We start from the raw sequence: 57,671 nt of genomic DNA on the forward strand, positions 1-57,671 counted from the left end.
ACACGGGCGACATCGTGCGCCAGGGTCCGGACGGATCACTGTTCTTCGTGGACCGGCGCAAAAACGTCATACGACGAAGCGGGGAAAACATCTCCGCGGTCGAGGTCGAAGCCGCACTCTTGCAGCTTGAATCGGTGGAAAACTGCGCAGTCACTTCGGCACCGGACGAAATTCGGGGAGACGAGGTCTTCGCATTCGTAGTCCCGGTCGACGAGACCAGGGTTTCTGCCCACGATGCGCGTGACCTGTTTGACCAGACGCTACGCACCCTCACGTATTACAAGGCTCCAGGTTACATTGTGTTCGTCGAGAGGTTGCCGCTGACTTCGTCGCAAAAAATCAATCGGGGCGAAATCAAACAAATGGCGAACCGGGCGCTTTTGGCAGACACGCCCTTTGATCTCCGACAGTTCAAAACGCGAGGTGCGTCATAGGCACCCAATCCCGCCCGTGGCGCGCTGGCTACGACGGGGTGGTGATCGCTTGCCCCGTGAGCATCCCCTATCAGCGTTACTCGACTCGGCCCGCACATTGGTGGATTGGGCGTGCATTGGCTGAGCTGGCGAAGGATTCCGATCTGGATTCGAAAGAGATCGACGGATTGTGTGTGTCTTCCTTCACGCTCAGCCCGGATTCCGGAGTAGGCCTCACGCAACACTTCGGAATGACGACACGATGGCTGGATGACCTGCCGGTGGGTGGCGCTTCCGGGGTAATTGCACTGCGCCGGGCCGCGCGCGCCGTACAGAGCGGTGACGCCTCGGTGATTGCATGCGTCGCGGGTGATACCAGCCAACCGGATACATTTCGCAAGCTGATGTCCCGGTTCAGCCGCAGCGCTCAGGACGCGTCCCTGCCCTACGGAGCGGGCGGGCCCAACGTCAGTTTCGCCCTGATTACGCGAGAGTACATGCGGCGTTTCGGAGTAGAGCGCGAGGATTTCGGCAAACTCCGGCTGGCGCAGCGGGAAAACGCCACGCATGTGCCCTACGCACTGGTGGATAAACCGTCGACCCTGGAGCAATACCTCCAAGCCCGAATGGTCGCCGACCCGGTGGCCTTGTTCGACTGCGTGATGCCGTGCGCGGGGGCCGAAGGTTTCCTGGTCATGAAGGAGCAAATGGCAATCGACCGGGAGCTGCCATTTGTACGAATCCTGTCAACCCTGGAACGTCACAACGCTTTTCCGGACGACCCGATTCAATATCGCAGCGGGTGGGCGCAGGACGCCGATGAATTCTGGGAACTGGCCGGCACGACACCCGACCAGGTCGACATGCTGCAAACCTACGATGACTACCCGGCCATCAGCGCCATGCAGATCCAGAACCTTGGATTCTGTCCCGATGGCGACATCGCCGGCTTTATTCGCAAACACACGTTCACGTTCGACGGCAGTTTCCCTCACAACACATCCGGGGGACAGCTGTCCATCGGCCAGGCAGGAGCGGCCGGTGGTTTTCTCGGCCTGGTTGAAGCCGTGCGACAACTGACGGGGAAAGCGGCGACCAACGCAGTGCCCGAAGCGCAGATTGCAGCAGTAACCGGTTTCGGAATGATCATCTTCGACCGCGGCCTGTGCTCGGCCGCTGCATTACTCAGCAAGGGTCAGGCATGAGCGCTGCCATGATTAACTCCCCGTCTTCCACCCGAAGCCGGGCCGCCTGCGTACTCTCCGCATCCGCCGCCCAGGGGCGTTTCCAGCTTCAAATGTGCGACCGCTGCAAGAACTTCTGCTACCCGGCCCGCGAGATCTGTCCCGATTGTTGGTCGGCGGAACTCCGGTGGGTCGACGTCCCTGGCCTTGGCACCTTGTTGAGTGATTCAACCATGTACGGCAGCATCAATGACTACTTTGCAACCGGCCTTCCGTGGCGAGTGGGTACGGTGCAGTTGGACACGGGTCCAACGGTCCTCGCACACCTGCACAAAGAAACAAGGGTGCACGAACGCGTTCAGGTTATTGCCCGCACGGATATCTCAGGGCAGGGAGTATTGGCGGCCTTGCCTGTCAATGCCAGCCCCCGCAATGAGAGTTCCGCGACTCCTGACGCCTTGATACAGGATCGTCAATTGCGCTCACTGACCTGTGATCCCAAAGGCCGCACGGTACTCATCAGTGACGCCCGCGGCGAACTGGGATCCGCCATTGCCGATGCCCTGGTCAAGGCCGGCGTCAAACGAATTCACGGCGGTGGACTTCTGAATCGCGCCAATGGAATGCAGCCGGCGCCACTGGACCTGATGGACGACGGGTCGGTGCATGCCCTGGCAACGAAAATTGGACACAACGTCGACATCGTAATTCACCGGGTGAGCTTGTTGCAGCCCGGAGACATTATCGGAGACTCGCCCCCGAATCGCCCGGATATCTCCGCCGCCCAGGAAGAACTCGCCGCAAATCTCCTGACCTTTCTGCGCCTTGCCAAAACGTTCGGCCCACTGCTCAGAGACCGTCCTAACCACGTGTCGGCCCCCGCACGCGCCTGGATCAATTTGATTTCCGCTCATGCCCTGGCCGCAAACTCGGGTTTCGGCACATCCGCGGTCAGCCATTCCGCCGCCTGGGCGCTCAGCCGCGCATTGCGCGCCGAATTCGCCGGCACCGGGGTCAAGGTGATCGACGTGCTGTACGGGCCGCTTGACGAAGATGTTGGGCGCAAGCCAGATCCGCCAGGGGTCACACCCGGCCGCGTGGCGTCGACCATCCTGCACGCACTGCAGCAGGGCCTCGAACTTGCCACGGCCGGGGTATACGCAGAAGAAACGCTGAGCCGATACAGGGAAGACCCCCTGGCTATCGAGCGAGAGGATATCCGTACATGAGCACTGACAGGAAGGTTGCACTCGTTACCGGCGGCAGCACGGGAATCGGACTGAGCATTTGCCGCCGGTTTCTTCAGGCGGATTACACCGTTCTAAACCTGTCGCACCAGTCTTCAAATCTGGAGCACGATCGCTTGATCGACAGGCCGGTTGATTTAACGGATACCGAACAGACACGGGAGGCCGTATCGGAACTGGCCGCACAACACACCATCACGACCGTGATACATAACGCCGGTGTGATGCGGCCGAACCTCATCGAGGATGTTGAAATCTCCGATGTGGACTACCTCCATCGGCTACATGTGAATGCCGCCATCATCCTGGTCCAGGGAGCTGTTCCGGCGATGAAATCCGCGGGATTCGGACGCATCATCATCATCGGGTCGCGGGCAATGGTCGGCCTGGAAACACGAACCGGATACTCGGCGACCAAAGCAGGACAGCTGGGCCTGGTGCGCACGTGGGCACTGGAACTTGGCCCGTTGGGAATCACGGCCAACCTAATCGCCCCCGGGCCCATCATTACCGACATGCTGACCGAGCACATTCCGGAGAACAGTGAGAAAGCACAGCGGCTCGCGGCCTCGATACCCGTACGGCGTCTGGGCCGGCCAGAAGACGTGGCAGCGGCCGCTCACTTTCTCGCCTCGCCGGAAAGCAGTTTCATCACGGGGCAGGCACTGTTTGTCTGCGGGGGGACCAGCGTGGGATCCCTGACCCTGTGAGGATGCCGTTTGGGCCGCAAGCGGATCGACCTCACGCACATGTGGCCCGACCCGTGCACCCGACATTGAGGAATGAATCATGAGCCTGTCGAATCCGGAACTCTCTGCATTAGTGGAACCCAGGCGGGTACACCGCCGGGTCTACACCGACCCGGCGGTATTCGACCTCGAGATGGAACGAATCTGGGGCAAAGCCTGGATCTATGTGGGGCACGAAAGCCAGATCCCGGGACCGGGAGACTACATCACCTTGCAAATAGGCAAGATCCCGATCGTAATGGTTCGTGACCGGTCCGGCGGCGTCCACGTACTCTATAACCGGTGCGGCCACAAGGGAGCAAAACTGGTTGATAATTCCTGCGGCAATACCGGCGGGGGATTCGTATGCTGTTATCACGGCTGGAGCTACAAACTCGATGGCCGACTGGTCGGAGTGCCACATCTGAAAGGGTACGAGAATACCGGTTTTGACAAGAATGACCCCCAGTATTCGATGCAGAAACTGGAAAAGCACCAGAGTTACCGGGGATTCGTGTTCGCATCACGGGATCGGCATGCGCCGGAACTGACAACATGGCTGGGTGGGGCACGCACGGTATTGGACAATCTCTGCGACCGCTCCCCCGAGGGCGAGGTGGAGGTTGCGGGCGGTGTCATCCGCTACGATCACCAGTGCAATTGGAAGATGTTCAACGAGAACCTGAACGACGCGATGCATCCCATGGTCGTACACCGTTCGGTGGTCGACGCCGCCAACGAGTACATCAGGACCCTGCCCGAGGACTCTCCTTCTCGCGCCGAAGCTGAAATCATTCCACCCTTCGGATCATCTTACAAAACCTTTTCCGAAGTGGATATTCTGGCCTTTCCGTACGGCCATCACTACAACCGGGGTCAGAACACCATCCATGCGAAGTACAGTGTGGATCCCGACTACGAAACCGTGATGCTGGAAGCCTACGGCCCGGAGAGGACGCGTGAAATCCTGACTTTCAATTCACACAACACGCTTTACTACCCATCGCTGACCATCAAGTCCTCGATTCAGAATATTCGAGTGGTCAGACCTGTCGCAGCCGATCATTGCATCATTGAAACTTGGTCATTCCGCCTTAAAGGTGCGCCAGACTCACTGCTCCAGCGAACCATTCTCTACTCACGACTGATCAACTCCAGCGGCTCCATGGTAGGTCCGGATGACCTTGTGGCCTACCGCCGCATGCAGGAAGGGCTGGAATCGAATGCCAATCAGTGGGTGGAAATGCACCGCGATTACGGCCGAGACGAGACTGTCGGCGATCATCTCGTCAACCGGTGCACCAGCGACCTGGACATCCGGACCCAGTACAGAGCGTGGCGCCGATACATGCTTGGAGAGACATGACCCAATGACAGCGACAATCGTGGATGAGGCCCAATTGACCCGGATCAGGGAATTCCTCTATCGCGAGGCTTCCTACCTCGACCGGCCGGATCTGGATGCCTGGATAGAACTGTATACCGAAGACGGAACGTACTGGATGCCGGCCACGGAAGACCAGATCGACCCGCTCAACCATATCTCCCACTTTTACGATGACCGGGTCATGATGGAGATTCGCCGGCGCAATTTCGTGCACCCACGCGCGGCTTCCAAGGACTACAAGGTTCGAGCCTCGCATCTGATTTCAGGAATCCGCATCGTTGAGCAGGACCCCGCATCGAAGCGCTACGTGGTCACTTCGAATTTTCATTGCGCCTATTGGTACTGGGACAAGCAGACCCTCTACGCGGGGACCTATCGTCATGAACTGGTCGACGTATCGGGTGATTTCCGAATTCAACACAAACGGGTGGATCTGATCAATTGCGATGCCGTTCAGGATTCGATGATCCTGTATTTGTAGGCGAAACCAGCAGATCGAAAGTCACCGATCCACACAATGACGGGTCTTGTGATCTACGATTTGTTCACTGAACTTCAGCCTGCTCCCGGACCGTGTTCCGGAAGTACCTCAAACCCCAGCACAGACATGCCACCCCAAGAATACTGGCCACGGCAGCGATGATCGAAATCGAGAAACCCACCGAACCATCGTCTTGAAAGATGTAATCCGTGCACAGGGCCACCAGGGTCGCACCGCCCGTTATCCCCATCAGATTCATGAACAGGAAGAACAAGGCGGTCACCTGTGCCCGCATTCGATTGGGCGCCATGCATTGAAGGGCAGCGGCCGAACTCGCCACCGGAAAACTTGCGAAATACATTGCCAGGGCCAGCATGGAAACAGCACCGCCCAGGCCTTCGAACAACGCAAACGTCGAAACCGGCACGATCAGGCCAAGTCCGCCAATGACACCGGAACGCAGGGCCGCGTCCTCATACCCAAGACGGGTCAGACGGTCCATGAGCCAACCGCTGGACAAGGTGCCCGCCGTATTCGCGATCAGCACCACCAGCCCCAGGTGGACGCCAACCTCTTTCGGCCCCAGGCCGAAAGACCGGATCAAAAATGCCGGTGACCAGGAAAGCAATGCAAAAAGCGCCAGGGACAGAAACCCGAATCCCACGTAGTGGGTGAAGAAAGCCGCACGGTGCTCCCGAATGTATCCCAGGACCTGGCTGATCCGAAACCCATCTCGATCGTTGGCGGCAAGACCCATCCGGTCCGGATCGCGAACCGTCAGCACAAACAGTGCGGCAATGATCACGCCCGGAATCCCGACGACAAAAAAAGTCAGTTGCCACGGCTTGACCGCCCCGACCAGAGGCAGCTCAATGGGACCAATGTGACTAACCCATTCAATAGCCGCACCGCCAATGAGATACGCAAGACCGGACCCGATGAAGGTTCCCAGCGAATAGATACCCAGCGCAAATCCGAGTTGAGACCGCGGAAACGAATCGGTGATCATCGAGTACGCTGCCGGGGAGAGTGCAGCTTCCCCGGCACCGACGGCCATGCGCGCGAAAAACAGCTGCCAGAAGTTCCTGGCGACACCACACAGGCTTGTGGCAATGCTCCAGACGACTATCCCCGCGGCAATAATCCGGGGCCGGGAGCGGGTATCCGCCAGGCGCGCGATGGGTAATCCCATGATGGCGTAGAAAATGGCAAACGCCAGGCCATGAAGCAAGCTGAATTGCGTGTCACTCAGTTGCAGGTCGGCACGGATCGGCCCCACGAGCAACGCGAGCACCTGTCGGTCGACAAAAGAGAATACATAGGCGACCGTGCAAAGAAATACCATGTACCAGGAGTACAGCGAAACTTCGGGAGTCCGGACAGCAGTGGAGCGAGTCATGCCAAGGTTCCTTCTTACGGCCAGGATCCACCGCGAGACATGCGACTGGGGCATCGACCACCCAAGGCGCCAGGCCGGCCCTGCGGCAAATCGCAGGGCCGGCCTGGCGCCACGCATGAATCACGATCAGAAATACGTCAGCAATGCTTGCTCAGAAGTTGTATTGAGCGGACAAAAACCACTCGGAAGGCCGCCCGTAAATCTGCTCCACATACGAAGAAGCGGTTGCGAATCCGGATGTCCCGGTGATCAGGTAAACCTCGTCGGTGATATTCCGAAACGCCAGCGTCCCTTCCCACTTGCCGTCGAGGGTCTGCAGGGTAATGGCCGCATTAAGGAGCGTGTAGTCGTCCTGGAACAGTTGCGGCGAATTAATGGCATCGTTGTGCTGGTCTCCGTGATACGACCAGTCCACACGCGGCGTTAATGTTGCCCAATTGCCGATGTCCAGCGTATAGGCCACACCTGCCGCCGCACTCCACTCTGGCGTATTGACCAGCGAGTTGGTGATGAAAATCGGTGTGGCGTTGCTTTCTTCGGTCACACTCGGATCGAGCTCATCGTAACCCGCATCCAGGTAACCCACCGCAGCCGTTACATGCCATCGGTCGGTCGGGACCCAGGTCAGTTCGAGCTCACCACCCTTGATCGTAGCTTTACCGCCGTTGAACGTAATCGGGTTGAATGACTCACGAATGATGATTTGCAGGTCCTCATAATCCGTGTGGAAGAGAGCGAGGTTCAGCCGCAATCGATTATTGAACAGGTCTGCTTTCAGGCCCACTTCATAGGTATCCGCGAACTCCGGGTCGTAGCTGCTGGGTTCGGGAGTGAAAGCCGTGAATCGTTGATCAAATCCACCGCTCTTGAATCCCTCGGAATAGGAAACATAGGCCATCACTTCGTCGGTTGCCTGGTAGGCGAGATTCAACATGATATTGGTGTCGTCGAATTTCTCGGTATATTCCTGAAAGGGAGTCATGCGTCCACCGGCCGGAATCGGGGCCCCTGCGGACGGCAGGTAAAAACCGGCAAAGTTTGGCCACGTTGCGTCGAATATCCCGGTGGCCGAAGCGTCACCCAGGGCAATCTGGTCGGGAGTGAATCGTTTCGTGTCCTCGGTGTGGCGAATCCCGAATGTCAACCCCCACTGATCAGTCAGATTCAGCGTTGACTGGAAGAATGCAGCCTTGGACTCGTTGTCATACAGACCGCCACTGAATACGCTTCCAACGGGCATCGTCGCCGGATTGTGATCGAAACCATCCTCGGTAAAGTAGTACAAACCGAGGATCCACCTCATCCGGTCATTCAGCAAGGTGCTGGAAAATTGCAGTTCCTGCGTAAATTGTTGATGATCGTAAAAGTCCTGGGTCGCGAAAATATTGGCCGGTGTATTGTCGCCATCCCGCGCGGACTCCATTTCGAGTTCGCGATAGCCGGTAATCGACTTTACCGTCAGGTTGTCACCAACATTCCAGACGAGTTCCGCGCTGGCGCCCCAGTTATCCAGGTCGGACTTGACCGGAAAGGTGCCTTCCGACGAGAAGGGCCCGATGAACGAATCCGGCCCGTAGCAGCCAGGCGCACCGCCCGCACCCACTCCCGGAGGCGGGAAGGATGGCGGACCTCCCACTCCGAAGTCCGGATTGATATTGACGGCTGAACAACTGTCGAGCAGACCATTTCCGAAGGTGGCGAAAGCTCCCTTGTCATTGACACCACCGGAGACCGACGGGGCGCCGTTCTCGCGTATCCTTGTGCCATCGAACGTAAAATACACCTCCAGGTCTTCGCGCGGCGTCCACAGAACCGACCCCCGGACCGATTGACTGTCGTCGTCTCCAAGGTCAATCCCGTCATGTACTCGAGTTACATAGCCGTCGCGATTACGTGTTGCCACCGCAAGGTTGGTCAGCACATTGTCCGATACCGGTAGATTGGCTTTCGCCGTGACATAGAACATGTCGTCATCGCCCACTTGCACTTTCACACTCGCGCTGGGTGTTTCGTCTGGGCGTTTCGAATAAACCGCCACCGCCCCGCCGATCGTATTGCGGCCAAACAGCGTCCCCTGCGGTCCTCGCAGCACTTCAATCCGTTCCACGTCCAGGAAATCGAGCACGTTTCCGACCGAACGGGCCATGTAGATGCCGTCGATATACAAACCAACACCCGGGTCGGTTACCGGAGTGAAGTCGACCTGCCCGATACCGCGAATGAATATTTGGGCCGCCGAGCTCGACGCCGAAGACGGAGAAACCGAATCGAATGTGAGATTCGGCGTGATGTCACCAAGGCGGTCGGTGGATTCGATCTGACGGTACTCCAGTTCCTTTTCGGTGAATGCCGAAATGGCCAGGGGCGTCGATTGCAGGTTCTCCTCCCGCTTTCTCGCCGTCACTATGACTTCCTCCAACACAAAACCGTCGTCCTGTGCTTGCAGTGAAGGAACACCTGCCGCCATACCCCACACAAGTAACGAAGAGACTTGAAGCAGTTTTTTCATTTTCCAGTCCTCATTGAATTCCGATGACACGTACCTGTCCGGCTTGCACCCTCCGGGGCCGGATTACCCATAGACATCTGTTGAAAACACCATTTATTTTTATTAGATGGATAGTCTATCCAATTAATATGCATGTCAAGCCATCGGTGGTTTTCGGACATCTCCCGGGACTCACCCGCCCACCGTGCGCTCAACCTTTCTGATGGCCTGGCGGGCTCCCTTGCTTAGTATCGATGCGCGCCCAGGCTCCGTGCGCAACAAGGAAGCGGATGTACTGCTCGGCTACCAATCACGACCAGCATCACCCGCCCAGCAGCGACCGGACCCGGTCCGGGCTGAAGGGCAGATGGCGGAGGCGTTTGCCCGTCAGACGTGTGAATGCATTGGCCACCGCCGGGGCCGGCAGTAGAACACCGACCTCGCCGATGGCCGACGGGTGGCTGCCCCCTTCGAGCAGCCGCACCTCCACCTCCGGGACTTCGCTGGCCTGCAGGATGGAGTAGTCGTGAAAATTCGATTGCTGAACTTCGCCTTCGCGGATATCGATGCGTTCCTTCAGGGCGTTGCTGAGGCCGAACATCAACCCGCCCTGGATCTGCGACTGCGCATTGACCGGCTGCACCACCAGCCCCGGATCCACCGCCGACCACAGCCGGTGAACCCGGATGCGGCCTGCGGGCATCTCAACGGACACCTCGGCGACACAGGCAAGCAGGGTTGCATCGTAGGCGGTGAAGGCCAGGCCCAGGGCGGTATGCGCACGCGGCCGATGCCATTGCGCCATCGCGGCCACGGCTTCGAGCACGGCACGGGCCCGCGGGCGTTGGGCGGCAAGCCGCAGGCGCAATTCGAGCGGATCCTCACCCTGCGCCTGCGCCACTTCATCGAGAAACGACTCGGCGGCGAACCGGTTCGGGGTCACCCCGACACCGCGCATCGGCGAAACACGAACCTGGGCCGGTTCGAGCAGGTGCTCGGCTCGCCGGTGCGGAATGTCGTACACGGACTGCTCGGCACCGAGAATGCCGGTAATCGGAATTTTCCCCCACACACCGTGGCGATACGGGTCGCCCTGGGTCAACGATTCCTCGCTGACCACCCGATGGTGCCAGGCCAACAGTCGGCCGGAATCGTCAAGCGCGGCCCGCAGATATTGTGCGGACATAGGTTTGAAGCGCCCGGCGTGAATGTCCTCTTCGCGGCTCCAGATGACTTTGACCGGACGGCCAAGGCGTTTGGCCAGCACCGCTGCATCGACGGCGTAGTCCTGGTCCGCTGCGCCCCGGCGGCCGAATGCACCGCCCGAATACATGCGGTGCAGGCGCACGGCGGACGGGTCGATCCCGGTCGCCCCGGCCACCGAACGCACACAATGGCTCGGCGCCTGGGTCCCTGCCCAGACTTCCAGCGAGCCATCGTCATGAAACCGGGCGGTGGCATTGAGCGGTTCCATTTGCGCGTGGTAGACATACTCGCTGCCGTACTCACCCTCCAGAATCGATTCCGCGGCGGCGAATGCGGTGTCGACATTGCCCTCGTCCTGCCAGGGAAATCCGCTGGCCGACAGGTCGCGAACCCGCTCCGTCCGCTGCCGCCGGGCGTCACGACTGTCGAACCGGCCAACCCCGTCCCATTCCACCCGAATGGAGTCGCGAACAGCCTGCACGGAACTGTATCGCGCGGCGACGATGGCGACCCGGTCGGCGAGGTCGATCACCTCCACCATGCCGTGCTTCGGACTCTCCTTGTCTACTTTGATCTTGCGAACCCGGGCACCGGGCACCGGAGGCCGGATTACCGTGGCATGCACCAGGTCCGGCAAGCGGACATCGATGGCGTAGCGCGCCGAGCCGTCACTTTTGGCCGGGATGTCCCGGCGCGGCAGATCGGTGCCGATCAACCGAAACTGGTCGCGTCGCTTGAGGTCTTCTTCGCGGATGATCGGCGGTTGAGCCGGGAGTTCCGTCACCGCCGCGGCCTCACCATAAGTCATGGTGCGCCCGCTGGGTGCGTGCACGATACGGCTGGGCCCGGTGTGCAGTTCGGAAGCGGCCACCCGCCATTGCCGCGCGGCGCTGTCGAGCAGAATACGGCGCATCTGCGCACCGTGCAGGCGCATTCGGTCGTAGTAACTGTTCACCGCCCAACTGGCGACCGTCAGCACCAGGCCGGCGAGGTTGGGGTTACCGTAGACCTGATCGTCAGGGGGACAGAACTCGATGCGCACGTCCTCCCAGTCGGCATCCAGTTCTTCGGCGAGAATGACCGGCAGAGCCGTCATGGAGCCCTGCCCCATTTCATCGGACGGGGTCTGAATGGTGATCACACCGTTCGGTGCGATGCGGACCCAGGCATCCGGCGTGGCCGGAGGGGCCGCATCACCGTTTTGATGCGACGGATCCGCTCCGATAACAGCCAGCGGCGCCAGCGAAAACCCGAACCCCAGGCCCGCTGCGTTTGAAATGAGTTTTCTGCGTGACAGTTTCATGGGAGATTTCCCGGACAGCGTGCGGCTCGAGTCAGGGCGCGACTCGTCAGCCATGATCCATTGCGCGCGCGGCGTTCTCGATGGCGTCGAAAATCCGCACATAAGTGCCGCAACGGCAGAGGTTTTTCATCGCGGACTGAATGGCCGCACGATCCGGCCGGGGATATTCCCGCAGGAACGCCGCCGCCGCCATGATCTGCCCGGACTGGCAGTAACCACATTGAGGCACCTGCTCTTCCACCCAGGCGCTTTGCAGCGGGTGCGGCTCGCCATTGCGGCCCAGACCCTCGATCGTCGTGATGTCCTTTCCGTCCACGAACCGGGCCGGGGTGACACAGGAATACACCGCCTTGCCGTCGACATGAACGATGCATGCACCGCACAGACCTTTGCCGCAACCGTATTTCGTCCCGGTCAGTCCGACATCTTCCCGAATGACCCAGAGCAATGGCACATCGCCCTCGACATCGAGCTCGTGGGTCTGTCCATTGATTTTCAATTTCATCATGATTGTTTCTCACTGAAAGTCGCGGCCGCGCCCTGACGTGCTCCGGATTGACTCACAAGGGCACTTCGTCGGCCAGTAACGCGCGGGGTTCAGGGGTGTCCTCCAGCCCCCAGCCACCCATCAGGTAGTGATGCACCACCCGGATGGCCATCTGGCCGATGTGTCCGTCGAATCCGTCGAGGTCACCAAATCGCTCACGCAGGGCATCACCGACATACGCCTGCATCGGCTCGTAGAGCCAGATCGGCACGAAGCTCTGAAACGCGTTCTGGCATTCGGTCATGACCGCCTCGATGAAGTCGCAGCCCCGCTCGAAGCCGGCCCGGTCGGTCAGCTCGTAGCGCCCGGGGACGAAACGTTCCCAATCGAGTTCCAGGAAACCCCGCATGAAGGGCACGAAGTTGCGGAAGTGGTAGTCGGGCATGAAGCCGTACCGGGCATTGGCCAGGATGGTGTCGGAGGAAAACAGCACTTTTTCATCCTCGAACCACGCGGCCAGGTTGCCCGAGCCATGGGTCGGACCCGGATTGAGCAAACGAAAACTCACGCCATCGATCGACAGATCGTGAGCCGGGCCGCTCAGAACACGGGTCGGCTGAAGCTGACCTTGGGCGCCACGAGCCTTGACCACCCGGGCGCACAGGTCGTCGGCGATGATTTCGGCCTGCGGCGCCAGGTCGTCGGCAAACCCGGCATGATCGAGGTGATCGTGCGAGTAAATGATGGTATGAACCGGTTTGCCCGGCACGGCGGCCTCGATGGCTCGCCGGTAAGCCCGCGCCCGACCGGGCGTACCGAAGGTGTCGAACGCGATCGTGCCGGTATCCGCCGCCACGAACACGGTCCGGATCGTGCCATCGGAGACGGTGTAAAGACGGTCCGACAGGGCCTCGACCTGCAGGTCCGGTTCAGCCGCCAGATAGGCTTCGGCGGCATCCAGGGTGAACATTCCGCGATTCTCAATCATGTGTGGTCTCCTCAGAGCGGGCTCAGGTCGGGCTTCAGATTGCCTTCGATGCCCCAGCCACCGGTCAGGTGTTCCTGCATGTAGCGGTACAGGTTCATGGCCGCATACTCTCCGTAGCGGAATTCATTGCGATACAGGGGCCCGAGATGCTCATCCGTGTAGCGATTTAGACCATCCCAGTCGTGCGGATCGACGCCGTCGATAATGGCTTTCTGAGCAAACTCGGAGAGGCGGTCCCAGTAATCGAGAATTTCGATGAAGCGCTGCCGGCTCAGCGCCCAGAAATGTCCCGGCACGAACAGATCCCAATCCAGGCTCAGGAAACGCTTCATCACCGGCACGTAGTGCGTGAGATGCCAGTCCATCAGGGTCGTGTACCCGGCACCGTCGGCCACCGTATCGACCATGAAGAGAGTCTTGTGCTGCGGGAAATAGGCCGCGACGTTGCCGTCGCCATGAGTCGGACCCGGATAGATCAGCTCGAAGCTGCAGCCGTCGATTTCGTACCCGGTGCGCTCACCGCTCCAGACCTCGTCGGCCGGCTTCTGTCCATCCGACTGCCGCCCTTTGACAACCGCGTCGGCGTACTCGTGGGCGATGATGCGGGCTTCCGGGGCGAGGTCGGATGCATAACCCGTGTGGTCGAGATGCTCGTGCGAGTACACGATGGTCTCAATGGGTTTGCGCGGAAATACGCGGTTCATCGCACCGGCGTATGCCCGGGCGGTGCCCGGCGTGCCGAAGGTGTCGAACGCGATCACGCTCGACCGGCCTTCCAGAAAGATGGTCCGATAGATGCCTTCGGAAGCCGTCCAGATGTTGCCCCGAACCGGTTCGTAGCACATATCCCGGTAGGCACCCTGTAACGGCAATTCACCGGGAATGGTGAAAATGCCCATGTGCTCGCTGCACGAGTGCTCGGGCGCTTGATTTTCCTGACTCATTTCCTGCTCCATATCTGGGGTACGGCCGCCACTGGCGGCCGGCTGTGAAAATTCTCGGAATCGCGTGCGATCAGTTTTCGGATACTTTCTGCGACGGCTGCAATGCGCTTCCAAGCGCTCGCAGCAGTGCTGCCCCGTCACCCTGAAAAGACGTCCCGTGCATGCAGGCCAGCGTCTTCGGGTCTCCACCGGCCAGGCGCTCGATCACGGCGGGCGACGCGGGTCCGTGGGCGAAGTAGTCCAGAGCCTTGCGAGCGTCTTCGCTGGGCCCGAGGATGTCTCCCTCGGTCAGCGGTTCGTGACGATCACCGAACTGGGTGAACAGGTCGCCACAGAACAGGGTGCGGGTTTGGGTCTCGGCCATGAGGCCACAGTCCCAGCCATGCGGAACATGCGGCGCATCGATCCACTCCACCGTATGCCGCCCAAGCTCCAGGGTTTCTCCGTCAGCGAGCGCGCGGGCGCCGCGGTCGGCGTAATCGGGCATGCACACCATGGCGCCAATCCGTCCGCACAGCGGCTGGGCACGGGGGGCGGCGGCCAGAAACTGGTTCATCGCGCCGCATTCGTCGGGCTCGAAGTGCGAGTATGCGATCCAGCGTAACCGGTCGACGGGCACAACGCGCCCAATGGCGTCAGCGGTGGCATCGAACAACCTGCGCCCGCCGGTATGAAACAACAGGGGTTCTTCGTCGTCGATCAGAAACTGATTGAAGGTAAACCCGTTGGGAATGACCGAGGGCGGGATGCGGGACGAGATTCGGTAAATACCATCGGCGATCTCGTCGATGCGCGTGGTCTCGTGGCTGTTGCCAACATTCATGGGAAAACTCCGATGGATCAGTGTGTCAGGGGCTCGAGCAGACTCACCAGACAGCTTGCGGCGAGATCAGCAGCTTCTTCAATTTCGCGGGACGCGGTGAACTGGACGTAAGCCGGGTAACTCAACAGGATCAGGGCTGCGTCGACGAACGAGTCGGTCGGCTCCCGGGGCGCAACCACAGCTTGCCGAATGAGGCCGCCGAGAGCTTTTTGTTGCTGTTCGAACATTTCCGCGAGTTCAGGGACGCGCTCGACTTCCGTGTGACCCAGCCTCAACCACGGGGCGAGGTAGTGAAGTTGCCGGTACACCGCCCGGGTGAGGGCGGACAGTCGGCGCGCCGAATCGTCCTCGTCTGACAGAACGGATTCGTCCACGACCGGAGCGCCCTGCTGGACATGCCCGGTACATCCCTTGACGAGTTCCCCCAGACTGGGAAAGTGGTTGTAAACCGTCTGCGGCGAGACCCCCGCACGCCGGGCGATCATTGCAAACGAGGTGCCGGTCGCGCCATGCCTGGCATGCAGGTCAGCCGCCGCGCGCAGTATCCGGTCATGGGTTTCGCGCTCGTGCTCGGCCCGCCGGTTCTTGCGATAGACGCGAGGGCTCATGCTTGCAGCTGCCTATTCATTAGTTAGATAATCCATCCATTGAATATTGATTGTCAACCCCCGCGAAATCACTTGCCTGTGACTATAGCGGGAATTGCTTTTGTTCTCCCGCGAACCACCACGGTCACGAACGCACCCCGGAATCACAAGAGCACCGTCACACAGTACAAGCAACGCGTCTATCATCATGGTACCCGGTTTTTCGGGCAAGTCAGTCGTTATAGTCAGGAGCTGTCCACTTTGGGCAGCGGAACAAGCAAATGCCGAGATATCCAACAGCGTGACTGACAAGGCCAGTGAATTCGTCGAAACCTGGTTCCGGGAACGGAACCAGGACCTGTTGCGCTACTTGCAGCGCAAAGGCAATTCCCGGGCTGAAGCCGAGGACCTGGCCCAGGAGGCCTATATCCGTCTGCTTCGGGTCGATCGCATCGACTTTCTGCGCAACCCGCAGGCCTACCTGTTCCGCATCGCCGCCAATGTGGCCTACGAACATCGCCTCAAGGCCAGCCGTTCCGAAGATTTCGTATTGCAGCAGGCACCAATCGAGTCACAGTTGCGCGAAGAGGATTCGGTCGAAGTGCGAGTCGATCGCGGAAAACGTCTGCGGGAACTCGAACGTGCACTGGGCGATCTGCCACACACGTGTCGCACGGCATTCGTACTGCACAAGCGGGACGGACTGACCTACTCCGAAATCGCCACCCGGATGGGGATATCCGCCCACATGGTGAAAAAACACATGGTTCGAGCCCTTTCGCATTGCCGGGAAACCTTGAGAGACACGAACTGACATGGACAAAGAAGCCGCCTCGCGCAAACTGATCTATGAAGAATCCGCCGAGTGGTGCATCGCACTGCATGAACCGGGGGTATCCGCATCCGTCCGCCGCGAATTTGGCGCCTGGTTGCGCCGGTCGCCGGTGCATGTCGAAGCTTATCTCGAAACCGCTGCCGCGTGGCATGAAACCGACATGCTCGGCAAGGACCTGACGGTCGATCTGGCCGCGGCTGATATGGACAATGCCGTGGTCAGTCTGCACCCCTCCGGCCGTCCGGGCGCGCGAGCACCGCAGACGCCGGGGCCCGCGAAACGCAAATCACGGCGCCGGCCCTGGCTGGCGGCCGCCGCCGTGCTGATCGTCACCGGCGGAGCCATCCTGGCGGGGCTCGGAGGGTTTCCGTGGTCCGCCGGCGCGAGCGCATACCAAACCGCCAAGGGCGAACAGCTTTCCTTCACCCTCGCCGACGGAACCCTGGTCCACCTCAATACCGATTCCCGGCTTGAGATTCTGGATATCGACACCGAACGGCGTGTCCGGCTGATTCGGGGCGAAGGCTATTTCGACGTGGCCCGCGACGAATCACGACCATTCATCGTCACCAACCGGGACGCCGAAGTCCGCGTCCTGGGCACTGAATTCAATGTTCGGGACAGCGGCGACAGCACCACGGTCACCGTGGCCGAAGGCCAGGTGGAGGTACGCCAGGCAATGCCAGCGGCTGCCGCGCCAACGCCGCCCGATCTCAGCGAACCATCAGCGGCGACCACCAGGCAGGGTCCCAGCCGCCTCCTGTTGACCCCGGGCCAACAGGCCATCGTACGCGAAGACCTCGTGCTCAATCCCGACCTGGCCAACCTGGAATCGGTCGTGGCCTGGCGGCAACGGCGGTTGATCTTCGATGGAGAGCCGCTCGCAAGCGTCGTTGACGAATTCAATCGCTACAACGCCCTGGTCATCGAGATTCGTGACAGCCACCTGTCAACCCTGCGAATCAATGGCGTTTTCAATGCCGATGATCCGGAATCCCTGCTCGATTACCTGCAGCAATACGAAAATGTACGGATTCTGCGCAGCAACAACGGTCATACGCTCATCCTGGAGCTGGCCGAACCCGCATCAGGAACCGTCCTGTAACCCACGCACGCCCAAAGGAAAGCACATCATGTCTGGCACACGTTTCACCCTGACCCTCGTCACTTTTGCCTGCTGTACATTCAGCGCAATCGGATTCGCCGCCGATCGCGCCCGCTATGTCATCCATCCCCAGCCACTGGATTCGGCGCTCAAGGTTTTTGCCGAGAAGACCGGCTACCAGGTCGTTTATCCACCGAAGCTGGTCAATGCTCTCGAATCCACGGGTTCCAGCCATTTCATATCCGGCCAGCAATTGATGCACGACCTCCTGCGCGATACCGGACTGACGTTCGAGTTCGTGAACGACCGCACCATCACCCTGCGCCAGGGAGGGGCGGACGCCAAAATCAGCCGCGTCAATGCAAGCCATGAGACTTCGCTCACCGGGCCATTGCTGGCGCAGAACGAGCCGGCACCGGGCTCCCAGACCGATTCCAGCCAATCCGGGTCGCCCGCCTCTTCCGCCAGCCTGATGGAGGAAATCACGGTCACGGCCCGGCGCAAACAGGAAAGCATCCAGGACGTTCCGATCACGGTGTCGGCGTTTACCGGGGATCAGCTCAAGACGGCCAACATCGTCAACCTGGACGATGTCGCGCCCATGACACCGGGGATGTATTTCGGCAAGCAGAACGAATCTCGCCCCCAGCTCTACATTCGCGGAGTCGGCAGCCGGCAGTTCGATGCCGGCGCGGAGGGCTCGGTCGGGCTATTTATCGACGAGGTGTATGTCGGCCGCTTCAGCGCGGGGCTTTCCGGTCTGTTCGACATCGAACGGGTCGAGGTTCTCAAGGGACCGCAGGGAACCCTGTACGGCCGCAACACGATTGGCGGCGCGATCAACATCATCACCAATCAGCCGACCGAGGAATTTTCGGCCAATGCCGAAGTGAGCCTGGGTAACTACGATTACATCGCGGCCCAGGGCGCCATCGGCGGCGCGATTGGCGGCAGCGAAGTACTCGGACGGCTGGCCTTCGATTATCGCGAACGCGACGGCTATGTCACCAACCTGACCACCGGCACCCGGCACAAGCCCCTGGAGCAGTTCGCGGTGCGCGGCAAGCTGTTGTTCCGGCCCACCGATACGCTGGACATCAAACTGACCGTGGATGTCAACCAGGCCGATCCGGACGCCGGTCTCCAGGGCGAGTACGTGGGTGGTCTGCCGGTGCTGGCCACCCCGGGGTTCCTGCCGCCACCGGAAACCACACCCGACCGTTTCAATGAGTTCTACAACACCGACTCACGGTTCGAGCGGGACCTGTTCGGCATCAACGCGCGACTGGACTGGTCGTTCGACAATTTCAGCCTGACCAGCATCACGGCCTACGGCGAAGTCGACCTGTCGGAAGCGCGCGATCTCGATTCCACGCCCGTCGACGGCATGGAGCACATCACCGACGAGGAAAGCTCTCAGTTCAGCCAGGAGTTCAGGCTCTCGTCCACGCCGGGCGGCTGGCTGACTTTCGACGACCGGGTGGACTGGATTTTCGGCGCCTACTACCTGGTGGAAAAACCCGACCGCCTCGAAAACCTCCGTGGCGGGCTGGATTCCATATTTTCCCGCATCGCCGCCTCCATCGATGCCGGCGGCCCGCCGGCGCCGATTGCGCCAGGCCAGATGCACATCGACAATTTCCTCGACGTCAACGTGGAAACCACCAGTCTCGCGTTCTTCGGCCAGGCCAGCATCGATCTCAGCGACCGGATGTCATTGACCCTGGGCGCGCGCTACACCCACGACCGCAAGGAAGGCGTGTACACGGGAACGTCCAATCGGGATTTCGTCCCACCCATCATTCTGCCGTTCACGGTCGAGTTGTCACCCAGTTGGGAATCGTTCGATCCCAAAGTATCGTTGGATTATGCATGGACTGACGACATAATGACCTATGTTTCCTACAGCGAAGGTTTCAAGAGCGGCGGCTTCCAGTTCGCCAAATTCAATGCCGAGGAAGCCCGTGAGGTTTTCGACCCGGAAGATGTCGTGGCCTATGAGATCGGCATGAAGTCGTCGCTGTTCAATCGGCGGCTGCGGCTCAATGCCAGCGCTTTCTACTACGACTACAGCGACCTGCAGGTTGCCAAGACCCTGGTCAGCGACGGCGGTGCCCCGTCGATATCCACGGTCAACGCGGCGGCCGCCACAACCAAGGGCCTCGAAGTCGAAGGCAGCTGGATGATCACGGACTCCCTGTTCCTGGACTTCGGCTACGCGTATCTCGACGCCACCTTCGATGAATACATTTTCGACGACGAACTGGACTTTACCGGCAATGACCTGCCCCGGGCGCCGGAACACTCCTTCAACGCCGCGGTAACGTTCGAACAACCGGTCGGCGCCGGCCTGATTCGCTTTCGCGGTGATTATTCCTGGATCGACGACCACTTTTTCGAACCGGACCAGGGACTGACTCTCGGCACGACCCAGGAGGCGTTCGGCCTGCTGAACATAAGCCTGGCCTACGAACAGGGTCCGTGGCGCGTGTCCGCGTGGGCCCGCAACCTGACCGACGAGGTCTATCGCACGACCACCCTGTCGTTTGGCCCGCCTTCGCCGACCACGTTCACCATGGAATACCTGGGCCTGCCCCGGACTTACGGAGTAACCATTGGATGGCGTTATGAGTGACTACGACATCATCGTCGCGGGAGCGGGCCTGGCCGGCGGACTGCCGGCCGCCGCCTACCTGCAGAAAGCCGGCTTCAAGGTCGGGCTGATCGAGCGTGGCGTCGACACCGGCAAGTTCTACCACTCCTACGAACTGCACCCCGGCGTCATGTTCGACCATTCGCCGGTTAATTTTTCCTGCATTTCGCCGGCAATGCTCGACCTCGATCTGGAAGGGGCGGGCTACGTCGCCAGGCTGCCTTCCATTCTGCATTCCGTAACCGACGGCAACGGCAATCACATGACGTTCTACCCCAACCTCGAGCGCAACCTCAGTCAGCTCGAGGTCTACTCCAAACGCGACGCCGCACGGTTCCGGACCATCCTGCAGAATCTTCAGCCCCACTGGGTCCGGCTCCTGCGCATCCTGTTCTATTCCCCGCACCCCGATCGCGCCAGGTACGACGAAGCGCTGCAGATCAGCGCGGACGCCCTGGACATGAGCGTCGAGGAACTCGTCCGCACCAACGGCATTCAGCTCCTGGAATCCCTGTTCGAATCCGAGCAGAGCCGGATCTTCCTGATTCCGCTGCCGGCCCTGCACCTGTTCGGTGACCTCTCGGTACCCGGCCAGGGTGCCCTGGCCTGGCTGTGGGCACTGTTGCTCAGAGCCTGTATTTCGCCGGCCGGCAATCAAAGCCTGGTGCGCGCACTGGAGCGGGTGTTCCTGCAGCATGGCGGCGACATTCTCCGCAACACCTCGGTCGAGTCGTTCGACGTGTCCAACAACCGCTGCGAAGGCGTGGTGGTTCGCACCCATCACGACGACCAGACCCGGTCGCTGCGCGCACGGGAGGCCGTGATCAGTAACCTCGGCGCCAGCCTGACCCTGAAGATGCTGGGCGACACGCCTCTGCCCGAGTCCTTCGACCGGCAATTGAAAAACTGGAGCATGGCGAAGCGCGTCCTGGCCGTTCACGACTTCATACTGCCCGAACCACCCCAATGGACGGCCGCACCCGCCAACCCGGATTTCGCGCGTTCGCCGCGTATTTACCTCGTCTGGAATACCTGGCACGAGTGCGTCCAGTGGCTGGAAAATTCACTCACCGAAGAAGCCACCTTTCACGGCGACGTGGAAATGACGCTGATGAACAACATTTACGACCATTCGGCCACCGGGAAATACGCCCTGCGCATCCGTCACGGAACCGGGCCGTATTCGATGGAACTCGAAGAAAAAAGACAGCCGTTCACCGACCGGATGCTGTCCAGCCTGACGACGCGCAATCCGATTCCACTGCAACGCGCCATCAGTCATCAGATGGCGACCCCGCTCGATTTCTGGCGCGCCAACCCGGCCGCGCTTCATGGCAACCCGGTGGGAGGCGACTTCATCGAAGGCCAGTGGATGCTCGACCGCTGCCCCTACGAAACGCCGGTCGAACACCTCTACATGTCCAACTCCGTGTGGCCGACCGCGATGTCGTGGCTGGCGCCCGGGTATAACGCCGCCGGCGTAATCATGGATCGGCTGGGCCGCAAACGGCCTTCGTGGTGGTCTCACGAACCGGGCGAATGGTTCACCCGCAGAGTCGCCCAAAGGCGCGCAGGAGCCGCCTCATGAACCGCTCTTTCGATGTCCTGATCCTGGGTGCCGACCTGAACGGACTGAACCTCGCGACTTCGCTGGCTGAACGTGGAAAACGCGTTGCCCTGCTCGACACGGCCTTGAAACTGGGCGGGCCGTTTCGCACCGAGTCCTTTCTCACGTCCCACCGCTACGAACTGGGTGCAGGGTGGATTCTGGGCGAGCACCACCCGGAACCGGCAGCCACGCTGTTCGAAAACGGCACCGTCCACTCCATGCGGCCCGAAATACCCCTGGCCTACCTGTTCGACGACCGCCCGCCCCTGTGCCTCTACCGCGATCCGGACCGGACGTTCGAACAACTCGCCAGCCGGGACAGCCGCGGCCTGCTGGCACTGATGACCGAGGGCGAGTCCCTGTTCGAATCCACGGTCATACGCCTGGCGAACCCCGAGGCCGCGGAAGGCTACAGGCGTTCTCCACCGGGAACGTCCACTTCGCCCCTGTTCGACATGACGGTGAGGGAGGCCCTGGATCATTTCGGCCTGCCTGATCCGGCACTGCGTTGCGTGCTCACCTACCTGCCATTGGCCTTGGGTCACGACATCCGGAGCACGGGCAGCGCTGCGGCACTGGCCGCACTGGTCTACGGCATGAGCCGCATGTCGCTGATCAGCGGCGGCGCGGGATTGCTGGTCAACGGACTGACGGATCGCATTTCCCGCCAGGGAGGTCTGATCTGCGAAGCCGCCAAGGTGCAGACGGTCAACCGCGACGGAAACCGGATCACATCACTCGAATTGGCGGACGGCCGCAGCTTCAGCGCCCCACTGATCGTATCCGGCGACGATTCGCTGACCCCAACAGGCCAGCGGGACGAACCGGCTGCGGCCGTGCCCGATGAATCTCTCGGGATACTGCGGATGTATCTGGACTTCCTGCACGACCCGGGCGGATTCGCGCTTCCCTCCGATCAGGCCCGGGCGGTAAACCGTGCCTATCTCGTGGGATTCGGCTTCGAAAACGAGCACGAAATTCACGAACACCTGGCAGCGATGCGCGGGAGTCAGCCACAGCGCATCGCGGGGCACCTGATCAACAATCACTTTCAGGAGGCCGCGGAGCCCGTCGGCGCCCTGAGCAGCCTGAATGAACCGTTGTGGTGCGCTTCCTGCCATTCCACGGACCCCGAAACCCTGCGTCAGCGCGCCACCGACATCGCGGCACGGCACGGCCGCACCATCCCATCACCCCAGGCAACCGCCACCGATCACACGGGTGTGCGAATCCGCCCCCGGCCGGTGTCGGCCATGTGGCAAAGCGTGCTTCCGTTCACGACGCGCGCCGTGGACCCCGAAGGATTTCGGCGGTCCTACGAACAAGCCACCGTCAGGGAGATTTGCCGCCGCCTGGCAAAGGTGGAACCGGATGATCTGCGGTTCAGGCTGACCTGGCTGCCGGCGGAAACCGGCGAATCACTCATGGACGGGGATCTGACTCGCATCCTGCATGGAGATCTGCCACGCCACCAGCAGAACACCACCGGCAACCTGCTGCTGGATCGAACCTCCCGCTCGGCCCGGTACCTGTCGCTGCAGACGGCACCCGGCCTCATCGCCGCTGTTGATCAGCGCATCGCCTAGGAATTCGCAATGGCTCATATCCGCACAAAGAAGATTTGGGAACACAACGCCCCCGCCCCGACCGACGAGACCGCGTACTGGCGGCGCCGTGAATTCCTCAGCGCCGTGGGTCTGGCCGGCCTTGCCGGTACAGCCTGGGGCGGCATCGCGCTGGCCGGTTCTTCCGCAAACATACAGGCGATCAGTGATCCATCCCGGCCGCCCCCGGGAAACTTTGTCGAGTTCTCCGCCTGGCACGCTGAAGCCGCCGCACAGGCGCAGGCGCTCGACACCCGCGACTGGCCCATCACCATCGACGGCCTGGTGGAGCATCCGCTTACCCTGCAGGCCGGAGACCTGATCGCAGGACTGCAGCAGGAAGAACGCAGCTATCGTTTCCGTTGCATCGAAGGGTGGAGCGCGACGGTTCCGTGGACCGGATTTCCGTTGCGGGCCCTGCTGGAGCGGGTGAAGCCGCTGTCCGGCGCCCGCTACGTGCGGTTTGAAAGTTTCAATTTGCCGGAGATCGCGCCCGTGCAGGCCTCCGGCTACTACTCCGCCTGGCCATATGGCGAGACGCTTTCCCTGCGTGAAGCCGCGCACGAACTGACTTTTCTGGCGAGCGGAGTCTACGGCAAGCCCCTGCCCACCAGCCATGGCGCACCGCTCAGACTGGTCGTGCCGTGGAAATACGCGACCAAAAGCGTGAAATCCATCACCCGGATTCGCGTGCTGGACACACCGCTCCCGGGATTCTGGGAGACCAATCGGCCCTCCATGAGCGACCCGCTCTGCAATGTCGACCCGAACTACGCCCACACCCGGATTCCACAACACCAGGAACTGTGCATCGGCACTGGCGAATGGCGCGAGACCCTGCCCCTCAACGGCTATGCGGAATGGGTGAATGCCCTGTACGTGTGATCGGGATTGCGGGGTCGCAGGAAGTAAAATTCAGTGGCAAGCCCATGATCCGCGAACAGCGCCCCGGGCTCCGTGCCGGGCAGACCGGACAAAGGTAACGCGAGGAGCAATGTTCTTCGCGCTCTGCTAGGGTTGCACGGATGAATGACTCATCTTCGCGCACCGAGCCCAGTCACGTTTCCAGGAAATTCAAGTTCGGCGGCATGCACCTGCATATGCACCCGACGGTGTTCGGTGTCTCCACCGCAATCATCATTGGCGTGGTATTTCTCACCCTGCTCAATCTCGATACGTCCGAAGCGGTCTTCCTGGCGATCAAGCAATGGATTACCGAGTACTTCGGCTGGCTCCTGATTCTCTGTGTGCAGGGCTTTCTGGTTTTTTGCATTTTTCTGGCACTGAGCCGCTTCGGCCAGATTCGCATTGGCGGACCCGGCGCCCGGCCGCAGTTCTCTCGCCCCACCTGGTTCGCGATGCTGTTCAGCGCAGGCATGGGCATCGGACTGCTGTTTTACGGCGTGGCCGAGCCCGTCATCCACTTCCACAACCCCCCGAAGATGGCCGGCGGCACCGCCGATGCGGCAACCCGCGCCATGGATCTCACGTTTCTGCACTGGGGTTTTCACGCCTGGGCCATCTACGCCATCGTCGCCCTGAGCCTGGCGTACTTCAGCTACAACCGCGGGCTGCCACTCACCATCCGCAGCGCATTCTATCCGCTGCTGGGCAAGCGAATTTACGGGCCCGCCGGCACGGTCATCGACGTGCTCGCTGTGGTTGCGACCCTGTTCGGCGTCGCCACTTCACTGGGCTTCGGTGTCACCCAGATCAACAGCGGACTGGGTTTCCTGTTTGGTGTGCCGGTTTCAGCCCAGGTCCAGGTGCTGCTGATTTTGGGCATTACCCTGGTCGCCACGGCCTCGGTGATTTCCGGACTGAATCACGGCATTCGCCGGCTGAGCGAACTGAACCTGGTGGCGGCCGTGATTCTTCTGTTGTTTCTGTTGATCGGCGGCCCCACCCTGTTTCTGCTCAAATCCACGGTACAGAATACCGGCCATTACCTGCAGAACCTGATGCTGCTTGGGAGTTGGACGGAAACCTACGGGATGGAAAGCGAGTGGCAAGGCAACTGGACCCTGTTTTACTGGACCTGGTGGATTGCCTGGTCGCCGTTCGTGGGCATGTTCATCGCACGCATTTCCAAAGGACGTACCATTCGTGAGTTCCTGGGCGGCGTGCTGCTGGTGCCGGCCGTCTTGAGTTTCCTGTGGTTCAGCGTATTCGGCGGCGCGGCCATCTTCGCCGAATTGTACGAAGGCGCCAACGTGGCGGCCGCGGTGAATGACAACATGGCCACCGCGCTGTTCAAACTGCTGGAACTGTACCCGTTCACCTCCATCACGACGTTTATCGCCATTCTGCTGGTCTTTGTGTTTTTCGTGACCTCTTCGGATTCGGGCTCACTGGTCATCGATATCATCACCGCCGGGGGAAATCTGAACCCGCCGGTCGCCCAGCGGATTTACTGGGCCCTGACCGAAGGCGTGGTCGCGGCCGTGTTGCTGGCTGGCGGTGGCTTGCTGGCATTGCAGACCGCGGCCATCACCACCGGCCTGCCCTTCGCGCTGGTCCTGGTGGCGATGTGCTTTGGACTGTATCGGGCACTCAGTCAGGATCTGCCGGTGCGAGCGCATCCGCCGCCCCGGCAACCGGACTCAGGCTGAAGCGTCGGGCGGGTCCGCGGCCGGATCGATCGTTCCGGCCTCCAGTATCGGCGCGGCATCCATGGTCTCGGCATCCATCAGTGATGCAATGCGCTCCACCGCCGCTGCCAGCATTTTCTGCTCCCAATCCGGCAGCCGGTCGTAGCGGTCGACAAAATCCTCCTGCAACAGGCCGGGGGCCTCTTCAACGGCCTGCTTTCCGGCCCCGGTCAAACTGACCGTAACCACGCGCCGGTCCGGCGAGTCGCGCCGGCGAACCAGATACCCTCGCTTTTCCAACCGGTCCAGAACCGAAGTCACCGTACCCTGGCTCAGGCTCACTTCACGCGCAATCGCGCTCACCGGAAGACTGCCGGCCCGGGCGACGGAGTGGAGAATCAGCAACTGCGGCACGGTCAGACCGGACGTGCGCTGTAACTGCTTCGAGTGCAGGTCGATTCGGTGCATGATCCGCCGCAGCGAAACGAGGATTTCGTCGGAGTCCATGGGGGGATGATAACCCGCTCCCGAGCGGCACGCATATATCGCGAACCGGGCCCAAATCCATCCCGGTCCGGGCGCGGTAACGGCGCTGCATGAATCCGGGTTTTTCAATCGGTGCGACGAACCCAATCGCATTCAATTCAATGAATTAATTCACCCATTCGGCATGATAAGCGCTAATTACGCTCGATTTCGGCCACCCTCAATCTTTCAGTTTAATTTGTGTACAATAGATAAATTGGGCCGAAGCATGTGCACCGGCCTGTCTCGTACACACCCGAAGAGGAGTGAAGAATGAAGCGCAATCCCTTGAGCGCCGCGGTGCTCTGCGGCCTCGCGGCCAGTGTCGCCGCCTACCCCGCCGCCGCCCAGCAACGCGTGCTCGAAGAAGTCACGGTAACCGCCACCAAGCGCGAAGCCTCGCTGCAGGACGTCCCCATCACGGTGCAGGCATTGACCGGTGAAACCCTGGACGAACTCAACGTTGGAAACTTCGACGACTACGTCCGGTTTCTGCCCAATGTGAACGCCGGCGGCCGCGGCCCCGGCCAGAACGAGGTTTACATCCGCGGCATGTCCATCGACGCCATCACGGTGATGCTGTCGGGCGCTCAGGGCTCGACCCCGAACGTGGCCATGTACCTGGACGAGCAACCCATCACCGCGCCCGGACGCAATCTGGATGTCTACGTGGCCGACATGGAGCGCATCGAGGTGCTGCCCGGCCCTCAAGGCACCCTGTACGGCATCAGTTCGCAGGCCGGCACCATCCGCATGATCACCAACAAACCCGATGTCACCGAATTCGATGCCGGCTTCAAAGCCAGCATGGCGGACACCAAGAGCGGTGACATGAGTTACACCACCGAGGCATTCCTCAACTTTCCGGTGATTGAAAACACGTTCGCGGTACGCGCCGTGGTCTACAACGCCAGCTACGGCGGCTACATCGACAACGTGGCCGGCCAGTACCAACTCGACCCGGCGGTCAACACCACGCTGCCAGCAGATGCCGACTACAGCCAGGCGGTCGCCGACAACGCCGTGCTGGTCGAAGACAATTTCAACGACGCCACTTATCGCGGCGCCCGGATCAGCGCCAAGTACTGGTTCAATGACGAATGGTCCGGCCAGTTGACCTACATGAACCAGAAACTGGAAACGGACGGCGTATTCGATTACGACCCGGCCGTGGGCGATCTCCAGGTCGAACGTTACTTCGAGGACAGCCTGGAAGACGAGTTCGACCAGATCGCGTGGACCCTGGAAGGCCGCATGGGAGCGCTCGAGGTGCTGTACACCGGCGCCTACCTCGACCGCAACGTGGAGCAATCGGTGGACTACACCGGTTACAACAACGTCGGCGGTTTCATCGCCTATTACACCTGCACCTATACCAACCCCGATTACATCGTCAATTACGGCATCGATCCGAACGTGATCACCGACGTGCGCACCTGCCTGGATCCGACCAAGGGCTTCAAGGGCCAACAGGACATCACGCGCAATACGCACGAGTTCCGCCTATTCTCGCCGCAGGACAAATCGGTTCGCGTGACGGCCGGTGTGTTCTACGATGACTTCGAACTGGAAACCCAGGACGACTATTTCTACCTGCCGCCGGGCAACAGCGAGGCGCTCGGGTTCGCGCAGAACGCACCGATTTCGACCGCGCGCAACATCAACCCGAACGTGCGTCCGGTCGGCGTCGGTTTCTTCAACGACATCACCCGCACCGAGGAGCAGTGGGCGGTGTTCGGCGAAGTCACGTGGGACATCAGCGAGCAGTGGACAGCCGCGCTCGGCTGGCGCTGGTACGACATGGACCTGGACTTCTACGGCTCATCCAATTTCACCAACGGCATTTTCCAGGGCTCGGTCGATTCCGATCGCGGACGCGATTACGACAGCACGTTCGGCCATTCGACCGAACCGCTCAACATCGACGGCAGCGTACCCAAGCTGACCGTAACCTGGCGGCCGACCGACAACCTGATGGTTTACGGCACCTACTCCGAGGGTTTCCGTTCGGGCGGCTGGAACCGGGGCGGCGGCGCGCCGTCGTTCAATCCGTCGTTTCCGACGGTGCCGGTCACGTACGACACGGATGATGTGATCAACTACGAGCTGGGCTGGAAAGCCACCCTGGCCGGCGGCGCCGTGCAGTGGAATGGCGCCGTGTATTACGTGGAATGGGAGGACATGCAGACTTCCCGTTTCGATCCGATCAACGTGTCCATCCTGACCTTCATCGACAACGCGGCGGATTCTGAAATTCGCGGCATCGAAACCGACTTCGTCTGGGCCGCCACGGACAACCTGACTCTGCACGGCGCACTCGCCTACATCGACACGGAACTGACGGCGACCCAATCGACCGTCATCGAGTTGGCTCCGGTGGGCAGCGAACTGGCGCTCACCCCCGAATTCGCCGGCACCCTGCGGGCGCGCTACGACTGGTTCCTCGACTCGATGCAGGTCTACGCCCAGGGCGCGGTGCAGTACGCGGGCGACAGCTGGAGTTCCATCGTCGCCGCCGACCGCCGCAAACAGGACAGCTATACCACCGTGGACCTGTCGGTAGGCACCTGGATCGACAACTGGAACGTGGAACTGTATGTGCGCAACCTGACCGACGAGCGGGCCGACCTGTTCTTCAATGTGCAGGACGACATTCCGCGCATCACCACCAACCGTCCGCGCACCTACGGCATCCGTTTCTCCTACGACTACTGATCCACCAGGCAGGGGCGTTCAGCCCCTGCCTCACCACTCGGTGGTCAGGGCGCTTTCGGCCCCAGAAACCACCACAGGATCAGGCCCAGCACGGGCAGGACCAGGATGACGATCACCCACAGCACTTTCGCGCCGGCGGTCGCGCCGCTGCCAATGACTTTGATGATGGCCCAAATGTCCAGAATTAGGACAAGCAGGCCGAGTATGCCACTACCGGTTCCCATGGTCTTCTCCTGACAAGGCTGACGCCGATGCGCCCACCGAAAGCATACCGCAATCAGCCCGGCAGGCCGATTCGCCGGTTCCACACGTGCAGCAGAATACGGTAGAAATGACACCAGGCGTTCATGCGCAGTACTTCAGTGTGGCGTGGTTCGCGACAGAGATAGGCATGCAGCAGACCTTCGCGCAATGACGGAGCCAGACCGTGGTGCTCCATCACCACCGCAAGGTCGAACATGGGATCACCGATGCCGGCGAACTCCCAGTCGATCGGCCACAGGTGCTCGCCGTCGTCGATCAGGTTGCCGGCAACCGGGTCGTTGTGACACAGGCATTCACGCGGTGGCGGGTCGCGCAGTTCGGCCAGCAGCACATTGGCTTCGTCGGCCCGCTTGCGGGCATCCGGGGTTCCCATCGAGTCCGCGTAGCGGCGAATTGCCCTGCCCGGCTCGAAGCGCGGACCCACGGGCGGCAAGGCATGCAGTTTTCCGAGCAGCGCGGCCACCCGTTTGAGATTGGTGTCGGAATCCAGGTCCGCCGCCGTCCAGGCGCGGCCCTCCAGGTGCGGCCGCAGACTGACCCCGCGATCGGGCGCGCTGAACACAACCGGCGGGGTCAGTCCGGCTTGCGCAACCGCCGCCTGCACCTCGGTCTCGGCGGCGCGGTCCAGCCCCAGGTCTTTCGTTTGCGGCGTATCCACACGCAGCACGAACCGCCCCTCAGCGTTCTCCACCAGCCAGGACGCGCTGGCCGGGCCGTCGGCAAGCTGACCGAGCACACGCGCGTGCGCGAAACCCGGAATCATCAGCAGGGCTTCGCGCGGGCTCATGTCATTCGCCTCGCACCCGCCGCGGCGCCTGCTGCGCAATCCCCCCTGGCGGGCGCAAGCGATTCATGCGACCGGCTCCGGTTCCGGGTCCGGATCCGCCATGCTCGCCCGCCAGCTCCGGTAACCGATGATGATCAGCACCAGATAGCCGACGAACAGCAACGCCGTCAGGAACAGACCGCGGTTCAGATACAGACCCACCGACACGGCGTCGATAACAAACCAGTAAACCCAATTCTCGAGAATTTTCCGTGCCACCATATAGGTCGCGACAATGGCGCCCCAGGTGGTCAGTGAATCCAGGTGAGGCAGGGCCGCGTCGCTGTATTCGGTCAGCAGGTGGCCGCTGGCGAACACCAGAACCAGCACTGCGCCGATGGCGAAGGCGTGACGGGACAACGGCCATGTGCTCACCTTCAGATCCTCGCCGGGTCGTCCGTGCCGGCGCCACTGATGCCAGCCGTAAGCGGCCATCGCCAGGTAGAACAGCTGCAGCACCGACTCCATGTACAGACGCGCTTCGAACATGATGAACAGGTAAATCACGGTACTGATTGCGGCCGCGGCCCAGCACCAGATGTTCTGCCGTATGGCCAGCACCAGGTAGGTGACGGCCAGCACAACGGCAAGCAGTTCCCAGGCCAGCACGCGCCGTCACCCGCCTCAGTCGACCCGCGGAGTCTGCCCGATGGGCTTGTCCACGTTCAGGTACTTGACCACCACAACCACGGTACCGTCGGCGTCCATGACCCGGCGCATGCAGATGTTGATGGCCCCGGTCACGGCTTCGTACTCGCCGCACAACTGCGTACTGAGCTGATTGGTGACGATCTCGACCCCACCGTTGGCGTGTGCATCCAGGTGCCCGCGCAGGTCGTGGATGAAATCCACGATGGTCGAAATCGCGCCGTCGCGCAAGGGGTAGAGACTGAGCTCTGCGGTGATGATCATGGTGTGATATTCCTCGACTCCGATCGGTGCATCATTACTTTGAATCCGTGAAGCGCCGATATTGGTTTTTGTCAGAATTGATAGCGCACGGTCACCCCGTAATTCGCGGGGTCACCGAAACGGGTATACAACGTGTTTTCGAACAACGGCGGCTCATTACCGAAGTAGAAACCGCGCGTGGCATAGTTCTCATCGAAAATATTTCGCCCCCAGGCGGCCACCGACCATCGGCCCCAGGCCTTGCCGACCCGCAGGTTGACGACCTGATAGGACGACGACTTCTGATTGTGGCTGATGTCGAAATAAAACGCATCGCTGGCATTGAAATCCAGACGGCCGAACCAACCGCCGTCCGTTGTCCAGGAGGCACCCAGGTTCAGATTCCACGAAGGTGCGTGGGCGAGATCGCGGTCGATGGCGTTCGGACTCACCGCGGCGGTCTTTTCCGACTCGCGAATCTCGCTGTCGAGCAGCCCGAGTGAGCCGTGCAGGGTCCAGGCGTCGGTCAGGCTCCAGGATAGACTGGTCTCCAGGCCGTTTACCCGGGCGTCCCCATTGTAGGTGACGAACACGAAGCTGTTCGGGTCGAAAGCCACCTGCTGACTCGACTGACTGAGCTGGGCGTCGCGGCGATCCATCGTGAAGACCGCGAAATCGGCGGCGAGGCGCCCGCCCAGGAACAGGCCTTTCAGGCCCAGTTCATAATTCCACAGATACTCGGGCTCATACGGAATGAACTCCGGCCCGAGCAGCGCCACGCCTTGCAGAGCCGCCAGCGACGGATTGAAGCCGCCCGACTTGAAGCCGCGAGCCACTCGGGCGTAGGCTCGAAGATCGTCACGCAGATCGTAACTCAGGGCCAGATGACCGCCCCACAGGTTTTCGTCCGGCCGGCAGTCGAACTGGGTGCAGCTGTTGCCTTCCGGTGGTACACCCGGGTAGTTGATGTCCGACCACTGGTCCTGGTAGTCGGCCTTCCAACGCTCGTAGCGCAGACCGGCGGACAGGGTCCAGGCTGGCGCCAACCGGGCGTCCAGGCTGCCGAACAGCGCCAGTGTGTCGGCCTGGTAGCGGCTCTGGATCTGACGATCGGTCAGACACGGCGCGCAGTAATTCTCCGCGCCGCTGTCGTCGTAGACTCCGGTTGAGGAAATGGCATTGTCTTCTTCCAGCCGGTCGGCGTGTAGGCCGATCACCCAATCGGTCGTGCCTCCGAACAGGCGTCCTGCGCTGGAGGACTGCAGCCGAAACTCCTGGGCCAGGGAATCGCGCTGGCGCGGATTGACGTAGCTGTAATCGTAGATGTAGTTACCGTAACTTCCCCAGAAGTCGTCGTTACCCCAGTCCCCGTCGAAACCATAGCGAATGTCCGAATCGGCAAAGCTGGTGATGGAGACGAAGTCCACCGCGCCACTCAGCGGCCCTTCGAGGCGCAATGACGCCGCGCGGGTTTCCTGCCGGTCTTCGCCTGGCTTGTCCGAGTGCATGAGGTCATCGTTGCGCACGGTGAAAGCGTCGTAGCCGTTGTCGAAATCGAGGTACATCAGGGTGAGCAGCGCGCTCCAGTCGTCCGAGATGGCCCAGTCGAATTTGGCCCGGGCGGTGAGTTCGTCACGGCCATTGGTATCGTCGCGGTCCAGCCACGCATTGTCGCGGAAACCATCCTGCTCGAAGTGCTGCACCGCGATGCGGGCATTCAGGCCGTCGGCCAGCGCCCCGCCCGCGGCGATACCGGCGGAGAACATGCCGTCGCCGCCGCCGTTCAGTTCAGCCGCCAGGGTCGGTGTCGCGGAAGGCCGGGTACTGCGCATGTACACCACGCCGGCCAGGGCACTCGAACCGTAGCGCGCACTCTGCGGACCGCGCAGCACCTCGACCTGGCCGATGTCGAACAGGCCACCGACCGTTCCAACCCCGGACAGGTCGATGTCATCGATGATGAAACCGACTGACGGATTCGGCGCGCCCTCGTACTGTTCACGCTCCCCGAGCCCACGCAGTTGCAGGTAGCGCATGCGCGAAGCCTCGCCCGAGCCATTCATGTTGGGCACCAGCGGAATCAGCTCTTCAAAATGCTGAATGGAGGATCGTTCGATGGCTTCGGCATCGAGCACGGTGATGCTGGTGTCGGTTTCCAGCGGCGAACTCAGCCGGTAGCCGGAAACGACCACCTCTTCCAACAGGGTTTCCGGCCCGGAAATTTCAGATTCCTGCGCGCCCCAGGCCAGCGAAGGCAGCAGCAGAATGGGTATGAGTTTTTTTTTCACGGTATCCTCGGACCAATGACGAAAGGTTCAAGGATCCGGGGTACGGGAGAAAGGTGGGCACAACAGGTCCTCTTCCTACGCCGGTACTAACCGGATCAGGTTCGAAGGGTTCCTGCTACGCAGATCTCAGACCCGTAAGGGCCACCCCCAAGGAACAGGCAAATTGTAATGCAACGCGCCAAGGAGTGAAAGCGGGACTTCCCGCCGTGGCGCCAGCGTGTCCGCAACGCCTTGGCGGCGCGGAAGTAGTCGCGCCAGGCAATCATTCGGGATCGGGGCGCGTCAGGTAGCGCGCCCGGACGAGGGTACATGCATTCCGAACCGATCCCGCGAAACCCTCTCGGCGATCGGTCGGATATGAAAAACCCCGCCGGGCGGCGGGGTTTTTCATCAGGGGTTCGAGTCAATCGGCACGTCGGTGTGAGCGGTGCCGGATCGCACCCCGGTCTCGGCCGTCTTCAGCCGGAGGGAACCACGTTGGACGCCTGCGGGCCCTTGGGACCCTGCTCGACGTCGAACGTTACGGCCTGACCTTCAGCCAGCGACTTGAAGCCGCTTCCCTGGATCGCGGAGAAGTGGACAAAAACGTCCGCGCCACCATCCGCCGGGGCGATGAAGCCGAAGCCTTTCGAGTCATTGAACCATTTAACGGTACCTGTAGCCATTTTTTTTACCTTTAATCAGTACGAATTGCTTAATCAATTGCAGGAGTCATCCGGAATGAATGCAGGAGATACCGTGAAAGGAATTCTGAGCATACGGGATAGACGTGCAACCAACCTTTTTACCAGCCTTCTCGGCAGCACTTCAGGCGCTGTCTCTTTAGGGCTGGCGCCCCATAATGTAGCGCCACACGAAATGAATCTCAAGTAAATCAGTGGTTTTTTGAAACCCGCGACCGCAGCCCACGAACGAAGCATATGATTCCGGTCAGGCTCATCAATACCAGGACGAGCGCCGCGGCCAATGCGATGACGCGGTACGCTACACCTCCCCAGCGGGCAGCATGCAACGGATACATCCAGTTGGCGACGCGATCCCCGACTGGCGCGCGAGTCGCATCCGAGACAGCCAGCACTCGGCCGCTTCGTGCATCGATGTGCACGGTGGAACGACCATAGGGGTGCACTTCGCCCACCTGTCGAAGGCGAAAATAATGAACCGCATTTTCCGGACGCGGTGGTGACCAGGACATCAGTCGCGCCCCCGGGAGCGCCTCGATCACCCGCTCGATCATTCCCCCACTGGGCGGGTCGAATTGCCCCGCGGCCACGACGCGCACCGGTGCGGATGCCCGGGCATCCGGACTCAGCAGGTGATTGAGCAGATTCCTTGCCCCCTGGCCGAACACGACCGCCGACGCAGTGAGCGCGAACAGGATGATGAGGACTGCGGTCAGGACACCAAGGTCGCGGTGCATGCGAAGCAGCGCGGATCTGCTGAGGCGGCGCGGTCGCAGTGATGCAACTCGAAACTGGTGCCGCACAGGCCACCACAGAATCATTCCGCTCACGGCCATCAGCGTGGCCACGAGCCCCAGCCAACCGAGGAGCGAATTACCAAAATCTCCGGCTGCCAGGTGCCGATGAAGTTCGGTTATGACGCCCAGCGGCGATTCAAACCAGGCCCACTCGGCCACAGCACCCGCACCGTCCTGGCGCCACAAGACCTCCCCGGTTTCCAGATACACATGGTAGGCACGGATATCCGGCTGCGGCACCCGGATCAACCGGATCCCGTCGGCGTACTCGGCCTGAATGGCACCAAAAGCCTCGGCAATCTGCGCGGCGGACGGATTGACCCACGGCTCGGACAAGGCGGGAAACCGCAGCGACCAGATTTCCTGCTTGAAGATCAGCACACCGCCAGTTACCGCCAGAATGAACAGCAAGATCGCTGCCACCACGCCGATATAGCGATGCAGGGCGCGTAACCAGCTCACCGGACCGGATCCGTGCTCGCCGACGGTGCTTCGTTGCCCTGGCTCAGAACCGGAAGTTCGCCCGTAACGTAAGGGTCCGCCCACGGCCGGCATTGTAGCGATCGTTTCGCGTGTTGCCCGCCTGGCTGTAGTAGGTCAGGTATTGCTCGTCGAACAGGTTGCTGATGCCCAGGCTGAGCTGTGTCGTCGGGTGCACCGCCCAGGCCACCAGGGCATCCACCGTCGTGTAGCCGTCGAACTCCGCGGTCGCGGCTCCGGCTGCGTTGCGAAAGGTGTTGTCGAAGTAGGTAAACGACTGCAATCGATAGCTGAAGTTACCCGGTGGCGTGATATCGAGAAACAGGTTCATTCGATCCGAGCCCACATCCTGCGCTCCCAGGTCCGAATCGACGCTACCGTCGTCGTCTGAATCAAACCGGCCGTCCAGCAAGGCAATGCCAGCCCCGAGACTGACCCAATCGGTGAAGCGGAACTTGCCGCTGATTTCCCAGCCATCGATCCTGGTCTCCTCACGATTGACGGTAAAGACTCCATCGGCATCAGGCACGAGTCGCACGCCGAAATCGCTCGTCGACTCGAACCACGCGACCTGCACGTTGAATCGGTCGGTGGCGTATTCCGCGCCGAACTCCAGGTTGTCGGTAATCAGCGGGGCCAGGTCGAGAAATGACTCTACCTGGGTATCGAAGGTGTTCACCCCGCGCAGGACGCGGCCCACATCGGGCATGGAAAACCCTTCGGAGTAAGTGCCGTAGAGGCTCAGCGCCTCGTTGGGCCTGACCACGCCGCCAAAATTGATCAGGGTTTCATCGAAATCAGGGCTACCGCCTTGAACGGGAACGCGCTGAAAATCGGAACGGTTGCCCGCCAACGATTCGTAGTCGGCGACATCCAGTTTGGCGGACTCGAATCTAGCGCCGCCGGTCAGCTGAATCCATTCGGTCACATCCCAATCGAGCTGCGCGAATGGTGCCGTGTTCTTGAACCTGGTTTCGGGAACCCAGTCTCGACCGGAGAAAATCAAGGCCTGGGCGGTCTCGTCCTCCAGATAGTCCACGCCGACGATCACCGACAACGGGGAATCGAAAACCTGGTTGTACACCTGCGTGAAGCGCACGCCGGTTTTTTCCGAGTTGTTCTGTGACTGGTCAAAATGAGTTCCGACCGGAGCGATGAGCGGATCCTGGAAGATACCGAACGTCCCGCCGCCGAAATTGCTTGAAAAATCCTGCCGGTAGACCTGGGCGGAGAATCGCCCGCCCAGGAAGTCGAGATGGCCGTAGTTCAGGGTGATCGTGGTGACATCGTTTTCGGCGGGTTCACCGGGGGTGCTGCCCTTTATCGAGGTGGTCGGTATGCCCTGACTGCGGTCACCGTCAACCGAAACGTAATTGTCCTGCATCTGCAGGTTGAACGAGTTGACCATCAACTGAATTCGCTGGTTTTCGTCCGGTTCGAATCCGAGCTTGGCGAAGAAATTCCAGGTTTCCGAGTCCGCGATGTCGCCCTGGGTCTCGTCGATACCCACCGGCTCATCATCGCCATCGTAGAAAAGCCCGCGGTCTTCATAAGTCGCCGAAGCGATGAAGTCCCAGCGCCCGACCCGCTGACCGATGATGTAATTGGCGCGCCATCCAGAGCTGTTGCTGTGGAAGTCGTCGTCAGAGGTGAAACCCAGTTCCGCCCGCTGTTCCAGTTCACCGGTGCGCGATGGACTCAGTGTTTTGTAGTTGATGATGCCGCCGGTTGCGCCCAGCCCCTGTATGGCGTTGGCTCCATATACGATTTCTACTTCCTCGACCACCGCCAGGTCGATGGTGAAGCCGTCACGGCTGCCATCGCGCAAGGGGTTGCTTTGCGGCACGCCGTCGATCAACAGGAGCGGCGAACGCCCACGAAAGGCCTCACCCAATCCGGTCAGCTTTTGACGCGATGGTGAGTAGCTCGGCAGGAGGTTCGACAACATGTCCGTTGGATTAAGGCTCAGGGTCTGCTGAATCCGGATTTCTTCCGATTCAACGAAGGTCACCTTGTTGGATATCGCCTTGTCAGTGCGCGCAGTCCGGGTCGCGCTGACCAGAATCTCTTCCAGCACCCCCGCCCGCTCTTCCGCCTCGGCGCTCTCGTCACCGCCCAACTGCGCCACGGCATTGCCCGTCCCAATGGCCAGACTGAACAATACGGCGGCACAGAGTTGCCGGCGTTTCACCAACGATTTCATGCGGTTTTCTCCTCGGGACAAGCGCGCTTTCAAATGCGAATAATTCTCATTTCAGGCGCTAGTGTAACGACCGAAGGCCAGCCCCGCAACGCCGGAAGCGCCCGACCCCGCGGCCGGTGCTCAGTGCTCAAGACAATCGAACGAATGTGGGAAGTTTGGGACCAGAGGGAGTAATGGGGTCAGAGTAAAGGGACAGAGTAAACGAGCTTTTACTCTGTCCCTTTACTCTGACCCCGGCCTTTCTGACCCCGGCCTTTCACCACTTTATGGATGCGCGCGATATACCAGTTCGCGAATGAGGGTTTCGACCCGCTCGCGGATGTCATCGCGGGTGGCGCGGAATACGTTGAGAACCTCGTCCTCGCCGCCGGCGGCCCGGGCGGGGTCCTCGAGCGGCCAGTGGAGCTTGCGCACGCCGGATGGAAGAATCGGGCAGTGCTCATCGGCGTGGCCACACACCGTGACCACGAGATTGGCCTGGTCCAGCATCGCCGGGCTGACAATGGTGGATTCCTGGCCCGAGATGTCCACTCCGGCTTCGGCCATTACCTGGATGGCGCGGGGATTCTTTCCATGTGCCTCGATGCCGGCCGAGCTGAATTCCAATCCATTGTTATTCAGGTGGCGGCCCCAGCCTTCGGCCATTTGCGATCGGCAGGAGTTCCCGGTGCAGAGAAAGAGGATATTCACGGCAACGTCAGACTGATGAACCATCTTCTAATGTATTCGATAAACATGACAGCTGCGTTTCACCGTGTTGGAGGAATGGGGTCAGAGTAAAGGGACAGAGTAAACGGGCTCTTACTCTGTCCCTTTACTCTGACCCCGGTCGTTTTGACTCTGGTCGTTTGTTGGCAGGCGCTCTGGTTTCGGTGGTTTGAGGCGAGCGCTCCAAAATAAAAGTTGACACTCCGGCGACCCTATGGTCTTATCGGGAGATGCGTTCGGAAACCAGTTCATTGCACGCTTTGTCCGCCATTCGGGTCCGCCCGGCGGGTGCGATGGCTGCGCGACTGAACGTACTGCCTCTGGCTGCGCTTCTTGTGCTCCTTCTTATTATTGGACAAGGCGCGGGCGCAGGCTAGGCAGTAACCGGAACAACCTGAAGAACCCGCACCCAGCAAGTGCGGGTTTTTTTTTGAGACAACGGGAATCGGTGCCAACACCACCGGACGAAACACAGGCAAGCGAGACAGATACCATGAAAAGCGATCAGATCAAGAAAGGCCCGGATCGGGCTGCGGCCCGGGCCATGCTGCGAGCCACCGGCATGGGGGACAAGGAACTGGCGCAGCCGATGATCGCCATCGTCAACACCTGGTCCGACGTCACCCCGTGCAACATGCACCTGCGCGACCTGGCCGAACACGTCAAGTCGGGCATCCGCGCCGCCGGTGGCACCCCGGTCGAATTCGGCAGCATCGTCGTCACCGATGGAATCTCCATGGGTTCGGAGGGCATGAAATGCTCGCTGATGTCGCGCGAAGCCGTTGCCGATTCCATCGAACTGGCCACACGCGGTCACTGCCTGGACGGCGTGGTGGCTTTGGTGGGCTGCGACAAGACCATCCCGGCCGGCGGCATGGCACTGGCCCGGCTGGGTCTGCCGGGGCTGGTGATCTACGGCGGTTCCATCATGCAGGGCAACCACAAGGGCATTCCGATCACGATCCAGGACGTGTTCCAGGCCGTGGGTGCCCACGCGGCCGGCACCATTGACGACGCTGAATTGAAAGAGATCGAATCCGAAGCCTGCCCGGGCGCCGGTGCCTGTGGCGGCCAGTTCACCGCCAACACCATGGCCATGGCGCTGACCGCGCTGGGCCTGTCACCGATGGGCCTCAATGACATCCCGGCCGTGCACCCCGACAAACCCGGCGCCGTGCGACAGGCCGGCGAACTGGTGGTGGAGATGATCCGCGAGAACCGCAACGCGCGTGACCTGGTCACCCACGACTCCCTACGCAACGCGGCCGCACTGGTCACCGCCACGGCGGGCTCGACCAACGCGGTGCTGCACCTGCTGGCCATTGCCCGCGAGGCCGGGGTGGATTTCAGCATCGACGAATTCGACGAGATTTCACGCAAGACGCCCATCATCGGCGACCTGAAGCCGGCCGGCCGGTTCATGGCCCCGGATCTGTTCCAGGCCGGCGGCACCCCGCTGGTGGTCGACCGGCTGAAGAAGGCCGGCCTGCTGACCGACACCCAGACCGTCACCGGTCGCAGCCTGTTCGAGGAATGCGCCAACGTTTCCGAGACCCCGGGCCAGCAGGTCGTGACTGCGTTCGAACAACCCCTGAAACCACGCGGTGGCTTCGGCATTCTGTACGGCAACATCGCACCCGAGGGCTGCGTGGCCAAGCTGGCCGGCCATGGCGATTTTTCATTCACCGGCCCGGCGCGGGTGTTTGAGAGTGAAGAAGAAGCGTTCGCGGCCGTGCAATCCCGCCAGATCAACGCCGGCGACGTCATGGTCATTCGCAACGAGGGTCCCGCCGGCGGGCCCGGCATGCGCGAGATGCTGGCCGTGTCCGCCGCCCTGGTGGGACAGGGTCTCGACAAGGACGTGGCACTGATTACCGACGGCCGATTCAGCGGAGCCACCTACGGCTTCATGGTCGGCCACGTCGCCCCGGAAGCCGCCCACGGAGGCCCCATCGCACTGCTGCGCGAAGGCGACTCCATCACCATCGATGTCGACCGCAAATTGCTCAACACCGATGCAGACCTGGATGCACGCCGGGAGGAATGGAAACCCCGGCCGCGCCAGTACGCCTCGGGCGCGCTGGCCAAGTACGCCCGGCTGGTGTCGTCCGCCTCGCACGGCGCCGTCACCGCTTTTCCCGATTTTGACTGAAACCATTGCCCCAAACCATTACATGAAACCATTGATCAAGGAGTTACCGAAATGACCGCGAAGATGTATTTTGAAAAGGACGCCAGCCTCAAGCCCCTCGAGGGCAAGACCGTGGCCGTCATCGGCTACGGCAGTCAGGGCCGCGCACATGCGTTGAATCTGCACGACAGCGGCGTCGACGTGGTCGTTGGCCTGCGCGAGAACGGGGGATCCTGGAATCGCGCCAAGCAGGACGGCCTGGTCGTCATGACGCCCGCCGAAGCCGCCGCCAAAGGCGACCTGATCGCCATCCTGGTACCCGACATGCAGCAGCCGGATGTGTTCGAGAGCGCCATCGGCCCGAACGCGAAGGAAGGCAGTTCCATCCTGTTTGCGCACGGCTTCAACATTCACTTCGACATGATCACAGTGCCGGAAACCATGGACGTGATCATGGTCGCACCCAAGGGTCCCGGCGACCTGGTACGGCGCCAGTACGAGGAAGGCAAAGGCGTGCCCAGCATCATGGCCGTTCACCAGGATGCCTCGGGCGAAGCCCAGGACCGCGCACTGGCCTATGCCCATGGCATCGGCGGCACCCGCGGCGGTGTCATCACCACCACCTTCGGCGAGGAAACCGAAACCGACCTGTTCGGTGAGCAGGCCGTGCTGTGTGGCGGCATGACCGAGCTGGTGGTCAAGGGCTTCGAAACCCTGGTCGAGGCGGGTTATCAGCCGGAAGTCGCCTATTTCGAATGCCTGCACGAACTCAAGCTGATCGTCGACCTGCTGTTCGAGGGCGGCCTGTCGAAGATGAACCATTACGTCAGCGAAACCGCGCAGTACGGTGATTTCACCCGCGGCCCGCGCGTGGTGGACGACTCCACCAAGGCTCGCATGAAAGAGGTCCTCGAGGATGTTCAGAGCGGCCGTTTCGCCAAGGAGTGGGCCGACGAGTACCGTTCGGGTCTCAAGGAATTCCGCCGCATGGAACGCGAAGACAACGAGCACCTGATCGAGAAGGTCGGCGCCAATCTTCGTGCCCAGATGAGCTGGATCGAGCCCGACGACGCGGACGAATCGTCCGCAGCCTGACCGACACGGGCCGGGTGCGGAACGCTTCGCCGCCCCACCCGGCCGGTTTTTTAACGTGAAAGCGGTGAAACTGGAGCTGAAATCATGAACACGAAGACGAACGAAAACGCCGACAAAGGCAACGACTACGTCTACATTTTCGACACCACCCTGCGGGACGGCGAACAGTCCCCGGGTTGTTCCATGAACCTCAAGGAAAAGCTCCAGGTGGCCCGCGCGCTAGACGATCTCCGGGTCGATGTGATCGAAGCCGGCTTTCCGATCGCCTCCGACGGCGATTTCGAGTCGGTCAAGGCCATCGGCGATCTGGGCCTGAACGCCAAGATCTGCGGCCTGTCGCGCACCCGCCGCGGCGACATCGAAGCTGTCGCCCGCTCGCTGGAAAGCGCGCCCAACAAGCGGCTGCACATCTTCATCGCCACCAGCCCCATCCACCGTGAGCACAAGCTGCGCATGAGCCAGCAGCAGATCATCGACGAGATGACCGCGGCGGTGGCCTTCGGCAAGCAATGGTTCGACGACATCGAGGTGACCGCCGAGGATGCCGGCCGCACCGAGATGGACTACCTGACCGAGTACTTCCAGGCCGCCATCGAGGCCGGCGCCAACGTGCTCAACGTGCCGGATACGGTGGGTTACGTCACCCCCAGCGAACTGCAGGCGCAGTTCCAGCACCTGACCGACCATCTCGACAAACCCGATTCGGTGGTGCTGTCCGCCCACTGTCACGACGACCTGGGCCTGTCGGTGGCCAACTCGCTGGGCGCCATTGAAGGCGGCGCGCGGCAGGTGGAGTGCACCATCAACGGCATCGGCGAGCGGGCCGGCAACTGCTCGCTGGAAGAGGTGGTCATGGCGCTGCGCACGCGGCAGGACCGCTTTGCCCTGCGTACCGGCATCGACACCACCCGGCTGTATCCGACCAGCCGTCTCGTGACCTCGGTCACCGGGTCCCGGGTGCAGGCCAACAAGGCCATCGTCGGGCGCAATGCCTTCGCGCACGAGTCCGGCATCCACCAGGACGGCGTGCTGAAGAACGTCGAGACTTACGAAATCATGCGCCCGACCGATGTCGGCGTGCCGGAAAACTCGCTGGTGCTGGGCAAGCACAGCGGCCGCCACGCGTTTCGCGACCGGCTCGAACAACTGGGTTTTGCCGTGACCAAGGAAAAACTCGAAGACCTGTTCGTCGCCTTCAAGGCCCTGGCCGACCGCAAGAAAAGCGTGTACGACGAGGACATCGAGGCGCTGGTGCTGGGCAACGAGCAGAGCGGGCCGTGGCACCTGGATGCGATTTCCATCCACACCGAGGTGGAGAATTCCGGTCAGTCAGCCGAGGCCAGCGTGAAACTGCGCTACGACGGCCAGGCCCCGCGTATTTTCAGCGGCCGTGGCGACGGACCGGTGAATGCCATCGTCAACGCCATCCGCCAGGCCATGTCCGTCGACATGCATGTCGAGGAGTTCAATGTCAGCGCCGTGTCGGGCGGCAGCGACGCCCAGGGCCGCGCCACCGTGCGCGCCATCATCGGCGCCAGCCGCTACCAGGGCACCGGGCTGTCCACCGACATCGTCGAGGCGGCGGCCAAGGCCATGGTCACCATCATGAACCGCCACCACCAGCACCAGGGCCGCGAACTCGATGACGAGCAGCGCGACCTGAAGGCGGCGGTATAACCGGAGCGGCACAACCATGGCAAAAACATTGTTCGAGAAAATCTGGGACGCCCACGTCGTCAAGCCGGAGTCGACCGCGGACGGCGACGGCGCCCCGGCCATTATCTATATCGACCTGCACCTGGTGCACGAGGTAACCTCGCCGCAAGCCTTTTCCGAGCTCGAGCGGCGCGGCCTGAAAGTCCGCTGCCCGGAACGTTGCCTGGTCACCATCGACCATTCCACGCCCACCCTGCCGCCGGACGCCAACGGCGAACGGCCGTACGTGACCGAGCAGGCGCATCAGCAGGTGGAAACCCTGTACCGCAATTGTGAGAAATACGGCCTGAAGCTCCATGGCTGGGACAGCCCGCACCGGGGCATCGTGCACGTGATGGGTCCGGAAATGGGCGCGACCCAACCCGGCATGACCATCGTATGCGGCGACAGCCACACGGCCACCCACGGCGCCTTCGGCGCGCTGGCGTTCGGCATCGGCACCACCGAGGTCGGCCACGTGATGGCCACCCAGTGCCTGCTTCAGCGCAAGCCGAACACGCTGGGCATCCGGGTGGACGGTGAACTGCGGCCCGGCGTGACCGCCAAGGACGTCATCCTGCACATCATCGGCGAGATCGGCGTCGGTGGCGGCACGGGTTCGGTCATCGAATACCACGGCAGCACCATCCGCGCACTGGACATGGAAGGCCGCATGACGCTGTGCAACATGTCCATCGAGTGCGGTGCCCGCGCCGGCATGGTCGCGCCCGACGAGACCACTTTCGAGTACCTCAAGGGCCGGCCGATGGCGCCGCAGGGCGAGGACTGGGACCGCGCCGTCGAGGCCTGGAAGGCCCTGCCCACCGACGAAGGCGCCCGCTTCGACCGCGAAGTGGTGATCGACGCCGCCGACATTCAGCCCAGCGTGACCTGGGGCACCAACCCCGGCATGGTCATCGACATCCGCTCCGCGGTGCCGCAACGCGATGATGCCGCCGCCCGCGAAGCTTTCGACTACATGCAGCTCCGCCCCGGCCACCCGCTGGCCGGCGAGCACGTGGACGTGGTGTTTATCGGCAGTTGCACCAACTCGCGGCTATCGGACCTGCGCGCGGCCGCCTCCATCCTGCGCGACCGGCAGATCGCCGAAGGCACCCGCGTACTGATCGTACCGGGCTCCGAGGCCACCAAACAGGCCGCCGAAGCCGAGGGCCTGCACGAGGTCTTCCTCGCCGCCGGAGCCGAATGGCGCGAAGCCGGCTGCTCGATGTGCATCGGCATGAACGGTGACATCGCGCAAGAGGGCGAACTGGTGGTGAGCACCAGCAACCGCAACTTCAAGGGTCGCCAGGGCCGTGGCGCCAGAACCGTGTTGGCGAGCCCGCTGACCGCGGCCGCCAGCGCCGTGACCGGCAAGGTGACCGATCCGCGTGAATTTCTGACCGAACCGATGGAGGGCGCCGCATGAGCACACAAGCGCAAGGCGTTATCGAATCCCGCACCTTCGTGCTGGCGCAGGAAGACATCGATACCGATCAGATCATTCCGGCCCAGTTTCTCACCACCACCGAGCGCGAAGGCCTGGGACAGTTCTGCTTTTATCAGTGGCGCTTCAACCCGGATGGCAGTCCGCGCCAGCCCGGCGCGCTGGACGACTACGACCCGCAGCGCCAGCAGGTGCTGGTGGCCGGCCACAACTTCGGTTGCGGCAGTTCGCGCGAACATGCCCCCTGGGCCCTGCTCGACATCGGCTTTCGCGCGGTGATCTCCAGCCAGTTCGCCGACATTTTCCGCAACAACTCGCTGAAGAACGGCCTGCTGCCAGTGGAAGTGAGCGAGGAAGTCGCGCGGTTCCTGATCGAACACCCCGATCACGAAGTGCGAATCGACATCCCGGCCACACAGATCCATATCGCCGAACTCGGCACCTATGACTTTCCGCTGGACCGCTTCTCGGCGCACTGCATCACCGAGGGCATCGACCAGCTCGACTACCTGATCCGACACGAAGAGGACATCGCCCGACATGAGCAACGCCGCGCCGGCTGACAATCACCAACACCGCATCGTCGCCGTTCCCGGCGACGGCGTCGGGCCCGAAGTGTACGCCAGCGCGTGCACGGTACTGGACGTGCTGTCCAGCCGCTTCGGTTTCGGCATCGACATTGACGAGCAGCTCATTGGCGGGGCGGCCATCGATGCGACCGGCAATCCGTTGCCGGATGAAACCGTGGCCGCCTGCCGCGACGCCAAGGCCGTGCTGCTGGGCGCCGTCGGCGGCCCGAAGTGGGATGCACAACCGCGCGAACTGCGCCCCGAGCGGGGCCTGTTGCGTATCCGCTCCGAACTGGGGCTGTACTGCAACCTGCGCCCCATCGTCACCCACCCCACCCTGCACCGCTTTTCACCGGTCCGCCCCGAACGGCTCGACGGCGTGAACGTGATGATTGTGCGCGAGCTCACCGGGGGCATTTATTTCGGCGAAAAACGGCGCGAGGGCGATGTCGCCGAAGATGTGTGCCGTTACACCGCAGACGAAATCACGCGCGTGACCCGGCAGGCCGGCCGTCTGGCCATGCAGCGCGACCGCCGTATCGTGCAGGTCGACAAATCCAATGTCATCGAGACTTCGCGCCTGTGGCGCGAGGTCACCGAGCGGGTGATCGGCGAGGAATTCCCCGAGGTCAGCCTGGAGCACCTCTACGTCGACGCCGCCGCGATGCATCTGCTCTCCAAGCCCGCCAGCTTCGATGTGATGCTGACCGAGAACCTGTTTGGTGACATCCTCTCCGACGAAGCCTCGATGCTGTGCGGCTCCATGGGTCTGCTGCCCTCCGCCTCGCTGGCCGATGGCGACTTCGGTCTGTACGAACCGGTACACGGCTCGGCTCCGGACATCGCCGGCCAGGGCATCGCCAACCCCTACGCCATGCTGCTTTCGATCGCCATGATGCTGCGCCTTTCGCTCCATGAAACCGAAGCCGCCGACGCGCTGGACTCCGCCATTACCGATTGCTGGTCCGACGGCGTACTCACTCTCGATCTGGTGCCCGAAGGTGTTGGCACCGAAGCCGTCACCGAGGCCGTCTGCCGCCGACTTACCGGCGCGGCCGCCGCATCCCGGACCGCCTGATCATGAACCCGCCGGCGCCGCATCCCGCAACTCGAGTTGCCATCAATCCCAACGCGGCCGCCGACAGCGCTCAACGCCAGGCCCTGTTCGACCGCTACCTGCCCGCCGTACTGCAGTGCCGGCTCGAAGACCTCGTGCAGGAAACCCCGGTGCAGCCGATGCCGCAGTTTTCCGATCGCCTGGGACTGGAAGTCCTGGTCAAACGCGAAGACCTGCAGCCGGTATTCTCGTTCAAATTGCGCGGCGCCTATACCAAGCTGAAAACCCTGACGGAAGCGCAACGCCGCAACGGCGTGGTCTGCGCGTCGGCCGGCAACCACGCCCAGGGTGTGGCGATGGCGGCCCGGCACCTGGGTATCGACGCCGTCGTCGTGATGCCGGCAGTCACCCCCGAAATCAAAGTGAGCGCCGTGCGCAAAATGGGTGCCACGGTGGAAATCAAAGGCAGCGACTTCGACACGGCCTGCGCCTATGCCACGGAGCTCGCCGAACGGGAAGGGCGCGCTTTCATCCACCCCTACGATGATGCAGACGTGATCTGCGGCCAGGCCACCATTGCGCTGGAACTGATCCGCCAGGCGGGCCGGCCCATCGACTACCTGTTCATCCCGGTCGGTGGCGGTGGTCTCGCGGCCGGCGTCGCCATGGTCGCCCGCTACCTGCAGCCGGACATCAGGATTTTCGGCGTTGAAGCCACCGAATCGGCCTCCATGGACGCCGCACTCCAGGCCGGCGAACCCGTAACCCTGGACTCAGTCGGCCACTTCGCCGAGGGCGCCGCCGTGCGGCGGGTAGGCGACACCACCTACGCCATCTGCGCGCAGATGCTGGACGGTATCGTGACCGTGGACAGCGATGAAATGTGCGCCGCCGTGCAGGACGTGTACGAGGACACCCGCGCCATTGCCGAACCCGCCGGCGTGCTGGCTTTCGCCGGCATGAAACGCTACTTCGCCGAGCACCCGGAGGCCCAGGGCGTTTCCGCGGGAATTTTGTCCGGCGCCAACGTCAACTTCGCCCGCCTGCGGCACATCGCCGAGCGGGCCGCCGTCGGCGAGGAAACCGAAGCCCTGCTCGCCGTCACCCTGCCCGAGCGCCCGGCCAGTCTGCTCGGCTTCTGTCAGCTCATCGGCGAGCGCGGCATCACCGAATTCAACTATCGCTTCGCCGACCCGGCCGAGGCCCACATCTTCGTCGGCATCGCACTCAAGGGCGGCATCGCGGAGAAGGACGAGATCATCGCCCTGCTGGAGGAAAACGGCTACGCCGTTACCGACCTTTCCACCAACCAGATGGCTCGCCTGCACATCCGGCACATGGTCGGCGGCAGGGCCGACGTCCCCAACGAGCGAATGCTGCGCTTCGAGTTCCCCGAACGCCCCGGCGCGCTGCTCACCTTCCTCGAAGGCATGCACTCGGACTGGAACATCAGCCTGTTCCACTACCGCAACTACGGCGCCGAGTACGGCCGGGTCCTGATGGGTATCCAGGTGCCGGAAGAGGATGAGGTGGAATTCCAGCGCTTCCTCAAGGCCACCGGCTACCCCTACAAACTCGAGGGCGACAACCTCGCCTACCGGATGTTCGTCGGCCCGCCGGGCGCGGCCAGCAACTAGAGCCGATTGGCTCCGAAACATGCGCCCCCGGCCCGTACCGGGCTCTCGCAGGTCAGCTTTGGAAGCAAGCGCTATTCAGGCGCCACATCGGATTTCTCGTACTCGGCAGTGCCCTCACCCCGCGCCGAGCCAATGACGATCTCGTCACCGATGGTCACGGTCATGAAGTCTTCCGCGGTCAACAGCGGACCCGAATAGTGGGGCGCCGTGACTTCAGCAAGTTCTTCGGCCGTGGTCTGGGGCGGAATAATGTGGGAGTAGACGGCGAGACGGGGCCCGGTATGGGTAAAGATGTATCCCGCCTGCTCCGGCGTGGTGTGCACCGCCAGGCTGATGTTGGCCAGTTGGGCTTCAAAGCGAGCGCCGGTCAAGTCGAAACCCACCAGGCCGCGCTGCTCGAGATCCCAGGTGAAAGCCGCCTGGAAGTGGTCGCACATCTCCTCGATGCCTTCGGGACCGAACACCGTGAGCGGTGCCCGGCGGCCATACATGAAGCCGGTCAGCTTGATGTCCGGGATCGCGATCGACTGGTCGTAATGCAGAGGATCCGCTGTCACCGATCTCCGGAAAAACGGCTGGTATGACACCTTGAAGGCATGATGGAGCGGTGAAGAGTAGAGTATCTGACGAACCCGGCCACTGAACTCCTTTGTTGCGAATCTACACCATCAACATCGATGCGGCCCCGTTGTTCGGCCAGGCGGAAAACCTGCTCAAGCGAGCCGGGTTCCGGCCGGCTCATTTGCTGGTCAACGGGCTGTTTACCTCCGCCAGCATCAACTCCATGTTGTACGGCAAGGTTTACGATTCGGTGCGTCCGGGCGACCCGTTCCTCGTTGACATCCTGCTCGAAGAAGGATTCATCATCGAGGTGCACGAGGGACAACGCACCTTTCTGCCCGACGGCCTGGGTGAGGAATGGCGGCCGGGTTTCCGGCCGTCGCCCCGAACCTTTCTGCGCAAGCTCTGCCCCGAACTGCGACACCCACGCTACGCCAACATCATCGTATCCGCGGCCAGTGTCAGCGGGCGGCCGTTCTCCGATTGGCGGGACCCCGGGCGATACCGTGAATTCATGGCCAACGAGGCCGCTTACTTCGAGCAGATCCAGGCCGAAGGCGGGCAGGCGTACACGCACGTGGAATGGGCCCATTACCACGATCTCGTTTATGACTTCCACCAGCAGATTGACGATCCCGCGGCCTGGCTGGAGCACCTCGAACAAACCCTGACCGACTGGCTTTCGCTGTGGAATTTCGATGAGCCGGACGCCCTGTTTTTCGTGTTCAGCGACCACGGTGACTGCGTCAATCGCCTGACACCGCCCAAGGATTACTGGCGCTGGTGCTTCATCCGCGACAACACGGCCGGCGCCACCACACCGCGTACCTGGATCAACGGCGCCGACGTGCTGCCCACGGTTCTGCACAAAATCGGGCGGCCGGCTGATCCGGCCGACATCGCTGGCGTTGCCTGGGATGCGCCCCTCGACCCTGACCGCATCTATCACCTGGCAGACACGCGCTACTGGGACGAGAACCGATCGTCAACCGAACTGGACCTCGTCAAGCACCAGACCCATGACCCGGTCAGCATGGGCGAGGTAAACCACTGCATGAACGCCACCGCCGTGAAGTTCATTGCATGGCAGGATGAACAAACCCCCACCCGGCTGCTCCAGGCGACCTACTATCGGGCCACCGCGGCGTACTACTTTCTGATCTTCGAGCCGGATCTGGACGACCCGCTCTTCCGTTACAGTTTTTTCAACCCTGCCACTCGGCAACCCCGGATAATCACGACCTTGCGGGGCGAGGAGTCCCTCAAACCACTCTTGCTTGAACTCTGTCAGAGCCTGGTCGAACGCTTCGACTGGATCGAAAATCGCGATTTCGCCGGCCAGATCGAGCGCGGGGAGTTTCCGGAGTGGATACACCCTTGATCACCCAATCGGTGCCCGGGCCCTCCTGAACGTCACTCTACTTTCGCACTTTCCGGGATTCAGCCCGCCTTCTCCGCCGCCTCACCACCACCCACAAGGCACTCAGCGCGGCAATCACCGCGGCGCCGATCAGAGTGCGCAGTAGAACCCGGGGGATCAGGTTGGCCTGCAGGTAGATATCGGCGTTGCCGGTCTGCCACAGGGTCCACTCGGTGCCGACATCGGCGGCCAGGGAGCGGTTGCCGGTGGTGAGGAGGACGAAGCCGTCGCCGGTGGCGGGGTTGAACCGCACTGAAGCATTGAGTGCAGGCGACTGACCACCGTGCCCGATGACGAAGCTGCCGTGGTTGTCCCGGGCGTACAGGATGGTACCCAGACCCCAGATATCGGCCCCCAGTTGCTGCGCGTGCGGCTCGCGCATGAGTTCCAGCGTCTCGGGCGAGACAGGCGGCGGTGCGCCGGCGACGGTTTGGCCCGTGGCGTGAAAGGCCAGCAGCCTGGCGAGGTCACGGGCGCTGGCATGGAGACCGGTGGCAGCGAGCGACGTGTAGTACGGATAGGCGCGCGGCTGGCCTTCAGCGTCAAAGTAGGTAGCCGGATCGGTAGCGCGATCGGGGTCGTATGTGCTGCGGGTCATACCCAGCGGCATCAGTACCTGTTGCTGCATATAGTCAGCGAAGCTCATGCCGGTCACCTCTTCGACCACCAGTTGCAGCAGGTTGTAGCCACCGCCGGAATACTTGAAGGAGCTACCGGGCTGCAGACCGACCCGGACCTCACCGCTGACATCCGGATCCGCGTCTTTGGCCCGGGTCAGGTGCTCGGTCAGCGGTTGCACCTGATTTCGGCTGGCGAAACCGTCATGCCCGAGACCGTCGGTGAGTCCGGCGGTATGACTGAGCAGGCGCCTGACGGTGACGCCGTTGTTGTCGAATTCGCTGTCTGGCAGGGACCAGCGTGTCAGGTAGTTCGACACCGGCGCATCCAGATCGAGCTTGCCCTGCTCGACCAGGCGCATGACACCGATGGCCGCCACCCATTTACTCACGGACGACACGCCGAAGACGCTGTCGGCCGTGACCGGCCGCCCCCGGGAATGGTTGACCTCATGGGACACGACGCCCGCGTCGAGCAGCAGCAAGGCGGCATTACCGTTGGATTGCGCCCGGATGCGATCGCTGGCGTAAGCGGCGAAAGCCTCCCGATCACCGGCGGGCACGGCAGACTCGACGAACCAGCTTTTATCGAATGCAAGCAGGTTGATTCCGCCCCAGGCGACAACACCCACCAGTGTCAACGCCAGCCATTGGAAAAATGCCTTCATGATTTCTACTCCCGAACGCACTTGCGGTGCCGTTGAACCCCACCGGGTAAGAGCGGGACTGGGCGGCTTACATTTCACCCCGATGCCGGCCCGGCATCGGATCACTCATCCCGCCTTGCTTTGCAAACGGTACGCTCGCGGGGTGACCGCATGCTGCTTTTTGAAGGCTTTGACGAAGGACAACTCCGACTGGTAGCCGACTCGCTCGCCGATATCACCGACACTCAGGGTCGAACTCGTCAGCAAGTCGCGGGCGTTGCGCATGCGCAGTTTGGTGAGGTAGTCGAAAAAACTCTGTTCGAGCAACTCCTTGAATCGCCGCGCGAACCCCGACCGGGACATCGCGGCCACATCCGCCGCCCGCTCAATGGTCCAGTCGTCACCCGGCTGTTCGTGGATCGCAGCCAGAGCGGAAGCGATGCGCTTGTCCCTCAAGGCGGAAATGATGCCGGTATCCTGCCTGCGCCCGAAATCGGCCCGCAGCAACTGAACCAGAAGCACCTCGGTCAGCTTGTTCACGGTCAACTCACTGCCGGGCGCGCCGGATTGATACTCGGCGCCGAGGTGGTCCAGGGTGCGCAAGAGCCAGGGCCACTGGTCCAACTCATCCCGGCGCAGCAGCACGAAACCAGGCAGGGCCCGCGTCAGTACGTCATCGTCAGCGCTGTCGAAGGCGCAGTAGCCACACAGCAACAGCGTGTCGGGATCGCCAGCATCATCTCCGCACAGCTTGTGATCCGAACCCGGCGCGAGGAAAATAAAATCCCCGGTCTCCAGGGCGTGGGATTCGTCCCCGATGCGAACCCGGCAGCGGCCACGGCGCACCAGGTGAAAGGTGGCGCGCTCCTCGTCTTCGAACGTCAGTTCCCACGGCGGTACGAGAAAGTCGCAGAAGTAGACACTGCCCGTGGCGCGCAAGCCATTGAGAATGTCAGTCAGAACTTCCATTTTTTACTCATATCACTCACAATTTAGACACTTAATAGCATAAAAATATGCTTTTAGCTATAGAATGAACTACTTAGTGGCCTCAAAATAATAAGTACGTTAGCTAAACCAGAGGACAATCACGATGCGACGTCTCGAAATCTACTTCAAAAGCTGGTGCCCTTACTGCAACCGGGCGCTCAATCTGCTCGACAGCAAGGGCGTCGCCTACGATGCCATCGATGTCACTCACGATATGGGGCGCGAGTTGGAGATGCGCCGACGCTCCGGACGCACCTCGGTGCCGCAGATCTTCGCCGGTGACCGCCATCTGGGAGGCTTTGACGACATCGCCCAACTGGATCGCCACGGCGAACTGGACCCGATCCTGAGCCAGGTGACGCGCGACGCGGCCTGACCCTCCGCCCGTACCCGGCAAGCAGATTCCCCGCCCTTGGCGGGGAATTTTTTTGACCGGTGCGCCCGGCTGATCGCCGGGCGCATGCCGTTCATGACTCCAATCGCCCGCGCCTTATGCACGCTCGAGCAGCATCGCGACCGCGGTCGCTCCGGCGCCGCAGATGCTGATGATTCCGTAGCGTGCATCACGGCGGGCGAGTTCGTTCGCCAGCGTGGTCGCGATTCGCGCACCGGTCGCCGCAAAGGGATGGCCGACGGCGATGGAGCTGCCCAGCGGATTCAGCCGTTCCCGGTCGACCCGGCCGATGGCCGGTTCTTTCCAGCCTTGCTCCCAGGCCTTGAGGTTCGAGGCCACCTGCCCCGCGAACGCTTCGTGCATCTCGAAAATATCGATGTCATCGATGGAAAGGCCGTTGCGTTCGAGCAGCCTCGGAACGGCGATGCCGGGCCCCATCAACAGGCCATCGTCCGGACTGATGCCGACATTGATGAAGTCCCTGATGAAGGCCAGGGGCTCGAAACCCAGTTCACGCGCGCGCTCCTCCGCCATCAGCACGGTGGCGGCGGCGCCGTCGGTCAACGGACTGGAGTTGCCGGCCGTGAGAGTGCCTTTTTCGCTGCGATCGAACACCGGCCGCAGCCTGGACAGTGCTTCGAGGGTCGTGTCCGGCCGGATCAGCAGGTCACGGTCGAAGCCGCCCAGCGGGCTGATTTCAGCCTTCAGCCGCCCGTCCTCGGTGGCGGCATGGGCATTCCTGTGGCTGCGCCAGGCAATCTCGTCCTGTTCCTCGCGCGAAATCCCCCATTCCTTGACGGTGATCTCGGTGTGTTCACCCATGGTCAGGCCCGTCGAGGGCTCGGCGATGCCGTAGGACCAGGGTTTGAGGTGACGCGGCCGCAGTTTCGAAAAGACTTTGAGGCGATCGCGGAGCGTTTTCGCCCGAGAGGCGTCCAGGAAGATGCGGCTCGCCTCGGGCGTAAACATCACCGGTGGGTTGGACATCGAATCCACGCCGCCGGCAATGCCGACATCCGCGCGGCCGAGCACGATGGAGTTGTACACGGACTGGATCGCCGAGGTGCCGGTAATGCAGTTGTCGGTCAGTGTCAGCGAACGAACGTCCGCCGGCAGTCTGCTCCTGAAATTGACCTCGCGTGCCAGGTGCGGAACGGCAGGATCCACGATCACGGTGCCGTAGGCCAGTTCGTCCACCTGCTCCGGGTCGAGGCCGGTGAGTTCCAGCGCCCCGTCCACGGAATGGGTCGCCAACTCCAGCGCGGAGTAGCCCTTCAATTGCGCGCCCGCCTTGGCGAACGGTGTTCTTGCGCCACCGACGATGGCGACTTTTCTCTCGGTTGAATTCGACATTAGGGTTCTCCTGTGACTCAGGCGGCCCGCCGCAGGCGGTCCTGGAGTTTCGCGTTCGCATCCCGCAGCGCGGTGCGCAGACCTTCCTCGATGACGGGATGATAGAAAGGCATTTCAAGCATTCGCTGGATCGAGTGCCCGCTCTGGTAAGACCAGGCCAGCAGGTGCGCCAGGTGCTCGGCACGCGGGCCGATCATTTCAGCGCCCAGGAAGCAGCCGGTTTCGGCGTCGGCATAGACGCGCAACAGACCCTGATTCTTGAGCATGACGCGGCTGCGGCCCTGGTTTTCGAAAGAGACTTCGCCGACGACGATGTCCTGGCCTTCGAGCGCCCGGTAGGTGTGGCCGACCATCGCAATCTGCGGGTCGGAGAAAACCACGGCCAGTGGCGCGGTCCGCTTGCCAGGCTCGACCCGGAAAAAACGACCCGCATTGCCACCGGCGATGCGGCCCTCATCCGCGGCCTCGTGGAGCAGCGGGCGGTCGTTGTTGACGTCGCCCGCGATGAACACGTGCGAGCGGCCAACCTGCAGGGTCTGGTCGTCGAACACCGGAATGCCGCGATCGTCCAGCGGCAGACGGGTGTTCTCCAGCCCCAGACCCGCTACGTTGGGCCGACGCCCGGTGGCGGCGACGACGTAATCGACGACCGACGTCTGGAGGTGTCCGTCATGATCGACATACTCGATCCGGACCCCACCCTCGACGCGTTCCATGTTCCGAACGTCAACATCGGCGTCGAGGTAGAACTCCTTCGAGAACACGGCGCGCGCCGACTCGACGACCGCCGGGTCCGTGAGAGGACCAACGAGGCCACCCAGGCCGAACATCTTCACGTCGACGCCGAGCCGATGCAGCGCCTGTCCCAGTTCCAGGCCGATCACACCGGGACCGAACACCGCGACCGACCTGGGAAGGTCGTCCCAGCCGAAGATATCGTCGTTCACCAGCAGTCGGTTGCCGAGCGCGTCCCAGGCTTTCGGGTAACTCGGCGACGAGCCGGTGGCGATGACGATGCGCCGCGCCGTGACGATGGTGTGGTCGTCCACCTGCAGGCGGTGATCGTCGAGGAACCTGGCGTAGCCGCGCAGGCGGTTCTCTTCCGGAATGTTTTCGGTACCCTCGACGACGAAACCGACGAATCGGTCCCGCTCGCGGCGTACCCGGTTCATGACCGCGCGGCCATCGACCGTAACGGAATCGACGTTCACACCGAATTCCGACGCTTCCCGCGCCGCGTGCGCCGCCTCGGCAGCCGCGATCAGGAGCTTGCTGGGCATGCAGCCTACGCGGGCGCAGGTCGTGCCGTAGGGGCCGCCTTCGATCAGGACGACGTTTTTCGTCCATTTCCGGGCGGAGCGATACGCGACGAGGCCGGCCGAGCCGGCACCGATCACGGCAACATCGACATCACGGGTTTGCATTGGATATTCTCCCTGGGGTCTAGAGTTTGCATTCGTAGACCATTATGGGGATTGCCATATATTCTAACTATGGCTGAATAACCAAAATTAATGCATCAATCGTCCAACTGAGTAGTTAATTCACGACAAGAACCCGGCTGCGTGAATCCCGAGAGTTCGCCACTTTCGATGGCGCAGGATGCCGCAACTCCGAAAGGCAGTCTCAGTCCTCGCTCCAGCCGTTGCGGATCAGCGCCGGGTCGGATCGATGTTCAGACGGTCCATTTTCGTGTTGCAATCCATTGTTCGTACCTCCTGTTGGGTGGTTTGCAACCCGCTAACGGATGAGCCGGACGATTTATTCCATGGCAAGGCGAAGAAATGTTCGATCGATAGCTGAGTGAGACGGGGGTCGCGCCCTTGTGTATGGTCAGGGCCCTGGCCCGTTTTCTGGATTTCTTCGGCTGTTTGAGTCCATCAGTCACCAGACGAGCATGATGTTCACAAAGCTTTTCGGGGCCGAACTGATCAGTTGATTGATAGGTGATTTTGTTGCACTGTGCCGAGCTTGGTGGATGTGCACTCTCTACGCCAATGGCTGATTGACCATCCCAACGTCAACATCTGGCGGCCGATCGTAGACCGCCCGGGAATTCAGATCGAAGGTTGGTAGCTCCAATGCGTTATTTCATCCAGGGATTACTGGCCATGCTGGTGATCTCACTCAGCACCATCGTGATATCCGTGGTCGTTCTGCTGCTGGTCATTCCCAAGTTGCTGGCACCGACCGACGCGGCCAGGAACATGGTGGCGCGATTTTCATCGACGGTTGGGGAATTGTGGATCGGCATCAACAAATTCGTCATATCCCGCTATCGGGGCATGAAATGGGACCTGGAACTGCCTGCGGGGCTCGACCGGAGCGGGCGCTATCTGGTGCTGTGCAATCACCAGTCCTGGGTCGATATCCTGGTGCTGCAATCGTGCCTGAATCGCCGCGCGCCGTTCATGCGCTTCATGCTCAAGCAACAACTGATCTGGGTACCGTTCATCGGCCTCGCCTGGTGGGCGCTGGATTTTCCGTTCCTGCGCCGATACTCGCGTGAGGAATTACTGAAAAACCCCGCCCTGCGCGAAAAGGATTTACGCAATGCGGCGCGGGCCTGTGAAAAGCTCAAGCACATCCCGGTGTCGATGATGTCGTTTCCGGAAGGCACCCGCTTTACCCCGGCCAAGCATGATGCTCAGAATTCACCGTATTCCCATCTGCTGCGACCACGCTACGGCGGCCTCGGCCAGGTGCTTTTTTCTTTCGGCGACGGGTTGCAGGAAGTCATCGATGTGACGATTAACTATCCCGACGGCATCCCGACGTTCTGGCAGTTCATCTCCGGCCAGGTGCGCAGAATTTCCGTGGACGCGAAGCTGCGGACCATTGATCCGGACCTGCGCGGGGTTGATTTCCGCAATCATCCCAAATCCCGGGCCCGGCTCAAACAATGGGTGAACCGCTTGTGGGAAGAAAAAGACCAGCACCTGGAACGGGCATGTGTGTCGGAACGCTGAACTCAGCATCCCGGTGTGACCGCACGGTTCGTTCGGAATGCCCTGCCAAAGTATTCTACGGTTCGGCCCGACACTCCGCTTCACGTCGACTCAAGACCAACCTCGACCGATGCGATGCCGGCGCACCAGCAGGCAGACAGATTCCAATGCCGGTTTCCGGGCTATGCTTGAGATGCTGGATCGGTCACGATAACCATCGTGAGGTACACCCTGTGGAACAAGATATTCGGCATTGGTCCGGGACGGACAGGCACAACCAGTCTGACCGATGCTCTCGGCATCCTCGGCTATCGCATGCTGCACTACGCCCGGCCGGATCTCGCGGTACGCGAGGATCGTCTGAGGTTATGGTGGCTGTATCTCGCCCGTGACGGAGGAACCGATACCCCGGTCGCGGCGATCTTCCGCAAGCTCGACCGGCTGTTCCCGGGCAGCCGCTTCATCTGCACCGAGCGGGATCCCGAAACCTGGCTTGAGTCCATGCGGCGACATTATGCGAATCGAGGCAGCGACGTGTCGCCAATGGAACGGGCGCTCAGAATCAAGATGTATGGAACGGCAGACTTTGAGCCGGCCCGGCTAACGCAGGCTTACGAAAATCATCTGGATGCCGTTCGGGAGCATTTTTCCAATCGTCCCGATCGGTT

At 61.7% G+C, this 57,671-nt stretch carries 48 protein-coding genes and 1 riboswitch (2 of these 49 cut by a window edge); of the genes, 25 read left to right on the plus strand and 23 right to left on the minus strand.

The features are described 5' to 3' along the window. The 6 genes from V3330_RS08755 to V3330_RS08780 form a co-directional block, all read left to right on the plus strand. Positions 1–434, plus strand: partial view of an AMP-binding protein gene (locus V3330_RS08755; protein ID WP_354695031.1) — the 3' portion only. 1,186 nt of this gene lie to the left of the window's left edge; 434 of the gene's 1,620 nt are visible here — the last part of the coding sequence; its start codon lies off the left edge, out of view; the stop codon is at positions 432–434. A gap of 116 nt (positions 435–550) precedes the next feature. Further along, positions 551–1,618 (plus strand): thiolase family protein, encoded by a 1,068-nt coding sequence (locus tag V3330_RS08760; protein ID WP_354695032.1) that lies wholly within the window; start codon positions 551–553, stop codon positions 1,616–1,618. Between the two features lie 8 nt (positions 1,619–1,626). Next, a complete protein-coding gene (locus V3330_RS08765) occupies positions 1,627–2,826 on the plus strand; it encodes an OB-fold domain-containing protein (protein ID WP_354695033.1) in 1,200 nt (399 codons plus the stop codon). Then, entirely contained in the window at positions 2,823–3,554 is a 732-nt protein-coding gene (locus V3330_RS08770; RefSeq protein WP_354695034.1) for an SDR family NAD(P)-dependent oxidoreductase, read from the plus strand. Before V3330_RS08765 ends, V3330_RS08770 begins: the two co-directional genes overlap by 4 nt. 79 nt (positions 3,555–3,633) lie before the next feature. Then, a complete protein-coding gene (locus V3330_RS08775) occupies positions 3,634–4,938 on the plus strand; it encodes an aromatic ring-hydroxylating dioxygenase subunit alpha (protein WP_354695035.1) in 1,305 nt (434 codons plus the stop codon). Positions 4,939–4,942: 4 nt separating this feature from the next. Continuing rightward, positions 4,943–5,440, plus strand: coding sequence for an aromatic-ring-hydroxylating dioxygenase subunit beta (locus tag V3330_RS08780; RefSeq protein ID WP_354695036.1), 498 nt, complete (start codon positions 4,943–4,945; stop codon positions 5,438–5,440). A 64-nt stretch (positions 5,441–5,504) separates the two neighbouring features. Here the strand turns inward: V3330_RS08780 and V3330_RS08785 are convergent, their stop codons facing one another. The 8 genes from V3330_RS08785 to V3330_RS08820 all read right to left on the minus strand — a co-directional run bounded on the left by V3330_RS08785 (position 5,505) and on the right by V3330_RS08820 (position 15,686). Beyond that, entirely contained in the window at positions 5,505–6,839 is a 1,335-nt protein-coding gene (locus tag V3330_RS08785; RefSeq protein ID WP_354695037.1) for a spinster family MFS transporter, read from the minus strand. 151 nt (positions 6,840–6,990) lie between these two features. After that, complete coding sequence (locus V3330_RS08790) at positions 6,991–9,348, minus strand: TonB-dependent receptor (protein ID WP_354695038.1); 2,358 nt, start codon at positions 9,346–9,348, stop codon at positions 6,991–6,993. A 301-nt stretch (positions 9,349–9,649) separates the two neighbouring features. Continuing rightward, positions 9,650–11,836, minus strand: a complete 2,187-nt coding sequence (locus V3330_RS08795; RefSeq protein ID WP_354695039.1) for a xanthine dehydrogenase family protein molybdopterin-binding subunit — start codon at positions 11,834–11,836, stop codon at positions 9,650–9,652. Between the two features lie 46 nt (positions 11,837–11,882). Beyond that, positions 11,883–12,344, minus strand: a complete 462-nt coding sequence (locus V3330_RS08800) for a (2Fe-2S)-binding protein (RefSeq protein WP_354695040.1) — start codon at positions 12,342–12,344, stop codon at positions 11,883–11,885. Between the two features lie 52 nt (positions 12,345–12,396). Then, positions 12,397–13,311: an MBL fold metallo-hydrolase gene (locus V3330_RS08805; RefSeq protein ID WP_354695041.1), complete on the minus strand. Its 915-nt coding sequence runs from the start codon at positions 13,309–13,311 to the stop codon at positions 12,397–12,399. 11 nt (positions 13,312–13,322) lie between these two features. Then, positions 13,323–14,255, minus strand: coding sequence for an MBL fold metallo-hydrolase (locus V3330_RS08810; RefSeq protein ID WP_354695042.1), 933 nt, complete (start codon positions 14,253–14,255; stop codon positions 13,323–13,325). A gap of 70 nt (positions 14,256–14,325) precedes the next feature. Then, entirely contained in the window at positions 14,326–15,078 is a 753-nt protein-coding gene (locus tag V3330_RS08815; protein ID WP_354695043.1) for an oxygen-binding di-iron domain-containing protein, read from the minus strand. A 17-nt stretch (positions 15,079–15,095) separates the two neighbouring features. Next, positions 15,096–15,686 carry a TetR/AcrR family transcriptional regulator gene (locus V3330_RS08820; RefSeq protein WP_354695044.1) on the minus strand — a complete coding sequence of 197 codons (591 nt, stop codon included), beginning with the start codon at positions 15,684–15,686 and terminating at the stop codon, positions 15,096–15,098. Between the two features lie 280 nt (positions 15,687–15,966). On the opposite strand from V3330_RS08820, the gene V3330_RS08825 reads away from it, so the two are divergent. From V3330_RS08825 to V3330_RS08855, 7 genes are all read left to right on the plus strand, one after another. Then, positions 15,967–16,479, plus strand: coding sequence for an RNA polymerase sigma factor (locus V3330_RS08825; protein ID WP_354695045.1), 513 nt, complete (start codon positions 15,967–15,969; stop codon positions 16,477–16,479). Position 16,480: 1 nt separating this feature from the next. Beyond that, positions 16,481–17,605: a FecR family protein gene (locus tag V3330_RS08830; protein WP_354695046.1), complete on the plus strand. Its 1,125-nt coding sequence runs from the start codon at positions 16,481–16,483 to the stop codon at positions 17,603–17,605. A 28-nt stretch (positions 17,606–17,633) separates the two neighbouring features. Further along, complete coding sequence (locus V3330_RS08835) at positions 17,634–20,240, plus strand: TonB-dependent receptor (protein WP_354695047.1); 2,607 nt, start codon at positions 17,634–17,636, stop codon at positions 20,238–20,240. Continuing rightward, positions 20,233–21,846: a phytoene desaturase family protein gene (locus V3330_RS08840; RefSeq protein ID WP_354695048.1), complete on the plus strand. Its 1,614-nt coding sequence runs from the start codon at positions 20,233–20,235 to the stop codon at positions 21,844–21,846. The genes V3330_RS08835 and V3330_RS08840 overlap by 8 nt, the downstream gene beginning before the upstream one ends. Beyond that, entirely contained in the window at positions 21,843–23,453 is a 1,611-nt protein-coding gene (locus V3330_RS08845; protein WP_354695049.1) for a phytoene desaturase family protein, read from the plus strand. Before V3330_RS08840 ends, V3330_RS08845 begins: the two co-directional genes overlap by 4 nt. Positions 23,454–23,462: 9 nt before the next feature. Continuing rightward, positions 23,463–24,356 (plus strand): protein-methionine-sulfoxide reductase catalytic subunit MsrP, encoded by an 894-nt coding sequence (msrP, locus tag V3330_RS08850; RefSeq protein WP_354695050.1) that lies wholly within the window; start codon positions 23,463–23,465, stop codon positions 24,354–24,356. A gap of 140 nt (positions 24,357–24,496) precedes the next feature. Next, positions 24,497–26,083, plus strand: a complete 1,587-nt coding sequence (locus V3330_RS08855; protein ID WP_354695051.1) for a BCCT family transporter — start codon at positions 24,497–24,499, stop codon at positions 26,081–26,083. On the opposite strand, the gene V3330_RS08860 is transcribed toward V3330_RS08855, so the two are convergent. Beyond that, complete coding sequence (locus V3330_RS08860; protein ID WP_354695052.1) at positions 26,075–26,569, minus strand: MarR family winged helix-turn-helix transcriptional regulator; 495 nt, start codon at positions 26,567–26,569, stop codon at positions 26,075–26,077. The two genes, V3330_RS08855 and V3330_RS08860, sit on opposite strands and share 9 nt — an antisense overlap. A 291-nt stretch (positions 26,570–26,860) precedes the next feature. Here V3330_RS08860 and V3330_RS08865 point away from each other — a divergent pair, with 291 nt between their 5' ends. Then, positions 26,861–29,302, plus strand: coding sequence for a TonB-dependent receptor (locus V3330_RS08865; protein WP_354695053.1), 2,442 nt, complete (start codon positions 26,861–26,863; stop codon positions 29,300–29,302). 44 nt (positions 29,303–29,346) lie between these two features. Here the strand turns inward: V3330_RS08865 and V3330_RS08870 are convergent, their stop codons facing one another. From V3330_RS08870 to arsC, 9 genes are all read right to left on the minus strand, one after another. After that, entirely contained in the window at positions 29,347–29,526 is a 180-nt protein-coding gene (locus tag V3330_RS08870; protein ID WP_354695054.1) for a PLD nuclease N-terminal domain-containing protein, read from the minus strand. Positions 29,527–29,579: 53 nt separating this feature from the next. Further along, positions 29,580–30,353, minus strand: coding sequence for a phosphotransferase (locus tag V3330_RS08875; RefSeq protein WP_354695055.1), 774 nt, complete (start codon positions 30,351–30,353; stop codon positions 29,580–29,582). A 63-nt stretch (positions 30,354–30,416) separates the two neighbouring features. Beyond that, positions 30,417–31,001 carry a nicotinamide riboside transporter PnuC gene (gene pnuC, locus V3330_RS08880; protein ID WP_354695056.1) on the minus strand — a complete coding sequence of 195 codons (585 nt, stop codon included), beginning with the start codon at positions 30,999–31,001 and terminating at the stop codon, positions 30,417–30,419. Between the two features lie 15 nt (positions 31,002–31,016). Further along, positions 31,017–31,304: a hypothetical protein gene (locus V3330_RS08885; protein ID WP_354695057.1), complete on the minus strand. Its 288-nt coding sequence runs from the start codon at positions 31,302–31,304 to the stop codon at positions 31,017–31,019. Positions 31,305–31,375: 71 nt separating this feature from the next. Beyond that, a complete protein-coding gene (locus V3330_RS08890) occupies positions 31,376–33,571 on the minus strand; it encodes a TonB-dependent receptor (protein WP_354695058.1) in 2,196 nt (731 codons plus the stop codon). 55 nt (positions 33,572–33,626) lie between these two features. Next, a riboswitch (TPP riboswitch) is annotated at positions 33,627–33,730 on the minus strand. 299 nt (positions 33,731–34,029) lie between these two features. Next, entirely contained in the window at positions 34,030–34,236 is a 207-nt protein-coding gene (cspE, locus tag V3330_RS08895) for a transcription antiterminator/RNA stability regulator CspE (RefSeq protein ID WP_354695059.1), read from the minus strand. A 209-nt stretch (positions 34,237–34,445) separates the two neighbouring features. Next, complete coding sequence (locus V3330_RS08900) at positions 34,446–35,513, minus strand: PepSY-associated TM helix domain-containing protein (RefSeq protein WP_354695060.1); 1,068 nt, start codon at positions 35,511–35,513, stop codon at positions 34,446–34,448. A 43-nt stretch (positions 35,514–35,556) separates the two neighbouring features. Then, complete coding sequence (locus V3330_RS08905) at positions 35,557–37,734, minus strand: TonB-dependent receptor (RefSeq protein WP_354695061.1); 2,178 nt, start codon at positions 37,732–37,734, stop codon at positions 35,557–35,559. A gap of 264 nt (positions 37,735–37,998) precedes the next feature. Next, entirely contained in the window at positions 37,999–38,448 is a 450-nt protein-coding gene (gene arsC / locus V3330_RS08910) for an arsenate reductase (thioredoxin) (protein ID WP_354695062.1), read from the minus strand. A gap of 487 nt (positions 38,449–38,935) precedes the next feature. Between arsC and ilvD the strand changes: the two genes are divergently transcribed. The 7 genes from ilvD to ilvA all read left to right on the plus strand — a co-directional run bounded on the left by ilvD (position 38,936) and on the right by ilvA (position 48,073). Further along, complete coding sequence (gene ilvD, locus V3330_RS08915) at positions 38,936–40,594, plus strand: dihydroxy-acid dehydratase (RefSeq protein WP_354695063.1); 1,659 nt, start codon at positions 38,936–38,938, stop codon at positions 40,592–40,594. A gap of 51 nt (positions 40,595–40,645) precedes the next feature. Further along, positions 40,646–41,668 carry a ketol-acid reductoisomerase gene (gene ilvC / locus V3330_RS08920; RefSeq protein ID WP_354695064.1) on the plus strand — a complete coding sequence of 341 codons (1,023 nt, stop codon included), beginning with the start codon at positions 40,646–40,648 and terminating at the stop codon, positions 41,666–41,668. 84 nt (positions 41,669–41,752) lie between these two features. Continuing rightward, positions 41,753–43,345, plus strand: coding sequence for a 2-isopropylmalate synthase (locus V3330_RS08925; protein ID WP_354695065.1), 1,593 nt, complete (start codon positions 41,753–41,755; stop codon positions 43,343–43,345). Between the two features lie 16 nt (positions 43,346–43,361). Next, positions 43,362–44,792, plus strand: a complete 1,431-nt coding sequence (gene leuC, locus V3330_RS08930; protein ID WP_354695066.1) for a 3-isopropylmalate dehydratase large subunit — start codon at positions 43,362–43,364, stop codon at positions 44,790–44,792. Next, positions 44,789–45,373 carry a 3-isopropylmalate dehydratase small subunit gene (gene leuD / locus V3330_RS08935; protein ID WP_354695067.1) on the plus strand — a complete coding sequence of 195 codons (585 nt, stop codon included), beginning with the start codon at positions 44,789–44,791 and terminating at the stop codon, positions 45,371–45,373. Before leuC ends, leuD begins: the two co-directional genes overlap by 4 nt. Beyond that, positions 45,351–46,457, plus strand: a complete 1,107-nt coding sequence (gene leuB / locus V3330_RS08940; RefSeq protein ID WP_354695068.1) for a 3-isopropylmalate dehydrogenase — start codon at positions 45,351–45,353, stop codon at positions 46,455–46,457. The genes leuD and leuB overlap by 23 nt, the downstream gene beginning before the upstream one ends. 2 nt (positions 46,458–46,459) lie before the next feature. Beyond that, positions 46,460–48,073 carry a threonine ammonia-lyase, biosynthetic gene (ilvA, locus tag V3330_RS08945; protein WP_435791675.1) on the plus strand — a complete coding sequence of 538 codons (1,614 nt, stop codon included), beginning with the start codon at positions 46,460–46,462 and terminating at the stop codon, positions 48,071–48,073. Positions 48,074–48,144: 71 nt separating this feature from the next. On the opposite strand, the gene V3330_RS08950 is transcribed toward ilvA, so the two are convergent. Then, positions 48,145–48,630, minus strand: a complete 486-nt coding sequence (locus V3330_RS08950; protein ID WP_354695069.1) for an MBL fold metallo-hydrolase — start codon at positions 48,628–48,630, stop codon at positions 48,145–48,147. 92 nt (positions 48,631–48,722) lie between these two features. Here V3330_RS08950 and V3330_RS08955 point away from each other — a divergent pair, with 92 nt between their 5' ends. Beyond that, the gene (locus V3330_RS08955; protein ID WP_354695070.1) at positions 48,723–50,015 is read left to right on the plus strand and encodes a hypothetical protein; all 1,293 of its coding nucleotides are present in this window, start codon (positions 48,723–48,725) and stop codon (positions 50,013–50,015) included. 37 nt (positions 50,016–50,052) lie between these two features. Here V3330_RS08955 and V3330_RS08960 read toward each other — a convergent pair whose 3' ends face one another. Together V3330_RS08960 and V3330_RS08965 are read right to left on the minus strand one after the other, a co-directional pair. After that, positions 50,053–51,339 carry a serine hydrolase domain-containing protein gene (locus tag V3330_RS08960; protein WP_354695071.1) on the minus strand — a complete coding sequence of 429 codons (1,287 nt, stop codon included), beginning with the start codon at positions 51,337–51,339 and terminating at the stop codon, positions 50,053–50,055. A gap of 105 nt (positions 51,340–51,444) precedes the next feature. After that, entirely contained in the window at positions 51,445–52,287 is an 843-nt protein-coding gene (locus V3330_RS08965) for an AraC family transcriptional regulator (protein WP_354695072.1), read from the minus strand. A gap of 124 nt (positions 52,288–52,411) precedes the next feature. On the opposite strand from V3330_RS08965, the gene grxC reads away from it, so the two are divergent. Next, positions 52,412–52,684: a glutaredoxin 3 gene (grxC, locus tag V3330_RS08970; protein ID WP_354695073.1), complete on the plus strand. Its 273-nt coding sequence runs from the start codon at positions 52,412–52,414 to the stop codon at positions 52,682–52,684. A 114-nt stretch (positions 52,685–52,798) separates the two neighbouring features. Here grxC and V3330_RS08975 read toward each other — a convergent pair whose 3' ends face one another. Further along, entirely contained in the window at positions 52,799–54,055 is a 1,257-nt protein-coding gene (locus V3330_RS08975) for an acetyl-CoA C-acyltransferase (RefSeq protein WP_354695074.1), read from the minus strand. Positions 54,056–54,072: 17 nt separating this feature from the next. After that, positions 54,073–55,479, minus strand: coding sequence for a dihydrolipoyl dehydrogenase (locus V3330_RS08980; RefSeq protein WP_354695075.1), 1,407 nt, complete (start codon positions 55,477–55,479; stop codon positions 54,073–54,075). Positions 55,480–56,136: 657 nt separating this feature from the next. Between V3330_RS08980 and yihG the strand changes: the two genes are divergently transcribed. Both yihG and V3330_RS08990 read left to right on the plus strand, forming a co-directional pair. Then, the gene (gene yihG, locus V3330_RS08985; protein ID WP_354695076.1) at positions 56,137–57,024 is read left to right on the plus strand and encodes a 1-acylglycerol-3-phosphate O-acyltransferase, YihG family; all 888 of its coding nucleotides are present in this window, start codon (positions 56,137–56,139) and stop codon (positions 57,022–57,024) included. 198 nt (positions 57,025–57,222) lie between these two features. Continuing rightward, positions 57,223–57,671 carry the 5' portion of a sulfotransferase family protein gene (locus tag V3330_RS08990; RefSeq protein ID WP_354695077.1) on the plus strand. It continues 106 nt past the right edge of the window, so 449 of the gene's 555 nt are visible here — the first part of the coding sequence; the start codon lies at positions 57,223–57,225; its stop codon lies off the right edge, out of view.

The organism is Elongatibacter sediminis (assembly GCF_037892215.1).
Lineage (GTDB): Bacteria > Pseudomonadota > Gammaproteobacteria > Xanthomonadales > SZUA-36 > Elongatibacter > Elongatibacter sediminis.

Bases quoted from the DNA above. Each gene is read 5' to 3' on its own strand.
- V3330_RS08835 (WP_354695047.1), top strand. From the start codon at position 17,634: ATGTCTGGCACACGTTTCACCCTGACCCTCGTCACTTTTGCCTGCTGT.
- V3330_RS08795 (WP_354695039.1), bottom strand. From the start codon at position 11,836: ATGAAACTGTCACGCAGAAAACTCATTTCAAACGCAGCGGGCCTGGGG.
- V3330_RS08805 (WP_354695041.1), bottom strand. From the start codon at position 13,311: ATGATTGAGAATCGCGGAATGTTCACCCTGGATGCCGCCGAAGCCTAT.
- V3330_RS08765 (WP_354695033.1), top strand. From the start codon at position 1,627: ATGATTAACTCCCCGTCTTCCACCCGAAGCCGGGCCGCCTGCGTACTC.
- V3330_RS08925 (WP_354695065.1), top strand. From the start codon at position 41,753: ATGAACACGAAGACGAACGAAAACGCCGACAAAGGCAACGACTACGTC.
- leuD (WP_354695067.1), top strand. From the start codon at position 44,789: ATGAGCACACAAGCGCAAGGCGTTATCGAATCCCGCACCTTCGTGCTG.
- V3330_RS08810 (WP_354695042.1), bottom strand. From the start codon at position 14,255: ATGAGTCAGGAAAATCAAGCGCCCGAGCACTCGTGCAGCGAGCACATG.
- yihG (WP_354695076.1), top strand. From the start codon at position 56,137: ATGCGTTATTTCATCCAGGGATTACTGGCCATGCTGGTGATCTCACTC.
- ilvD (WP_354695063.1), top strand. From the start codon at position 38,936: ATGAAAAGCGATCAGATCAAGAAAGGCCCGGATCGGGCTGCGGCCCGG.
- V3330_RS08960 (WP_354695071.1), bottom strand. From the start codon at position 51,339: ATGAAGGCATTTTTCCAATGGCTGGCGTTGACACTGGTGGGTGTTGTC.
- V3330_RS08820 (WP_354695044.1), bottom strand. From the start codon at position 15,686: ATGAGCCCTCGCGTCTATCGCAAGAACCGGCGGGCCGAGCACGAGCGC.
- V3330_RS08905 (WP_354695061.1), bottom strand. From the start codon at position 37,734: ATGAAATCGTTGGTGAAACGCCGGCAACTCTGTGCCGCCGTATTGTTC.
- leuB (WP_354695068.1), top strand. From the start codon at position 45,351: ATGAGCAACGCCGCGCCGGCTGACAATCACCAACACCGCATCGTCGCC.
- leuC (WP_354695066.1), top strand. From the start codon at position 43,362: ATGGCAAAAACATTGTTCGAGAAAATCTGGGACGCCCACGTCGTCAAG.
- V3330_RS08980 (WP_354695075.1), bottom strand. From the start codon at position 55,479: ATGCAAACCCGTGATGTCGATGTTGCCGTGATCGGTGCCGGCTCGGCC.
- V3330_RS08840 (WP_354695048.1), top strand. From the start codon at position 20,233: ATGAGTGACTACGACATCATCGTCGCGGGAGCGGGCCTGGCCGGCGGA.
- V3330_RS08790 (WP_354695038.1), bottom strand. From the start codon at position 9,348: ATGAAAAAACTGCTTCAAGTCTCTTCGTTACTTGTGTGGGGTATGGCG.
- V3330_RS08870 (WP_354695054.1), bottom strand. From the start codon at position 29,526: ATGGGAACCGGTAGTGGCATACTCGGCCTGCTTGTCCTAATTCTGGAC.
- V3330_RS08885 (WP_354695057.1), bottom strand. From the start codon at position 31,304: ATGATCATCACCGCAGAGCTCAGTCTCTACCCCTTGCGCGACGGCGCG.
- V3330_RS08780 (WP_354695036.1), top strand. From the start codon at position 4,943: ATGACAGCGACAATCGTGGATGAGGCCCAATTGACCCGGATCAGGGAA.
- V3330_RS08855 (WP_354695051.1), top strand. From the start codon at position 24,497: ATGAATGACTCATCTTCGCGCACCGAGCCCAGTCACGTTTCCAGGAAA.
- cspE (WP_354695059.1), bottom strand. From the start codon at position 34,236: ATGGCTACAGGTACCGTTAAATGGTTCAATGACTCGAAAGGCTTCGGC.
- V3330_RS08800 (WP_354695040.1), bottom strand. From the start codon at position 12,344: ATGATGAAATTGAAAATCAATGGACAGACCCACGAGCTCGATGTCGAG.
- V3330_RS08830 (WP_354695046.1), top strand. From the start codon at position 16,481: ATGGACAAAGAAGCCGCCTCGCGCAAACTGATCTATGAAGAATCCGCC.
- V3330_RS08775 (WP_354695035.1), top strand. From the start codon at position 3,634: ATGAGCCTGTCGAATCCGGAACTCTCTGCATTAGTGGAACCCAGGCGG.
- V3330_RS08845 (WP_354695049.1), top strand. From the start codon at position 21,843: ATGAACCGCTCTTTCGATGTCCTGATCCTGGGTGCCGACCTGAACGGA.
- V3330_RS08865 (WP_354695053.1), top strand. From the start codon at position 26,861: ATGAAGCGCAATCCCTTGAGCGCCGCGGTGCTCTGCGGCCTCGCGGCC.
- V3330_RS08815 (WP_354695043.1), bottom strand. From the start codon at position 15,078: ATGAATGTTGGCAACAGCCACGAGACCACGCGCATCGACGAGATCGCC.
- V3330_RS08860 (WP_354695052.1), bottom strand. From the start codon at position 26,569: ATGGACTCCGACGAAATCCTCGTTTCGCTGCGGCGGATCATGCACCGA.
- V3330_RS08785 (WP_354695037.1), bottom strand. From the start codon at position 6,839: ATGACTCGCTCCACTGCTGTCCGGACTCCCGAAGTTTCGCTGTACTCC.
- V3330_RS08965 (WP_354695072.1), bottom strand. From the start codon at position 52,287: ATGGAAGTTCTGACTGACATTCTCAATGGCTTGCGCGCCACGGGCAGT.
- ilvA (WP_435791675.1), top strand. From the start codon at position 46,460: ATGAACCCGCCGGCGCCGCATCCCGCAACTCGAGTTGCCATCAATCCC.
- V3330_RS08975 (WP_354695074.1), bottom strand. From the start codon at position 54,055: ATGTCGAATTCAACCGAGAGAAAAGTCGCCATCGTCGGTGGCGCAAGA.
- grxC (WP_354695073.1), top strand. From the start codon at position 52,412: ATGCGACGTCTCGAAATCTACTTCAAAAGCTGGTGCCCTTACTGCAAC.
- arsC (WP_354695062.1), bottom strand. From the start codon at position 38,448: ATGGTTCATCAGTCTGACGTTGCCGTGAATATCCTCTTTCTCTGCACC.
- V3330_RS08875 (WP_354695055.1), bottom strand. From the start codon at position 30,353: ATGAGCCCGCGCGAAGCCCTGCTGATGATTCCGGGTTTCGCGCACGCG.
- V3330_RS08770 (WP_354695034.1), top strand. From the start codon at position 2,823: ATGAGCACTGACAGGAAGGTTGCACTCGTTACCGGCGGCAGCACGGGA.
- ilvC (WP_354695064.1), top strand. From the start codon at position 40,646: ATGACCGCGAAGATGTATTTTGAAAAGGACGCCAGCCTCAAGCCCCTC.
- msrP (WP_354695050.1), top strand. From the start codon at position 23,463: ATGGCTCATATCCGCACAAAGAAGATTTGGGAACACAACGCCCCCGCC.